Annotated in this window: 50 protein-coding genes and 2 pseudogenes (1 of these 52 cut by a window edge); 27 read left to right on the top strand and 25 right to left on the bottom strand. The window is 69.6% G+C overall.

What is annotated here, in order from left to right; all coding sequences use genetic code 11:
- Positions 1-4: 4 nt before the first annotated feature.
- On the bottom strand, positions 5-649 hold the full coding sequence (locus tag HD596_RS43715) for a hypothetical protein (protein WP_185075266.1): 645 nt from the start codon (positions 647-649) through the stop codon (positions 5-7).
- A gap of 133 nt (positions 650-782) precedes the next feature.
- Between HD596_RS43715 and HD596_RS65245 the strand changes: the two genes are divergently transcribed.
- The gene (locus HD596_RS65245) at positions 783-2,780 is read left to right on the top strand and encodes a sensor histidine kinase (protein ID WP_185075267.1); all 1,998 of its coding nucleotides are present in this window, start codon (positions 783-785) and stop codon (positions 2,778-2,780) included.
- Positions 2,768-3,415, top strand: a complete 648-nt coding sequence (locus HD596_RS43725; RefSeq protein WP_185075268.1) for a response regulator transcription factor — start codon at positions 2,768-2,770, stop codon at positions 3,413-3,415. The genes HD596_RS65245 and HD596_RS43725 overlap by 13 nt, the downstream gene beginning before the upstream one ends.
- A 285-nt stretch (positions 3,416-3,700) precedes the next feature.
- Here HD596_RS43725 and HD596_RS43730 read toward each other — a convergent pair whose 3' ends face one another.
- The 4 genes from HD596_RS43730 to HD596_RS62765 form a co-directional block, all read right to left on the bottom strand.
- Positions 3,701-4,363, bottom strand: a complete 663-nt coding sequence (locus HD596_RS43730) for a reverse transcriptase domain-containing protein (protein ID WP_185079474.1) — start codon at positions 4,361-4,363, stop codon at positions 3,701-3,703.
- Positions 4,364-5,359: 996 nt separating this feature from the next.
- Positions 5,360-8,134 carry an ATP-binding protein gene (locus HD596_RS43735; protein WP_185075269.1) on the bottom strand — a complete coding sequence of 925 codons (2,775 nt, stop codon included), beginning with the start codon at positions 8,132-8,134 and terminating at the stop codon, positions 5,360-5,362.
- A 236-nt stretch (positions 8,135-8,370) separates the two neighbouring features.
- Positions 8,371-9,606 carry an epoxide hydrolase family protein gene (locus HD596_RS43740; protein WP_313046327.1) on the bottom strand — a complete coding sequence of 412 codons (1,236 nt, stop codon included), beginning with the start codon at positions 9,604-9,606 and terminating at the stop codon, positions 8,371-8,373.
- A 79-nt stretch (positions 9,607-9,685) separates the two neighbouring features.
- Complete coding sequence (locus tag HD596_RS62765; protein ID WP_185075270.1) at positions 9,686-10,144, bottom strand: nuclear transport factor 2 family protein; 459 nt, start codon at positions 10,142-10,144, stop codon at positions 9,686-9,688.
- 515 nt (positions 10,145-10,659) lie between these two features.
- On the opposite strand from HD596_RS62765, the gene HD596_RS43750 reads away from it, so the two are divergent.
- The gene (locus HD596_RS43750; protein ID WP_221519830.1) at positions 10,660-11,538 is read left to right on the top strand and encodes an AAA family ATPase; all 879 of its coding nucleotides are present in this window, start codon (positions 10,660-10,662) and stop codon (positions 11,536-11,538) included.
- 15 nt (positions 11,539-11,553) lie between these two features.
- Entirely contained in the window at positions 11,554-11,850 is a 297-nt protein-coding gene (locus HD596_RS43755) for a hypothetical protein (protein WP_185075271.1), read from the top strand.
- A gap of 363 nt (positions 11,851-12,213) precedes the next feature.
- Here HD596_RS43755 and HD596_RS43760 read toward each other — a convergent pair whose 3' ends face one another.
- The 6 genes and pseudogenes from HD596_RS43760 to HD596_RS62775 all read right to left on the bottom strand — a co-directional run.
- Complete coding sequence (locus tag HD596_RS43760) at positions 12,214-13,110, bottom strand: hypothetical protein (RefSeq protein ID WP_185075272.1); 897 nt, start codon at positions 13,108-13,110, stop codon at positions 12,214-12,216.
- The gene (locus HD596_RS43765) at positions 13,107-13,427 is read right to left on the bottom strand and encodes a PadR family transcriptional regulator (protein ID WP_185075273.1); all 321 of its coding nucleotides are present in this window, start codon (positions 13,425-13,427) and stop codon (positions 13,107-13,109) included. Before HD596_RS43765 ends, HD596_RS43760 begins: the two co-directional genes overlap by 4 nt.
- 356 nt (positions 13,428-13,783) lie before the next feature.
- The gene (locus tag HD596_RS43770) at positions 13,784-14,782 is read right to left on the bottom strand and encodes a CU044_5270 family protein (RefSeq protein ID WP_246555299.1); all 999 of its coding nucleotides are present in this window, start codon (positions 14,780-14,782) and stop codon (positions 13,784-13,786) included.
- Complete coding sequence (locus tag HD596_RS43775) at positions 14,775-15,365, bottom strand: RNA polymerase sigma factor (protein WP_185075274.1); 591 nt, start codon at positions 15,363-15,365, stop codon at positions 14,775-14,777. Before HD596_RS43775 ends, HD596_RS43770 begins: the two co-directional genes overlap by 8 nt.
- 202 nt (positions 15,366-15,567) lie before the next feature.
- Entirely contained in the window at positions 15,568-17,136 is a 1,569-nt protein-coding gene (locus tag HD596_RS65250) for a Tn3 family transposase (RefSeq protein ID WP_313047654.1), read from the bottom strand.
- A pseudogene (locus HD596_RS62775) lies at positions 17,128-17,622 on the bottom strand (DUF4158 domain-containing protein); the annotation flags it as partial. The gene HD596_RS65250 and the pseudogene HD596_RS62775, both read right to left, overlap by 9 nt.
- A 197-nt stretch (positions 17,623-17,819) precedes the next feature.
- Here HD596_RS62775 and HD596_RS43790 point away from each other — a divergent pair.
- Positions 17,820-18,032 carry a hypothetical protein gene (locus HD596_RS43790; protein WP_221519831.1) on the top strand — a complete coding sequence of 71 codons (213 nt, stop codon included), beginning with the start codon at positions 17,820-17,822 and terminating at the stop codon, positions 18,030-18,032.
- Between the two features lie 218 nt (positions 18,033-18,250).
- Here the strand turns inward: HD596_RS43790 and HD596_RS43795 are convergent, their stop codons facing one another.
- A complete protein-coding gene (locus HD596_RS43795) occupies positions 18,251-18,958 on the bottom strand; it encodes a TetR/AcrR family transcriptional regulator (RefSeq protein WP_185075277.1) in 708 nt (235 codons plus the stop codon).
- Between the two features lie 118 nt (positions 18,959-19,076).
- Between HD596_RS43795 and HD596_RS43800 the strand changes: the two genes are divergently transcribed.
- Both HD596_RS43800 and HD596_RS43805 read left to right on the top strand, forming a co-directional pair.
- Positions 19,077-19,739 (top strand): dihydrofolate reductase family protein, encoded by a 663-nt coding sequence (locus tag HD596_RS43800; protein WP_185075278.1) that lies wholly within the window; start codon positions 19,077-19,079, stop codon positions 19,737-19,739.
- A gap of 200 nt (positions 19,740-19,939) precedes the next feature.
- Positions 19,940-20,374: a hypothetical protein gene (locus HD596_RS43805; RefSeq protein ID WP_185075279.1), complete on the top strand. Its 435-nt coding sequence runs from the start codon at positions 19,940-19,942 to the stop codon at positions 20,372-20,374.
- A 133-nt stretch (positions 20,375-20,507) separates the two neighbouring features.
- Here the strand turns inward: HD596_RS43805 and HD596_RS43810 are convergent, their stop codons facing one another.
- From HD596_RS43810 to HD596_RS43820, 3 genes are all read right to left on the bottom strand, one after another.
- A complete protein-coding gene (locus tag HD596_RS43810) occupies positions 20,508-21,809 on the bottom strand; it encodes an MFS transporter (RefSeq protein WP_221519832.1) in 1,302 nt (433 codons plus the stop codon).
- A complete protein-coding gene (locus HD596_RS43815) occupies positions 21,806-22,942 on the bottom strand; it encodes a MerR family transcriptional regulator (RefSeq protein ID WP_221519833.1) in 1,137 nt (378 codons plus the stop codon). Before HD596_RS43815 ends, HD596_RS43810 begins: the two co-directional genes overlap by 4 nt.
- Before the next feature lie 111 nt (positions 22,943-23,053).
- The gene (locus HD596_RS43820; protein ID WP_313046328.1) at positions 23,054-23,518 is read right to left on the bottom strand and encodes a nuclear transport factor 2 family protein; all 465 of its coding nucleotides are present in this window, start codon (positions 23,516-23,518) and stop codon (positions 23,054-23,056) included.
- Between the two features lie 20 nt (positions 23,519-23,538).
- Here HD596_RS43820 and HD596_RS43825 point away from each other — a divergent pair, with 20 nt between their 5' ends.
- Complete coding sequence (locus HD596_RS43825; protein ID WP_185075280.1) at positions 23,539-24,309, top strand: helix-turn-helix domain-containing protein; 771 nt, start codon at positions 23,539-23,541, stop codon at positions 24,307-24,309.
- Between the two features lie 119 nt (positions 24,310-24,428).
- Positions 24,429-25,301, top strand: a complete 873-nt coding sequence (locus HD596_RS43830; RefSeq protein WP_185075281.1) for an NmrA/HSCARG family protein — start codon at positions 24,429-24,431, stop codon at positions 25,299-25,301.
- A 76-nt stretch (positions 25,302-25,377) separates the two neighbouring features.
- On the opposite strand, the gene HD596_RS43835 is transcribed toward HD596_RS43830, so the two are convergent.
- Positions 25,378-26,817: an MFS transporter gene (locus HD596_RS43835; protein WP_221519834.1), complete on the bottom strand. Its 1,440-nt coding sequence runs from the start codon at positions 26,815-26,817 to the stop codon at positions 25,378-25,380.
- A gap of 86 nt (positions 26,818-26,903) precedes the next feature.
- On the opposite strand from HD596_RS43835, the gene HD596_RS43840 reads away from it, so the two are divergent.
- Complete coding sequence (locus HD596_RS43840; protein ID WP_185075282.1) at positions 26,904-27,293, top strand: ArsR/SmtB family transcription factor; 390 nt, start codon at positions 26,904-26,906, stop codon at positions 27,291-27,293.
- A 425-nt stretch (positions 27,294-27,718) separates the two neighbouring features.
- Here HD596_RS43840 and HD596_RS43845 read toward each other — a convergent pair whose 3' ends face one another.
- Positions 27,719-28,279, bottom strand: a complete 561-nt coding sequence (locus HD596_RS43845; protein ID WP_185075283.1) for a TetR/AcrR family transcriptional regulator — start codon at positions 28,277-28,279, stop codon at positions 27,719-27,721.
- Positions 28,280-28,378: 99 nt separating this feature from the next.
- On the opposite strand from HD596_RS43845, the gene HD596_RS43850 reads away from it, so the two are divergent.
- Together HD596_RS43850 and HD596_RS66200 are read left to right on the top strand one after the other, a co-directional pair.
- A complete protein-coding gene (locus HD596_RS43850; RefSeq protein WP_185075284.1) occupies positions 28,379-28,918 on the top strand; it encodes a cupin domain-containing protein in 540 nt (179 codons plus the stop codon).
- Between the two features lie 175 nt (positions 28,919-29,093).
- Positions 29,094-29,231 (top strand): recombinase family protein, encoded by a 138-nt coding sequence (locus tag HD596_RS66200; protein WP_246555302.1) that lies wholly within the window; start codon positions 29,094-29,096, stop codon positions 29,229-29,231.
- A gap of 141 nt (positions 29,232-29,372) precedes the next feature.
- Here HD596_RS66200 and HD596_RS65920 read toward each other — a convergent pair.
- Positions 29,373-29,573, bottom strand: a pseudogene (locus HD596_RS65920) (DUF4158 domain-containing protein); the annotation flags it as partial.
- A 126-nt stretch (positions 29,574-29,699) separates the two neighbouring features.
- Between HD596_RS65920 and HD596_RS43860 the strand changes: the two are divergent.
- The gene (locus HD596_RS43860) at positions 29,700-30,665 is read left to right on the top strand and encodes an endonuclease/exonuclease/phosphatase family protein (RefSeq protein WP_221519835.1); all 966 of its coding nucleotides are present in this window, start codon (positions 29,700-29,702) and stop codon (positions 30,663-30,665) included.
- A 173-nt stretch (positions 30,666-30,838) separates the two neighbouring features.
- On the opposite strand, the gene HD596_RS43865 is transcribed toward HD596_RS43860, so the two are convergent.
- Positions 30,839-31,039, bottom strand: a complete 201-nt coding sequence (locus tag HD596_RS43865) for a hypothetical protein (protein ID WP_185075286.1) — start codon at positions 31,037-31,039, stop codon at positions 30,839-30,841.
- Between HD596_RS43865 and HD596_RS43870 the strand changes: the two genes are divergently transcribed.
- Entirely contained in the window at positions 31,029-32,081 is a 1,053-nt protein-coding gene (locus HD596_RS43870) for a protein kinase family protein (protein ID WP_185075287.1), read from the top strand. The two genes, HD596_RS43865 and HD596_RS43870, sit on opposite strands and share 11 nt — an antisense overlap.
- A gap of 143 nt (positions 32,082-32,224) precedes the next feature.
- On the opposite strand, the gene HD596_RS43875 is transcribed toward HD596_RS43870, so the two are convergent.
- Positions 32,225-33,283 (bottom strand): LLM class flavin-dependent oxidoreductase, encoded by a 1,059-nt coding sequence (locus tag HD596_RS43875; protein ID WP_185075288.1) that lies wholly within the window; start codon positions 33,281-33,283, stop codon positions 32,225-32,227.
- 958 nt (positions 33,284-34,241) lie between these two features.
- Here HD596_RS43875 and HD596_RS43880 point away from each other — a divergent pair.
- The 8 genes from HD596_RS43880 (at position 34,242) to HD596_RS43915 (ending at position 48,840) form a co-directional block, all read left to right on the top strand.
- A complete protein-coding gene (locus HD596_RS43880; RefSeq protein ID WP_185075289.1) occupies positions 34,242-34,694 on the top strand; it encodes a winged helix-turn-helix domain-containing protein in 453 nt (150 codons plus the stop codon).
- Complete coding sequence (locus tag HD596_RS43885; protein ID WP_246558040.1) at positions 34,691-35,224, top strand: transposase; 534 nt, start codon at positions 34,691-34,693, stop codon at positions 35,222-35,224. Before HD596_RS43880 ends, HD596_RS43885 begins: the two co-directional genes overlap by 4 nt.
- A 973-nt stretch (positions 35,225-36,197) precedes the next feature.
- Positions 36,198-39,293 carry a hypothetical protein gene (locus tag HD596_RS43890; protein WP_185075290.1) on the top strand — a complete coding sequence of 1,032 codons (3,096 nt, stop codon included), beginning with the start codon at positions 36,198-36,200 and terminating at the stop codon, positions 39,291-39,293.
- Complete coding sequence (locus HD596_RS43895) at positions 39,293-39,457, top strand: hypothetical protein (RefSeq protein WP_185075291.1); 165 nt, start codon at positions 39,293-39,295, stop codon at positions 39,455-39,457. The genes HD596_RS43890 and HD596_RS43895 overlap by 1 nt, the downstream gene beginning before the upstream one ends.
- Complete coding sequence (locus HD596_RS43900; RefSeq protein ID WP_185075292.1) at positions 39,454-41,442, top strand: LamG domain-containing protein; 1,989 nt, start codon at positions 39,454-39,456, stop codon at positions 41,440-41,442. Before HD596_RS43895 ends, HD596_RS43900 begins: the two co-directional genes overlap by 4 nt.
- A gap of 9 nt (positions 41,443-41,451) precedes the next feature.
- Complete coding sequence (locus HD596_RS43905) at positions 41,452-42,738, top strand: ComEC/Rec2 family competence protein (RefSeq protein WP_185075293.1); 1,287 nt, start codon at positions 41,452-41,454, stop codon at positions 42,736-42,738.
- Positions 42,735-47,060 (top strand): DUF6603 domain-containing protein, encoded by a 4,326-nt coding sequence (locus tag HD596_RS43910; RefSeq protein ID WP_185075294.1) that lies wholly within the window; start codon positions 42,735-42,737, stop codon positions 47,058-47,060. Before HD596_RS43905 ends, HD596_RS43910 begins: the two co-directional genes overlap by 4 nt.
- Positions 47,053-48,840: a hypothetical protein gene (locus HD596_RS43915; RefSeq protein WP_185075295.1), complete on the top strand. Its 1,788-nt coding sequence runs from the start codon at positions 47,053-47,055 to the stop codon at positions 48,838-48,840. Before HD596_RS43910 ends, HD596_RS43915 begins: the two co-directional genes overlap by 8 nt.
- Before the next feature lie 369 nt (positions 48,841-49,209).
- Here the strand turns inward: HD596_RS43915 and HD596_RS43920 are convergent, their stop codons facing one another.
- The 3 genes from HD596_RS43920 to HD596_RS43930 form a co-directional block, all read right to left on the bottom strand.
- On the bottom strand, positions 49,210-49,740 hold the full coding sequence (locus tag HD596_RS43920) for a MarR family winged helix-turn-helix transcriptional regulator (RefSeq protein WP_185075296.1): 531 nt from the start codon (positions 49,738-49,740) through the stop codon (positions 49,210-49,212).
- The gene (locus HD596_RS43925) at positions 49,730-50,452 is read right to left on the bottom strand and encodes an SDR family NAD(P)-dependent oxidoreductase (protein WP_185075297.1); all 723 of its coding nucleotides are present in this window, start codon (positions 50,450-50,452) and stop codon (positions 49,730-49,732) included. The genes HD596_RS43920 and HD596_RS43925 overlap by 11 nt, the downstream gene beginning before the upstream one ends.
- A 223-nt stretch (positions 50,453-50,675) precedes the next feature.
- Positions 50,676-51,662 carry a Vgb family protein gene (locus HD596_RS43930; protein WP_221519836.1) on the bottom strand — a complete coding sequence of 329 codons (987 nt, stop codon included), beginning with the start codon at positions 51,660-51,662 and terminating at the stop codon, positions 50,676-50,678.
- 228 nt (positions 51,663-51,890) lie between these two features.
- Here HD596_RS43930 and HD596_RS43935 point away from each other — a divergent pair, with 228 nt between their 5' ends.
- Both HD596_RS43935 and HD596_RS43940 read left to right on the top strand, forming a co-directional pair.
- A complete protein-coding gene (locus HD596_RS43935) occupies positions 51,891-52,628 on the top strand; it encodes a MerR family transcriptional regulator (RefSeq protein WP_185075298.1) in 738 nt (245 codons plus the stop codon).
- Between the two features lie 296 nt (positions 52,629-52,924).
- Positions 52,925-53,191: a hypothetical protein gene (locus HD596_RS43940; protein ID WP_185075299.1), complete on the top strand. Its 267-nt coding sequence runs from the start codon at positions 52,925-52,927 to the stop codon at positions 53,189-53,191.
- Between the two features lie 263 nt (positions 53,192-53,454).
- On the opposite strand, the gene HD596_RS43945 is transcribed toward HD596_RS43940, so the two are convergent.
- Complete coding sequence (locus HD596_RS43945; RefSeq protein ID WP_221519837.1) at positions 53,455-54,216, bottom strand: class I SAM-dependent methyltransferase; 762 nt, start codon at positions 54,214-54,216, stop codon at positions 53,455-53,457.
- Between the two features lie 71 nt (positions 54,217-54,287).
- Between HD596_RS43945 and HD596_RS43950 the strand changes: the two genes are divergently transcribed.
- Entirely contained in the window at positions 54,288-55,244 is a 957-nt protein-coding gene (locus HD596_RS43950) for a LysR family transcriptional regulator (protein ID WP_221519838.1), read from the top strand.
- A 353-nt stretch (positions 55,245-55,597) separates the two neighbouring features.
- Here HD596_RS43950 and HD596_RS43955 read toward each other — a convergent pair whose 3' ends face one another.
- A complete protein-coding gene (locus tag HD596_RS43955) occupies positions 55,598-56,236 on the bottom strand; it encodes a TetR/AcrR family transcriptional regulator (RefSeq protein WP_185075301.1) in 639 nt (212 codons plus the stop codon).
- A gap of 61 nt (positions 56,237-56,297) precedes the next feature.
- Between HD596_RS43955 and HD596_RS43960 the strand changes: the two genes are divergently transcribed.
- Complete coding sequence (locus tag HD596_RS43960; protein ID WP_185075302.1) at positions 56,298-56,966, top strand: class I SAM-dependent methyltransferase; 669 nt, start codon at positions 56,298-56,300, stop codon at positions 56,964-56,966.
- Between the two features lie 308 nt (positions 56,967-57,274).
- Positions 57,275-57,495 carry the 5' portion of a TrmO family methyltransferase domain-containing protein gene (locus HD596_RS43965; RefSeq protein ID WP_221519839.1) on the top strand. Its footprint extends 157 nt past the window's final position, so only the first 221 of its 378 coding nucleotides appear in the window; its start codon is at positions 57,275-57,277; its stop codon lies off the right edge, out of view.

The raw sequence follows: 57,495 nt of genomic DNA on the forward strand, positions 1-57,495 counted from the left end.
ACGTTCACAGCGATTCCTTCCGAGTTGTGAGGAGGGTTGTGAGCACGGGGATGGAGCCGGCGATGCGCAGGGCGGCGATCGGCACGGCCAGGACCGGGACGTCCAGGAGCATCGCGGCGGGGAAGAGCCCGCCCAGCCCGATGGCCGCCGCCGCCCAGCCGGGGATCGCGCGGGAGCGCCACAGGGACAGAGACTGCAGCAGGGAGCCGACGATGAAGAGCGGGAACAGCAGCAGCGGGAACAGTGGTGGGCTGTCCAGCCGACCCGCCAGCTGGTCCAGGCCGCCGTGGTCGGGCAGGCCGTTCATCAGCATCAGGGGGACGCTGAGCATGGCGTTGCCGTACATCGCCGTCAGGCCCAGGAAACTACAGGCCAGCCCGGTGGCGGCGAGCCGGGGTGCGCGGCGGGCGGCCCACGCCAGCACCACGGCCGAGCCGAACAGGAACGGGAAGGCGAGTGCGGCCAAGTTGAACGACAGCATCGCCAGGCCGTGGTCGGCGTCGATGACCTGGTAGTCGGGGCGGTCACCGTTCCAGATGGCCGGTAGGGTCGCCAATGCCAGCCCGATCAGGGCCGGGCCGGTGATCAGGCTGGCCGTCGCGAGCAGCGTGCCCATCGGGCGGCGGGTCGTGGTGGTGAGTGCATCCATGGAGTAGACGATGGCCCCGGTGCAGGGCCGCGGTCCTGGGTGGCGGCCCTGCGGTTCGCTCCGGGTTTTCCCGGAGAAGATCGGCGGGTTGCCCCCTTGTGGCAGGTGGCGGCGGGAGGCGACGATCGCCTACGTGGAAACTCGCGGCGAGGCCCTGCGGGCGGTCGGCTGGATCGTCGGCGTGTCGGCGGGGTTGTCGGGGCTGCTTGGCCCGGTGCTGGCGCGGGCGTGGGATCCGACCTCGTTCGTGGGGATCGTGAGCGGATCTGGGGCGTGCGTGCTCGGCGCGGTCATCGTGGACCGCAGGCCCGCCAACCGCGCCGCCTGGGGGTTCCTGGCGGGCGGGGTCCTGCTGGTGGCCTTCAGCCTGTGCTACAGCTGGGCGGCCGGCCAGGTCCGCGCCGGGAACGTCGGCTCGCAGGTCGGGACCGTCGCGGCGATCGCGGAGATCGTCGGGGCGCTGGCCGGCGCGTCGCTGCCGTTGTTTCAGTTCCTGTTCCCGGACGGGCGGCTGCCCTCGCGCCGCTGGCGACCGGTGTTCGTGCTGTATCTGGCCGGGTGGCTGGGCGGCGCGGTGGCGGTCGCGGTGGCGCTGTGGCCGCACCGAGTGGCGGGGATCGTCGCCGACAACGGTCCCGTCGACATAGCCATCCCGGCCGAGCTGGAAGGGCCACTGCAGGTGATCGCGGCGAGCGAGGCGTTCGCCGCTCTCGCGATGCTGGCCGGCGTGGTGGCGCTGGCGGTACGGCTGCGCGGCTCCCGCGGCAACGAGCGTGCCCAACTGCGGCTGTCGCTGTGGGGACTGGCGCTGACCGCCTCGCTCATCGCGGCCACCGCAGCGCTCGCGCAGGCGGGCCTGGACGGCGCCGAGAGCGTCACCTCACTGGTCGCGCCCATCCCGTTCCTGATCGCGGTCACCGTGGCGATGCGCCGGCACCGGCTCTTCGACGTCGACCGGCTGGTCGGCCAGACCATCACCTACGCCGTCATCACGGCCCTGCTCGTGGGTGTGTACGCGGCCGTCGCGATAGGCGCCGGAGCACTCGCCGCGCTCCTCGGCATCGGCTCGAGCTGGCCGGTGGCCGCCGCCACGCTGGCCGTGGCGACCGCGTTCCGGCCCCTGCTGCGAGCCGTACGTGCCCTGGTCGACCGCCACTTCGACCGGCGGACCTGGCTGGCCGTACGCACCATCGACCAGTTCACCCACGACCTGCGCGCAGGAACCGCCTCACCCGCCGACCTGCTGGCGGCGCTGCGCCGCGCCGTGGACGACCCGACCGCCACAATCGCCTACCTCGACGGTGACGGCGCCATCGAGCTGGACGGTACGGCGGCGCGGCCAGGACCGCCACGGCTGCGACGCGAGGTGTCCGCGGGCGGCGCGCCCGTCGCGCTCGTCGACCTGGACCAGCGCCTCGCCGACGAACCCCGGCTGGTCGACGCCGCCCTCACCGCGGCCGCGCTGCCCCTGGAGAACGCGGCGCTGCACGCTCGCGCCGCCGTACAGCTGGCCGAGGTGACCGCCTCGCGCAACCGCATCGTGCAGGCCGACGACAGCAACAGGCGCCGCATCGAACGCGACCTGCACGACGGCGCCCAGCAACGACTGGTCGCCCTGGCACTGCGGCTGCGCATCGCCGAACGCGACCTCGCGCCGGACAACCGCCGGGCCGCGGCCGTCCTCGGCGAGGCGGTGGCCGAGCTGCGCGCCGCCGTCGACGAGCTGCGCGAGCTGACCCGGAGCATCCTGCCACCGGTCCTGGCTGACGAGGGACTGGCCGTCGCGCTGCGTACGGTGACCGCCCGCCTGCCGATCCCGGTCACGCTCGACGTCACCGAACAGCGGCTGCCGGACGTCGTCGAGGCCACCGCCTGGTTCTTCACCTGCGAGGCCTTGGCCAACGCGGTCAAGCACGCTGCCGCCACCCGACTGTCGGTCACCATCGCCCGCCAAGACGACCATGTAGCTGTCGAGGTCCGCGACAATGGGAACGGCGGCGCCGTGCTCGCGCCCGGCGGCGGGCTGCAGGGCCTGGCCGATCGCGTGGCCGCCATCAACGGCAGCATGCGCCTCGACAGCCGGCCAGGTCACGGCACCACCCTGCACGCGGAGCTGCCATGCGCATCGTGATCGCCGACGACAGCGCTCTGCTCAGGGAGGGCATCGCCCACCTGCTGACCAGCGCAGGCCATACCGTCGCCGCCACCGCGAGCACGGCGGACGAACTCCTGGCGCGGGTCGCCGAGCACCAGCCCGACGTCGCCGTGGTCGACATCCGGATGCCGCCCACCCACACCGACGAGGGCCTGCGCGCGGCCGCCACGCTCCGCGAACGGTACCCGCGGCTGGGCATCCTGCTGCTGTCGCAGTGGGTGCACGCCGGACGCGCGCTCGACCTGTTCCGCACCGGCGGCACCGCGCTCGGATACCTGCTCAAGGACCGCGTCACCGACATCGACGACTTCCTGGATGCGATCCGCCGCATCGCCCGCGGCGGCTGCGTCCTCGACCCCGACGTCATCGCCGCCCTGCTCCCCGCCGCGCAGGACAGGGATCCCCTGCACCAGCTGACCGACAGGGAACGGCAGGTCTTGGCGATGATGGCGGAGGGCCGCAGCAACGCCGCCATCGCCGAACGCCTCTACCTCGGCCGCAAGACCGTCGAGACGCACGTGAACGCCATCTTCACCAAGCTCGGCCTGGAACCCACCGCCGACGACAACCGGCGCGTGCGCGCCGTACTGACCTGGCTCCAAAACCGATAGCACCCACCGGATGGAGAACTGGCCGCGCGCGATCTCCTACAGGCCGCCCCGCCACGACCACCACAGGGTCGGCCACCGCCGAACACCCACCTCACTGTTGACGGCGAAGCCCAGCCGACTGCTTCCTCATGTACGTGATAATGCTTGTCCGCGTTGAAGGCCAGACCTCGGGGTGCCAGCCACTCCGCCAACGCTGCCTGGACCTGCTGCGCCTGCCGCTGGCTGTGGCAGAACGCGATGAGATCATCCGCGTAGCGGATCACCAGCGGCGAGCCCGGCATCGCCTCACCGCCGTGAACACCGGCAGCCTGGCGATAACGGACTCCTGCGGCCTTCTCCAGCCCCGTGCAACGCGATGTTCAAGAGCAACGGACTGATCACGCCGCCCTGTGGAGTGCCCTCCTCGGTCGGCGCGAATCCCTTGCCCTTCTCGAACACCCCCGCCTTCAACCACTCCCAGATCAGGTCCCTGGCGGGGAACGAACCGAGAGCTTCCAGAAGCCGGGAATGGTCGATCCGGTCGAACGCCGCAGCCAGATCCGCGTCCAGCGCCCACACCCGCTTGGCCCGAGAGCCTCGGCAGATGTTGAAGATCGCACTGATGGCGTCCTGGCAGCTCCGCCCAGGCCGGAACCCGTAAGACTTGGGCTCAAACCGGGACTCCCACTCGGGCTCCAACGCGTTACGGACCCTGCCCTGGTGGCATCGGTCCATGATCACCGGAATCCCGAGCGGCCGGAGCTTCGCACGGTTACCCGCCTTGGGTCTATACACGCGCTTGACCGGCCGAGGTCTCCAAGACGAAGCATCACGATGCACTACCTTGGGCCAGTCCTGCTCCTGCGCCGCCTTGAAGATCCGCTGCCTCAGCCGCCGTACGTTCTCCTCGTGCAGCCGCCAATCGACGGCCTCCCAATCGAGGTGCACGTCCTCCGGTCCGTTCACCATGCGGTGTCCAACTTGCCCTTCGGCTCCGGCGGCTCGAACTGCATCACTTCAAAGGCTCACCTGCTCACGTCAGCGCCCTTTTCGGAGCCCAGGCACTCGGCCCGGTATCCGGCCAGTTATCCGAGACAGCGGCCTGGAGGAGCCGCCCTGCCATCCCGGTTTCCTGTCGACTTTCGTCCACCGGCATTCGCTTCTTGAGCATCCTGTTCCCGCCAGAGGATTCCGCTCTCCTTACGGTCGGCCTACCGATCCCGCCTGGGCGGGCCGGACTCTGTCGGGGTTCCCGTGTTCCACACGCGTGAGATACGGCCGGGGTGGGTGCCTTCTTTACTCCGAAGCAGCGGTGTCCTCCCGGCCAGCGCAGCCTCTCTGACCAGCGCCTGCCGCTTCCCAGCGGCCAGCCCTATACCCCGCTGGAACATCCCATCGGCGGAGCTGCTGATAACGGAGCACGCGAAGATTCACTCACGTTCACCCGTCCGGCCTTCCCCAGGCCCGCCATCCCCGGATGGAACGGGAACAGCTTCGGCTCTCACCCCAGGCTCCGCACCCCACGGTTACCCGCGACGCACTCCAGGGCGGGGACGGCCCCACGGACACTGGACCGGATCACACCCTCATCAACATGACCTCCAAACTGGCGTGATCACTCACAACGTGCGACATCACGTCGCACGGCTGCCCTCAGCTTCACCAACCTGCTGCGACAGGCTGGAGGCGAAGGTCTCTCACCTCCACTCGAACCAACAGCGCCTCATGGCGCAAAGCCCTATTCGTGAACACCCCACGCGTTACGTCAAACCCGGCGCCGAGGCCATCGCCAAGGTCACCGAGGTCCTGGCACCCCGCCGTACCCACTGATCAACGGAGTGGCGGCTCGCCGGAGCTATAGGAGTTCCGGGCCATCACGGATGATCGTGTTGAACGGTCCGGCATCGACGTGGACGACACACTCGTGGCTTTGCGCCTGGTGGCGTTCGGCGGCTTCATCGTCGTTCAGGCCGACTCGGCTGTGCGGCCGGTCGCGTTCAGCGCGCCGGCCAGCTCGCGGCGTGAGCTCACGCCGAGCTTCATGAACACCTTGCGCAGATGCCATTCGACGGTTCGCGGGCTGAGGAACAGCTGGGCGCCGATCTCGGGGTTGCTCCGCCCGGCAACGGCGAGCTGCGCGATCTCCGCCTCCTGGGCGGTCAGCTCGTCGAAGGCGTCGACCCTGCGCCGCCGCACCCGTTCCCCCGCGGTGGCCAGCTCTCGGCGGGCCCGCTCGGCGAACGCGTCCATGCGCATCTCGCCGAACAGCTCGAGCGCCTGCCGCAGGTGATCACGGGCGGCCACGCGGTGGCCGGCGCGCCGCAGCCACTCGCCGTAGAGCAGGTGCGCGCGGGCCAGTTCCGGACGCACCGGCGTCGGCGCCAGCCTTTCTATCGCCTCGCGGTACAGGCGGTCGGCGTCCGAGCCGTCGCTGAGCAGCGCGCGCAGGCGCGTTGCGACGCCGAGCCCCCAGTCGGTGCCGGCGGCCGCGGCGCCCTGGCGAAGCCGGTCGAGAGCGGCCCGTGCCGTCTCCGGGCGTCCGGCTCTGGCGGCCGCCTCGACCAGCTCGATCCTGGCCCAGTCGGCGACGAACAGTTCGGGGGTGTCGGCGGCGGCCCGCTGGGCGGCTGCCAGCGCCTCGTCGTACCGGCCGAGGCCGTTGCAGAGCATCGCGGTGGCCGAGCGGGCGTACTGCACCGCGCAGCCCTGCCCGGCGGCCGTGGCCTCCGCGATCGTCACGTTGATCAGCGTGCGGGCCTCGGCCTCGCGTCCGCGCGCGCCAGCGAGCATGAGCCTGGCGTACGAGGCGATCCGTGACCCCGTCGCCTGGGTGACCGCCCCGGCTTCGGCGATCAGCAGGGCCGCGCCCCTGAGGTCCCCGGCTACGCACAGGGCCTGGGCCAGGACGTCGAGGGCGACCGGCAGCACGCTGAGCGCGCCCGATTCGCGAGCGATCCGGATCTGACGGGCCAGAGGGGTGGCCCAGGCCTCGTAGTCCCACACCATCACGGCCGCCGCGGTGGAGCGGACGACCTCCTGGATCGTGGCCGCCCCGTCGCCGCTGAAGCGGTCCGCCGCCTGACGGAGGAGGGGTGCCGCCGCGTCCCGCCCGCCGGTCACGGCGAGTGCGAGGCCGTCCAGGAGGACGTCGGCCGCCTCCGGAGGACCTTCGGGACGCGGGCAGGCCAAAGCCTTGCTCGAGATCTCCGCCATGCTGGTGCCGCGCGTCATGGCACCCGCGAACAACGCCGCGCTCCAGGCGTCGAGGTAGGTCTTGCGCGCCAGCCCCGGGTCGAGCGGCTCGAGGGCCTGCGCCGCGCCGAGCAGCAGGAGGGGGCCTTCGCTGCCGCGGGTCTGCCAATACCTGGCCTGGGCGCGCAGCAGGTTCGCGCGGGCGCGCTGCAGGTCCTCCAGCGGGCCGGCCTCCGCCGTGGCCAGCAGTCCCAGAGCGGCATTGAAGACACCCGCCTGAACGCTCGCGCCCGCGGCGGTGAGCGCGCGCTCCGCTCGCCGTACCGGATCGGGCGTCAGCGCCACCGCGCGCTGCAGGAACGAAGCCGCCGCCGCCAGGCCGCCACGGGCTTGCGCCTGACCGGCGGAGCGTTCCAGCTCGGCCGCGACCTCCTCGTCCGGGCCCTCCGCGGCGGCGGCGAGATGCCACGCACGGCGCGCGGGATCGTTGTCGCGGCCCGTCGCCTCCGCCAGCGCCAGGTGCGCCGCCCGCCGGTCCGCCGCCTGAGCTGACCGGTATACCACCGTACGAACGAGAGGATGACGGAAGACGACGCGCTCGCGGATCGTCATCAGCCCGTCGGCGTTCGCCGGATCCGCTGCCGCGGGCCCGATGCCCATCCGGTCCGCGGCGCGCCACAGCATCAGCGGATCACCGAGCGGCTCCGCCGCCGCCACCAGCAGGAGTGCCCGGGTCTGCGCGGGCAGCGCCCCTATCCGGCGGCGGAAGCTCTCCTCGATGCCGGGTGAGATCCCGGCCGAGACCTCCGGCCACCTGGACGGTCCGAAGCCTCCTGCCAGCTCCTCGACCGGCAGGCCGCGGGGCATTTCCAGCAGGGCGAGCGGGTTTCCGCGCGTTTCGGCCACGAGCCGGTCGCGTACCTGCTCGTCCAGCGGGCCAGGCCGGGCCTGCTCCAGCAACGCCCGCGCGTCGTCAGGTGCCAGACCGTGGACCGTCAGCTCCGGCAACGAGGCGAGAATCTTGTCATCGGCCGGCTCCCGCACGGCGAAGACCATCGCGACCGACTCGGCGACCAACCGCCGCGCCACGAAGGCCAGCGCCTGCGCCGAGGCGCGATCCAGCCACTGCGCGTCGTCGATCACGCAGATGAGCGGACGCTCCTCCGCCACCTTGGCCAGCAGCGTCAGCACCGCCAGGCCGATCAGGAAGCGATCCGGAGCAACCCCGTCCCGCAGCCCGAAGACGGTCCGCAGCGCGTCCGCCTGCGGGTCCGGCAGCGTGGGCAGGCGGTCCAGGAACGGCGCGCAGAGAAGGTGCAGGCCCGCGAACGCCAGCTCCATCTCCGACTCGACCCCCGCCGCCCTCGCCACCTGGCATCCGGACGCGCGGTCGCACAGCTGGTCCAGCAACGCGGTCTTGCCGATTCCGGCTTCCCCCCGGAGCACCAGGACCTGGCTCTGGCCGGTGCGTACGCTCTGCAGCAGCCGGTCCAGGGTTTCCCATTCGCGTTGCCTGCCGCGCAGGTGAGGCAGGGAGTCTTCACGCACCCGGTCAGGGTATCGGGTGCCTTTTTCCCGGCTTACCGGCTGGCCCCTGGTCCGGAAGCGCCGCCCCGGGGGTCGGTGTCCCCGGGGCGGCGTCCCGAGATCGACGCCTTGCGACGCGCCATGAGAGCGAGGCCCTGCGATGCACGTCCCGAGACCCGCATCCCGGGACCGACGCCTTGAGACCGACTCCCGAGATCGGCACTCCGCACAGGACTGGAGGCCCACCGGCCTCCTGGTCAGCGCAGCTTTCGGAAGGTCTCCCGGAGGTCGCTGGTGAAGGCTTCGGGGTTCTCGTAGTGGACGAAGTGGCCGCCCTTCATGTGGGCGTTGACGTTGATCACGTTGAAGGCATCGCGGGTGGGGCCGTTCTCGAAGGCGGCGATACGCTCTTCGACGGTGTTGACGCCGGGTGGGTAGGCGTCGCCGAGGAGGAAGGTGAAGCCGGCCGGTGCCTCGACGACAGGTCGGCGGTCGTGGGAGGGCACCCACGGGTAGCGCACCGCGTTGCGGTACATGCGGATGGAGGAGCCGATGGCCTGGTTCACCCAGAAGGTGGTGGCCTCGGTGAGGATGAAGTCGCGGGGGAAGTTCGTCTCGAAGTCGCCCCGCTTGTCGCTCCACTTCTTCCATCGCCGCAGGAGCCAGGCGAGCATGCCGATGGGCGAGTCGTTCAGGCCGTGGGTGAGGGTCGAGGCGTCGAGCATGTGCACCGCGACGTGGGAGGCGTAGGTGTTGACGAAGTTCTCCAGGCCCGCGCGCAGCTCCGGTGTGGCGTCCTCGGGGATCTTGGCGCCGTCGGTCAGGTCCCAGAAGCGCTCGTTGGCGAACATGCCGGGCGGCAGGTCCTGGCCGTAGTGCAGGCCGATGATGCTGTCGGCGTACTTGTGGCCGAGCGCGCTGGTGACGAGCGCGCCGTAGTCGGTGCCCGCCGCGGCGTACTTGTCGTAGCCGAGCACCTCGGTCATGAGCTTGTGCATGATGTCGGCGATCTTCCAGTAGTTCAGATCGCCCCTGCCGACCGGGGTGGACCAGCCGAAGCCCGGCAGGTCGGGGATGATGACGTCGAACGAGTCCGCCGGGTCGCCGCCGTGGGCGGCGGGATCCGTCAGCGGGCCGATGAGCGGGAGGCTGAACCCGCTGGACCACGGCCAGCCGGAGTGCACCGCCAGCGGGACCGGGTTCGGGCCCTTGCCACGCACGTAATAGAAGTGCACGGGCGTGCCGTCGATCTCGACCTTGTACTGGTCGTGAGTGTTCAGCCGCTGCTCCTGCGCCCGCCAGTCGAAGCCGTCCGCCCAGTACTCCACGAGCGGCTTGAGGTAGGCGGTGCTGATCCCGTAGTACTCCTCCTCGTTGTCCAGGTCGTCGAAGAAGCGGGTCCTCTTCAGCCGGTCCTTGAGGTCGTCCAGGGCCTCCTGAGGGACGTCGATCTTGTACGGTTCCGCCGCACCGGGCTTGTTCACGCTGTTCACGGCAAGTCTTCTTTCAGGTAGTGAGGTTCTCTGATGGGGTGCCGCCGCCGGCGGAGGCACGAGTTGGCCGCAGGTGGCGTCAGGTGGTGAAGTCCAGGCGCAGCCGGGTCTGCTTGAGCTCGGCGATGTGCCAGGTGCCGTCCGTCTTGACGAAGCGTGCGTGGTAATGGCCGAAGCCGTGCATGCCTCTGAAGGGGATGGCCTCGGATACAGGGGCGTCCTCGGGCCTGGTGACGATGTCCTCCATCGCCCAGACGCCATGAGCGTCGGTCGCCGAGTCGACGTCGATCTCGTCGGAGAACAGGTGGTGGATCAGGGTGACGCCGGGGCCTCCGCTGGCGCCTACCGTGGCCGCGATCTCCTCCCGGCCTTCCATGTGCAACCAGGCCGATCCGTCGGGCTTGTGCGGAGTGAACGTGCCGTCCGGTGTGAACAGGTTCGCCAGGTCCTGCCAGCGTTGATGGTCCGCGTACCGAACGTAGCGACCCATCAGACGGCGAAGCTCTTCAACAGTGCTCAGACGCTCGAGAGCATCCATGATCGATCATTCCTTTGCGAATGAGGTGGACGGACATCCTGCCGGTGCTGCTGTGCTACAGCCCGGCCGGGCCCGCCCCGCGGATACTCCGCGTTTCAAGTTCTGGACTCTACGGTCCACTCATCTTGTGACTCCAGAAATGGACCCGAAAGTCCAAAAACGTCGACGCCGATCGCTTGGACCGACATCGACCACCCTCGCTGCAACCGGCGCGGGAAAGACCAGGGTGCGTCACTGGCCTGGTCCCTGGTGCGGCCCCCGGTGACAGAAACGCCATGCCCACCACTGCGGGAAGCGCCGCCGTGCGTGTGGGCGGACTCGCCCAGCATCGCCATCCACCTCGCGAACCGCAGTTCCTGCCCTGCCAGGAATGGACCTCACCCGTCCCAGCCCAGCCAGGGACGAGCTCACCGCCAGTGAGTCAACCAGTGACGCACCCGGGTCCTGCCAGGTGCCTCACACGGCGAAGCTGACCGGCATCAGCTGCGGAACCATGGCGTGAAAGGACCGCTGGCGTGGATTCAGCCACGACGACGTTGATCGGCCGGGAGGATGGTCAAGCGCGGCTGTCCGCCTTCATGGAGGCCGCCATGGGGCAGGCGCTCGTCGTGCGCGGCGAGGCCGGGATCGGCAAGAGCGCTCTCCTCGACCACGCGGCGGATCTCGCACGCCAGAGTGGCCCTCTCGTCATCCGGGCCACCGGGGTGGAGGCGGAATCCGAGCTGCCCTACGCCGGACTGCATCAGCTTCTCCATCCGCTGCTCTCCGGCGCCGGGCGTCCGGGCGACGGCTGCCGGGCGGTCTTCGACGCGGCTTTCGCCCAGCATGAAGGTCGGCCGCCGTCGGTCATGGCGCTCGGCGTCGCCATGCTCGGCCTGGTGTCCCGAGCGGCGGCAGAGCAGCCGCTGTTGCTGGTCCTCGACGACGGCCAGTGGCTGGACGACCCGAGCGCCGACGTCTGCGGGTTCGTGAGCCGCCGGATCGCCGGCAGCCCGGTGAAGCTACTCGTGGCCGTCCGCGCCGACGTCGCCTCCCGCTTCGACATGGGGGCGCTGCCGGAGGTGGCGGTCGGCGCGCTCTCGGACGACGACGCGGCGCGCCTGCTGGATCAGCACCATCCGGCGCTGGGCAAGCACGCCCGGCAGGTGGTGCTGGACCAGGCTCGGGGTAATCCGCTGACGCTGCTGGAGCTGCCCGCCCACGTTGCCGGCCGCCCCGGTGACGAGCCGGCGACGGATGCCTCCGGCCGGCCCGAGGCGCCGCTGCCCAGGCGGCTCCAGCTTCTGTACGGGACCCGCATCGCCGCCCTCAGCGACACCGTCCGCGCGGAGCTTTCGATGTTGAGGGTGAGTATTTCCTCGGCCCGGGCGGCGGTCTCGTACAGGAGCCTGTAGAGGGTTTTCTCGCGGATGCCGACGTCGCGGCGGGCGATCAGCCGGTCGATCGCGGTCCTGGAGCGGGCGGGGGTCTGGCTGTCGGGGGCGGCCAGCCGCCTGGCCCAGGCGGGCACGGCGGGGGCGTCGTGGCCGTGCTCGCGGCACCAGGCCAGCCACGAGGCCACGGAGGCGCGGCGGGCGTTCCAGGTGTTGACCGCCGCGCCGCCCCACAGCGTCTCCAGGGCCTCGCCGATCTCGTCGTCGGCCACCGCCGCGAGCGGGCGCTGCTCGCCGAGTCGCGGCGCGGTCTTGCCGACGCCGATGGCGTAGGCGCGCACGGTGTTGGGGTTGGCCACGGTGTCGAGGAAGGCGTCGGCCGCGGCGCGGACCGTCAGCCCCTGCCCTGTCGGCAGCGGCGTCACCACGGCGGGCACGGCGTCCTCCTTGCCACAGATAACAGGGCCGCTTCGCGTACGCCCGGCGACAGGTCGCCGCAGGTCGTGATCAGCGATGCCACAGATAATAGAGCGTTATCTGTGGCAGCACTCCACCTTCACCAGCACGAATCCCCGCCACTCAACCCTTCAAGATCATCCCAATGCGGGTTTGGGCTGATGTGGGTTGACCTCCCTGAGCAGGGTGTTCAGGGATGGATCGAACAGGTAACAACCTGTGTGGTGTACAAGGCGGCGCTCACGCTCTGGCGCGCACCCGACGGGCGGCGACCAAGGAGGCCACAACGAGAGCGGCGAGCACGCTCCAGTACAGGAAGCCGCGGACGCCGGTCACAAGCAGGTTCTCGGCCAGGTAGACCAGGCCGGGAAGCAGATAGACGGCGGCCGCCAACGCCCAGCGGCCATCCCTGGCAGCCAGCGTTGCGGCCAGCACCAGCAGCAGAGCCACCACCTCGACGCCGGCCCGCGAGACGACCCAGACGGGTTCGAACACCGGCACCTGCGTGAGCTGCAGCGCCCAGCCGGCCAGCGGGACGAGCAGCCACCATGGCGACCGGGCGGGGATCGTCGCGCCCCACCCTCGGGCCTTCCCGGACGCGCGGCCGGCCCCCGCCCGCCGAATGGCGAGCACCGCCGACGCGGCCGCGACCACCCAGTAAGGCGCAACCGGCGCGAGGTCACCGTACAGCGGGCCGAGGTCGAGCGCCGGGACGTAGAACCCGCCCCAGACGATGGGCCAGCTCGTCCACACCGCGGCGAACGCCGCAAGGGGAGCCGCGACCCGCATCCATCCCCGCATGAGCGCCACCATCAGGACGATCCCGAGCGCCGTCCACACCTTGTAGTTGAAGTACGGCAGGACAGGAAGCTGCGCGAAGGTGAGCATCGCCACGATCAGCGCGCCGAGATGCAGGCCGTCGGTCCACGGCGGCACGCCGGCCGCGCGGGTGGCCCGGACGCGGACGGTGAACGCGCCGGCGAGGAGATGCAGCGTCTCGCGCGGCGACGGCCGACGGTCCTCGGGCCGGGCCGCCTCCATCAGCGTGCCAATCAACTCCTCACCGTGCGCGGCGCGGTAGTCCTTGGGGTAGGCGCGCAGGAGGCGGCGGTACCGCCGTTCGAGAACGTGGGTCATACGCTCGTCACCCCGCTCGGTCGCAGGACGAGTGTGGCGGCGCGCTGCAAGCGGGCCGCCTGAGCACGGATGGCGTGCATGCCGTCGTCGGTGATCCGGTAGTAGCGTCGCGGACGCCCGTTCACGGTCTCCTCGCGGTCCAGCAGCACCCAGCCGGTCTCGGAGAGCCGGTCGAGCGCGCTGTACAGAGTGCCGACGGCGAGGTCGACCTCGCCGAGCGACTTGGTCCGGGCACGTTTGATGATCCCGTATCCGTGGAGCGGCTCTTCCATTAAAGCGACGAGGATGAAGTACGTCGCCTCCGTCATTCCGATCATGATCCGAATATATATCGACCGTCGAAGTATCGGGTAGGAGCGCGGACGCCCTACCGGACAACCTGCCGTGGCGAGTGTCGGGGCGGACCTGCAGTGGAACCGTTTCGTACGGTAAGGGCTTTCCCGCAGGTGGGAACGGGGCGCCGGACGGGCCGACGTGGGGTTGCTAGCGTACGTTCCGGTTCGGGCGCAGCTCGCCTGTGATCATGGTCTCGGGGTGGATCGGCTGGTGGGGTGACGCCTGGTGACTGTGATCTTCATGTCCGGAAGTCCTACTTCTACAGGCGATACGGCAGCCGTGTGGCAACGGGCAGACGGTCCCTGCCATGCCGTCTACCCGAGCCCCGTTGCGCCGTCTACTCCAGGATCGGCGGGCTGTCGGCGACGCTCACCTTCAACTGTGCGCTCGACGACACCACGCTCCCGACCGGGGCATTGGCCAGCTTCGCGTCCACGACCACCCCCCGGCGGCCGAGATAGTCGTAGGTCTTCCGGTCGAAGATGTACTCCTCCCTGACCCCGTTGGGCGAGACCATCGCCGCCGCGATGCCCTTGCGCCCCGCGGCGTCCTGCGCCTCCTTCACGCTCACCACCCCGGGAATCGTCGCCGCGGCGCGGAAGAGCGCGGCCCGCTGCGCGGCAGGCAGATAGGACTCCTGCAGCAGCCCGCCGACCCGGTTCCACGCCTCGTAGTCCTGCAACCCGTCGTTGGGCACCTGCGTGTAGAGGTGCTTGCGCATGCCCTCGGTGTCGGTCGGCAGCTTGCTGACGTAGGCGTAGTCGTTGCGCAGGAACTCGGCACGGTCATCGAAGTCGGCCGCCCGCCCCGGACGGCCGGGCTTGCCCACCAGGGCCTGCTCCGCGCGTGCGGCCGGCGGAAGCGGGTGCCCCGGATACGGCAGCGGCGCCAGAATCTCCTCCTGCAGGACTCCCTTGACCGCGCTGCCCTCGACCGGCAGCCAGATCGTGCGCTTAGAGCGCGACAGCCAGATCCCCGCGTCGCCTCCGGAGGTGTCCATGCTCTGCGACTCATAGACGAGGAACTGGCCAGGCCTGGGATGCAGCTCCGGACGGTCGCTGACGTGCTCAGCCGCCCGTGACAGCACCTCCACGGCCGCGACCGTGCGGATCTGCGGCGGAGGCGGTGCCGGGGCGGGCTGGTTCTGGACGATGAACACCGCCGCTGCCACCGCGGCCGCCAGACCTCCCGCCAGTGCGGCGCGCAGCCCGAGGCTGCGGATGACGGGGCGGGTCGAGGCCGACATGCCGACCATCAGGCGCTCCGCCTCGGCGCGCAGGTCCTCCTGCACGGGGACCTCCGAGCGGAAGTTGTTGAGCTGCGCCAGCTCATCCATGGCGAACCTCCTCGATGACGAGTGCTGTGGGGTCGGTCCCGCCCAGTTCCTCCCGGATCTTCGCGCGGGCCCGGTTGACGCGCGAGCGGACCGTCCCGACGCGGATGCCGAGCGCCTCGGCGGCTTCGGTGTAGGTGAGGCCGCCCCAGGTCACCAGGAGCAGCACGTCGCGGTGCCCGGCGGGCAGCGCGGCAAGCGCGGCGGCCAGGCGTTGCTGTACGGCCTGAGCGCTCAGCCGCTCGTCGCTGCGCGAGGTGAAGGGTTCGGTAACCGGGTCCACACCGGTGCGGGCCAGCAAGTGCAACTGCCTGGCCTCGGTGCGCTTGTGGCGGCCGATGAGGTTGGTCGCGATGCCGTACAGCCAGGGCAAGGCGTTGTGCCTGACCAGGTCGTAGCGGCCGCGCTGGCGGAAGGCAGTGAGGAAGGTCTCCGCCACCACGTCCTCGGCGACGTCGAGTCCGAGGCGGCGGACGACGAATCTCTTGATCTCAGGCGCGTGTCTGCGGAAGATCTCCGCGAACACCTCGGGCTCCTGCCGGGACCGCGCGATGACGGCGGAATCGGCGGGGCTCGTTTCTGACATGCTCTGGCCTCTCGGCTCACGGATGGGACACCCCTACTTGCCCGCCCGGAGCGGACCGGTTCCCGCCATCAGGTCCGGACCTGCGGACCAGAACGAAACCCGCGACGACGAGGACGACCGCTGAACGGCTGGCCCAGCGGCTGGCCTGCGTCGAGGGCGCCGGGCGGCAGCCTGGCGGAGAGATATGAGACCCCCGTCGTGATCAGACCTGTTCGTCGTCTTCGGCCGTCGCATCGCGCAGCGGCCGCAGGTTCCCCGGCGTCTCCGGCCGGGTGAACGGGTAGCTGCCGTGGAAGTTGATGTGCTCCCAGATCAACGGAGTCAGCCGGGCCCGGATCTCCGGGCCGATCGACAGTTGCCCGTCCGCCTGCAGGGCTTTCACAGCGGCGTCGACGTAGAGGCTGTTCCAATAGATGATCGCGTTCAGACCGAGGCCGAGCGCGCCGAGCTGGTCTTCCATGCCCTTGGCATAGCCTTGGCGGAGCTGGCCGAGGTTGCCGATGAAGACGCGCCGGGCCAGGCCGTTGCGGCCTTCGCCGATGTTGAGCTGGGCGCCCATCATCCGCCGGTAGTCCTCCAGGTGGGCCACGTGCAGCAGGTGCATCGACTTGAAGATGCGGCCGTAGTGGGCGAACGCCGCCCCGAGCCCAGTGAGGCGGCCATCGGCCGACAGCATCCGCAGCAAGTCGTAGGCGCGCACCTGGTTGGTCACCAGCGACCCGGCCATGACCCGGTCGTTGACGACCGCGAGCCAGGTCGAGCCGCGTGAGCGTTTGCCGCGCCCGAAGTAGACCGGGTTCGGCCGGGCATGCAGCGACTTGACCGGGACCACGAACCGTAGCCCGTCGGCGGAGGCGACCAGGCCGCCGCCCCAGTCCTGTACCGCGATCGAGATGTCGCTCTGCGCGGTCACCAGCGTCGCCGACGCCGCGGCGATGTCCTCGTGGTGGAAGTAGCCCTTCTCCACCCCGAGCAGGCGGCTCAGCGTGAGCGCCGGCTGACCGGGCTTGACCACCGGGACGAATCCGACGTTGCAGGAGCGGGCGACCAGCACGCCGGCCTGGCTGATGTCCAGATCGGGGCGGCGCGCCTCCGATCCCGACAGGTGCGGCATCACCTCGAAGTACCCGGTGTGGCCGTTGACCTCCAGCAGCAGCTCCGGATAGTCGATGCGGGGCAGCATCGCCTGCACGGCGTCGTGTACCGCCTGGTAGCCGTCCGGCAGCGGCAGCGCCTCCAGCTTCAACCGGCCGCCCTTGACCGTGACGGCCGGGTTGGCCGCGACCTGTTGTAGGCGGCGTCCAGGTCCTCGGCCAGATCCTGTAGATGCCGGTCCGGGTCCATCTTCAGGCCAAGCGCGGTCAAGACGCTGTCGCGATGCACCTGCCACACCGGCTGCGGGATCAGCTTGGCGCGCGGATCGCCCCATCGGTCGGCGTCGACCGCGTAGACGTCGCGCCGTCGCAGGGCTGCGTGCAGGGCCTCCAGCAGGCAGAAGGTGTAGGCGGCGCGGTCCAGCGAGCCGTCGGGCAGGTTCGGGTTGTGATACACCAGCCGCCGCCACGACCCGCTCCAGCGCCTTGCCCTGCCCGGTCCCGGACACGTCCGTCACCGTGGTACGCATCCACTCCAGCGTGGAGACCCTCCGGCCGTCGGGGACCTCCAGCGTCTCCAGCAGTTCGCGCCGCAGTTCCACCGGCGTCCGCTCGGTCAACACAACGTTGATCGCGTCCAGCTCGTCCGTGCGCACATCGCGCACCAGCCGCTCCATCACAGTGATCCCCGGCAGCACCACCTTGTTGTCGATCAGCCACACCACCGCCCGATCGAACAACTCCCGCCGCGAGACCCGGAAGTTCCGCACCCGCGAACCCAGGAACGTCAGCAGATCGTCCTGGGCCTCGGCGAACTCCCGGTACTCCAGCAGCTCCCGGATCTCGCCCTGATGGTCCCACCGGGTCTGGGCCCGCTCCGGATACAGCTTGATGCACGACGGATCCGCCACACCGATCTGCTCGGCCACATAGTCCACCGCCACATGCGGAACATCCCGCGGATCAAGCAAGAACGTGCCAAGCATCCGCACAGTGCCTCACTGAACCGCCCAGCCCAGCCGGTTGTGAGGACCACGCTTGTCCGCCACCTTGGCCAACGCCGGAGCGTCCAGATAGAAGAACCGCTCCAGATCAGCTGGCGACGGCGCCGCCGGAAACCGGCCATACCGGCCTACCTGCTCATCGGACAGATACTCGGCCACAAGCCGCGAAGCTAAACAATCAACCGCTGGTTACCGGCAAGTACACCCAAGCTGAGACCTAGATCGTTGAGCCATGCTCAGCGGCGCACCCGTGCTGACATGCGGAAGTCCTTAGCGTTGTTCTCTGAGGAAATAGTCCCCACACCCCAGCCCGCAAGGGCCACCACGGAGGCCGCCCCACCGTCATCACCGACGACATGATCCACACCGTCCTACGGCGCCGCGCAGCCGGCGAACCCATCGGCAAGATCCGCAAGGACCTGATCATCCCCACCGGCAAGCGCAAGGGCCATAACCCCTCCCTCGCCAGCATCTACCGCGCCCTCGCAGAACACGAGAAGGCCCAGCGCCATCCCGACGCCGTCGAACAGGCCCGCGCCGAGTACGCCGCCCTGCACCAGGAGCTCTGATCTCGCTCAAGTCGCGGGATCAGGCTCTCAACGCCACAGTCAGGGCGCGGCTCCTCCTTCCGCCTCAGCACTGAGCACTACGTCACCGCAGGTCAGGACCGGGTTCGTTGGATTCTGCTCGTTAGCTACTGAGACCCCTTCGGGTGGAGCCGGCAGGTGTCAAGCCGCCGTCGGCGACCGCAGTGGTGATCCACGCGTCCGGCGGCAGGTCCGCGGGGTCATGTCCGTTGCGCGATGAGGGCGGCCAGGCCGTCGAGGATGCGGTCGAGGCCGAAGCGCCTGCCGTTGTCGGTCAAGGCGTCCGCGCCGCCGGAGATCGCTTCGGCGAGTGCGGGGAAGTCGTCGCGCCTGCTGTGCAGCAGTTCGGTCAGGGTGGCGTCGAAGTGTCCGCCGGAGGCCCAGGGCTGGGTTCCCGCCGTGGTCATGGATTGGGTGTTGCGGATGTGGCCGAACAGGACGAAGGCGGCCGCCAGCCGTTCGTCGCCGCCGAGGCCGGTGCCGGACAGCGCTTGGACCGCCCGGTCGGTCCAGGCCGCTTCGTTGGGTCCCATCGGCCGTTCGCCCATGGTGGCTCCGGGGAGCCAGGGATGACGAGACCATGTCTCGGTCAGAGCTTGCAGAAGATGCTCCATGCGCGGGCGCCAGCCGCCGGAGACCGCCGAGACGGCAGGCGGGTCGCCCACCGCCATGTCGATCATGACCGCGAGCAGCTCCGCCTTGTTGGCGACGTGGCGATACAGCGACATCTTGGTGAACCCGAGGTCGGCGGCGATGCGCTGCATGGAGACCGCGTCCAGGCCCTCGGCGTCGGCGATGTCGATCGCGGTCCGCGCGATCTTCTCCAGGGACAGCGGGGGTCGCCTGCCTGGACTGCGGGGCTGCGACCACAGAAGCCGGGAAGCGTTCGGCGTCGGGGAACTCGACATGTCGGGTCCTGCTCTCGCTGAGGCGGGGTTGCGTTCTCTGCGTAACTGTGTCTAGCTTATACCATTGTGTCCACCGGACACATCAGTTACCGCAGGACACCGAGGAAGCAGGACCACCATGCCCAAGCTGCGCGTACACAACTTCACGATTTCGCTGGACGGCTACGCCGCCGGCCCGAACCAGCGCCTGGACGCCCCGTTCGGCGACGGCGTAGAGGGCATGCACGACTGGATGTTCGCCACCCGTACCGTGCGAGCCGCGCAAGGACTCGACGGCGGTACGGAAGGTCTGGACAACGACCGCATCCTGCTGGCCGAGCAAGGCATCGGCGCCACCGTCATGGGCCGCAACATGTTCGGCCCGGTGCGGGGCGAATGGCCGGACCACTCGTGGACGGGATGGTGGGGCCCCAACCCGCCGTACCACAACGATGTCTTCGTGATGACCCACCACCTCAGGCCCAGCTTCAGCCTGGAAGGCGGCAACACCTTCCACTTCGTCGACCAAGGCCCCGAAGCCGCTCTGAAGCTCGCCTTCGACGCCGCCGACGGCAAGGACGTCCTGCTGGCCGGAGGGGCGGCCACCATCCGGCAGTTCCTGCGGGCCGGCCTGATCGACGAGATGTACCTCGTCATCGCCCCGATCTTCATCGGCGGCGGGGAACGCCTGTTCGACGACCTGGACGGCGGCCTCGACGGCTACCGGTGCGTCGAACAGGCCAGCACCAGCGCCGCCACACACCTGCACATCACCCGCCGCGAGCCCCGCGCCGCGCTTTGACGTGGAGTGCGGTTAATGGCTCGGTCCGGCAATCGGGGGTGGCGACTCGTAAGATCCGTGCGCAAGGCGCTGTTCAGTTCGGATGGAGGTGAAGGACCGCCGTCGCTTTGCCGTCGTAGCGGTGAGGTGAAGTTGGAGGCAGCCTGAGCCGGGGGTCGCCGGGGAGGATGGGAGCAGCCTCGACAAGGTCGGCGCTGCGGTTGTACGGCAAGCGCGATCAGACCCGCTCGGATCATCTGGCCCAGGTCGCCAACTGGCGCGCAATGAACCCGCTGACGCGTCCAGAAGCCGACGCGGAGACCGGTGCGGAACCGGGCACCGGCCAGGTCGACGACGGCAAGGACGCCCTCGGCGCGGACATCGCGCAGTTTGTCGCCATGACGCGGACGGGACCATGGCTGCTGGCCTATCTCGTCGCCCGGCGGATCGCTCCCGGCGAAGGTAACGGCGTCGGATTCGAACAGCAGTCCACGAAGTGTTTCGGCCGAAACACTTTCCGGCGCATCAGCCGCGCGGGAGTTCGCCCGCCGGGCCGGGACCAGTGCCAAGCGGGTCATGGCCCTACTGGAGGCCTGGAACCGGTTGGCCGCCGGCCGGGATCAGGGCTGGGCACCCGCTCGCCGAAGGAACCCTGACGGCTGCCAGGCTGGCCGCGGCCGAGCACTTGGCGGTCAGCCGCCGGACTCAGTGACGCGGCGCACGCGCTGGGACTGCGCCTGTTGGAGATCCCGCTGCCTCACTGACGATCGGCATGGCCCGGCAACCGCGTCACAGCGCCGACGGGGGGGCACCAGTGGCTGCGTGACGCCGTACGCCGGGTACTCCGTCCGGCCCCGTGTAGTTCCGCAGCTCCGGCAGTGCCCATGCGACTGCGGCCACGGTCACCGTGGTGAGCAGCCCGCCCGCCCAGATCACTGTCCGGTGGTCGAGGAACGAGGTGGCGGCCCCGTGCAGCAGGTTCGCGATGTGCGGGCCGCCGAAGAGGACGACGGTGAGCGTGCCCTGGATCCGGCCGCGCATGGAGTCATGGGTGTGCGCCTGTGTGATGGCGTTGCGGAAGGTGCTCAGCACGAAGTTGACGGCGCCGCCGAGGACGAGCGCCACCAGGGCGAGCCACAGCTGCGCGGCCAGCCCGAGGAGCACCACGGTGATGCCCCACGCCGCGGCGGCCGCCGCCATGAGCGCGCCGTGGTGGCGAGCGCGGGTGAACGTGCCCGACAGCAGCCCAGCGGCGACGACTCCGGCCGGATAGGCGGCGTACAGCAACCCCAGCTCCAGGCCGCCTCCCGCGAGCCCGCCGTAGGTGTGCTGGGCGAGCTCCGGGAACAGGGCCGTCGGCATGCCGAAGACCATCGCCGCAAGGTCCACCAGGAGCACCGCCACCAGCAGCCGGCTGGCCACCAGATACCGGAGACCGGCCGCCGACCGGCGCCGTGCGACCGGGTGCGGCTGGGGCGGCAGCGCCGGCAGCTTGACGACCGCCCACACGACGGCCAGCAGCGCGACGGCGTCGAAGAGGTACAGCGCGCCGAGCCCGACCACCGGTATCAAGGCACCCGCCAGCACCGGTCCGAGGATCGACCCGGCGTAGCGGGTCAGGGAGCTGAGGCTGTTGGCCGCCGGCAGGAGCTCGGCCGGGACCAGGCGGGGCACGACGGCGCCCATCGTGGTCATGATCGCGCCGAGGGACAGGCCCTGGCAGGCGACCAGCACCATCAGGACGGGGACGAAGCCTCCGCCCAGCACAGCCTGCGCCCAGAGGGCCACGTACGTGAGCGCCAGGCCGCAGTGGGCGGCCAGCAGCACCTTTCGCCGGTCCATGGCATCGGCGAGCGCGCCCGCCCACAACGCCGCCACGACCAGCCCGACGAACGACACCGCTCCCGCCACGCCCACGGCCGCCGAGGAGCCGGTCACCGCGAACAGCTGCGCCGGCACGGCGACCACGCTGAACGAACCACCCACCGCGCAGACCGCCGACGACACCCACAATCGCCGGTAGGCCGGGATGGCCAGCGGGCGGCGGTCGACGGTGTAGGCACCGAGCGACCGGGCCGTCGAGGCGATCATCGTCCGGCCCCGTCGCCGTCGATAGGCGTCTCCACGCTGACCACGTCGGCCGGCGTCTCCAGGCTCACCACGTCGGCCACGACGCAGGCGATGTTGTCAGGGGCGCCGGCGGCGTACGCCAGTTCCACCAGCTCGTCGAGCACCTGCTGAGGAGCGCCGGGCCCGGTCAGCACCGCGCGCAGCGATCCGGCCGGTACGACGGCGGACAGCCCGTCGGAGCACAGCAGGTACCGGTCGCCGGCCGCGGCGGCGTGCAGCGACAGTTCGGGCCGGGCCCCGCCCGTGCCGGTCAGCGCTCGTGCGAGCAGCGCGCGCTGCGGATGCGAGGCCGCCTCCTCCACGGTCAGCCGGCCCTCGTCGACCAGCCCCTGCACATAGGTGTGGTCGTGGGTGATCTGGAACAGCTCGCCGTCCCGCACCAGGTACGCCCGGGTGTCTCCGATGTGCACCAGCGCCAGCCGGGACCCCGACCACAGCAGCGCGGTCAACGTGGTCACCGCCTCACCCGACGGCGTCGAGGCGGCGATCTCCCCGATGGCGCGGTCGGCTTCCCCGACCGCCTCGGCGAGCGCGCCGAGCAGGTCCTCGGCCGGTACGGCCAGCGTCTCCAGCGGTTTGAGCGCGTCGACGGCCGCCGCGCTCGCCAGATCCCCGCCCGAGCCGCCGGCGCCGTCGGCCACCGCCAGCAACCGGGGGCCGGCGTAGGCGGTGTCCTGGTTGCTCGTACGCACCAGGCCTGACTCCGACCGGGCCGCGTAGCGGATCCCCAGCATGGTCGCCGTCTCTTCCACGGTGCTTCCCCTCCCCGACAGATAGTCGACGAGGAACGTGGCCAGCTGCCCACGGGCGGCGGTCTCGGCCAGCACCTGCTCCCAGTAGGCGGCGATCTCCTCGGCCGCCGCGCCCGCCGGCAGGTCGCACACCCGCCGGATGCGCGCCAGGGGCATGCCGAGCCGCCGCAGCCAGGCGATCAACCGGGCCCGCTCCAGCTGCGCCGGGTCGTAGAACCGGTATCCGGACTCGCCGTCCACCGCGGCCGGTCGCAGCAACCCGAGCTGGTCGTAGAGCCGCAGGGCCTTCGGCGACAACCGCGCGGCCCGAGCGAACGCCCCGATCGTCAGCAGCTGCACCATTCCTCCTCGTCCCGGCCACCGTGGCCGGCACCGACGATGCTGCGGCTTCACCCAAGGGGAAGGTCAACACCGCACGTTCCGGAAACCGGTTCCGCGCTCGTCCCTGATCGCTCAGGCGGATTCCCACCACACCAGATTGGCGGCCACCTGGGCCACCGGCTCGATGATCTCCCACGCCTCGGCGATCATCCCACCGTCCAGCCGCCAGATGTCGACGACCGCGATCCCCGGCTCGGCACCGGGAAGCCAGCGGCGCGAGTACATCACGACGTGATCACCTTCGGCCAGCACGTGATGGATCTCGACCTGCATGCCGGCGAGCGGGATGAGCGCGGCGCGTACGGCGGCGAGCCATTCCGCCTTGGTCGACGACATCGAACCCGGCCGGTGATGGACGAAGTCCTCGCTCAGCAACGGCGCGAGCGCATCGACGTCGCCCGTCGCCACCAGCGCCGTCAGCGCCCGCTGGACGATGCTCTTGTTGTCTGTGGTCATGTTCTGCGTGGTCATGGCGGCAGTGTTTCGGTCGTTGCCACGGTTGTCGATGAACTCCCATTTCATGGCGCCCGGCGCCACGACGAGTAGCATCGACGGGCATGTACACAGTCGGGGAGCTGTTGCGGCAGTGGCGGCATCGCCGGCGACTCAGCCAGCTCGATCTCGCCATAGCCGCCGACGTCTCAGCTCGTCACGTCAGCCTGGTGGAGACCGGCAAGTCCAACCCGAGCGCCGACATGATCCTCCGGCTCGCGGAGCAGCTCGATGTGCCGTTGCGTGAGCGCAACCGGCTGTTGCTGGCCGCCGGCTTCGCACCCCGCTACGCCGAGCGGCCGCTCGACGGGGACACGCTGTCGGCGGCCTGGGGCGCGGTCGAGAGGGTGCTCCGCGCGCACGAGCCGTACCCGGCGCTGGTCATCGACCGGCGGTGGAACATCGTGATGACCAACCGCACAGTGGACCCGTTCCTCGCGGACGTCGCCCCCGACCTGCTGCGGCCGCCGGTCAACATGCTGCGGCTGGGGCTGGACCCGCGCGGGCTCGCCCCTCGGATCGTCAATCTGGCCGAGATGCGCGTGGTGCTCCGTACCCGCATCGCGCGCCAGCTCGCCGCCGCTCCCGACCCCGAGCTCGCCGCGCTCTACGAGGAGCTGCTGGCGCCCGGCTCCGAGGACGCGAGCCACCCGATCGAGTCCGAGGTCGTGATCCCGATGATCTTCAACTTCGGCGGACGAGAACTGCGGCTGTTCTCGACCACCACGACGTTCGGCACCCCGATGGACATCACCCTGGACGAGGTCGCGATCGAGTCGTACTACCCGGAGGACGCGGAGAGCGCCGCCTACCTCACGAACCTCGTCGGCGCTTGACCTCAACCGTGGTTGAGATCCCAGAATCGATGATCACGGGCGCCTCGGCCTGATGGGCCGGTCGGAACGCACCCGTACGTCCTGGATCGCATTCCATCCCAACCATGGAGATGTTTGTCATGACCAAAATCGTCGTCATCGGCGCCACCGGCAAGCAGGGCGGCGCGGTCGCCGACCTGCTCCTGCGGCGCGGTCACGAGGTGGTGGCGTACGTGCGCTCGGGGGAGTCCCCGGCCGCGAAGGCGCTTTCCGCTCAGGGGGCGCGGCTCGCCACCGGTGACCTCGCCGATCCCGACGCGCTCCAGCGGGCCTGTACGGGCGCCGACGCGGTCTTCGGCCTCTCGGTCCCGTTCGGCGAGGGCGGCAAGGACGAGGAGGTGGCGCAGGGGCGCCTGCTCGTCGACACCGTCGCCCGCCTCGACGCGCACCTGGTGTACTCCTCCGTACGGGGCGGCGACCGGCTGGAGGCCACCAACGTCGACCACGCCGACAGCAAGCAGCTCATCGAGGCGTATTTACGCGAGCAGCCGGTGCGCGCGACGGTGCTCGGCCCGGTGTACTTCATGGAGAACGCGCTCAACCTCGGCTTCAGCCGGCTCGGCGACGGCATGCTCGCCAACCCGCTGACGCCCGGCAAGCCGCTCGACCAGGTGAGCGTCCTGGACATCGCCGGCATGGCCGTACACGCCATCGAGAACCCCGATGAGCTCGTCGGCGAGCGGATCGACATCGCCTCCGATCGCGTCACCGGCCAGGAGGCGGCCCGGATCCTGAGCGAGGTCCTCGGCCGGGAGATCCCGTACCAGCAGCTGCCGCTGGACATGGTGCGGCAGTGGGCCGGCGAGGAGGTGGCCACGATGTTCGAGAGCTTCGAGAACAACACCGACTTCCTCGACATCGAGACGCTGCACGCCAAGTACCCCGCCGTGCGCTGGCACAGTTACGCCGACTGGGCCAAGACGGTCGACTGGGACAGGATCCTCGCCCCTTAGATCCCCTTACAGCTTGCGCGCGCCGGCCTCATCGCGCCGGCCGACGCGCGCACGCCTGTCACGGCCGGCAGCTCCCTCAGGACGGTGTCGTGACCGTGGGTGACTGCGCCTGAGGCGCGGAGACCTCCGCGGGCCTGGACCTCACCAGCCACAGGCCGGTGAACACGGCGCCGGCCAAGGTGACGACGCCGGCCGCGACGAAGGCACTGTCGAGGCCGGCCTCGAAGGACGCGCCGCCGGCTTCCCGGGTGCGGACGATGGCTCCGAGCACCGCCACGCCGAGCACGGCGCCGATCTGCCGGGTGGTGCTGCTGATGCCTGACGCGAGCCCTCCCTCCTGCGGGCTGACCGCCTGGATGGCGGCGCCGGTCAGCGGGGACATGGTCAGGGCGAAACCTATGCCGACGATCGCCAGCCGCCACCACACGTTCCCGTAACCGGTGTCGGCGTGCACGAAGCCCAGCGCCAGCAGCCCCAGCCCGGCCAGTGCCAGGCCGATGGTGACCACGATCCGGAAGCCGTGCCTGGCGGCGAACCGGCCCGCGAACGGGCTGACGATCACCATGGCGAGGGAGGCGGGCAGGGTCTGCAGGCCGGCCAGCAGGATCGAGCTGCCCTGGACGTACACGAAGAACTGGGAGAAGAAGAAGGACGAACCCATGAGCGCGAAACCCACCACGACCATCGCCGTGTTGGACACCGTGAACAGCCGCTGCCGGAACAGCCGCAGCGGCAGCATCGGCGCCGAACCACGTCCTTCGACGACGACGAAGACGGCGAGGAACACCGCCGCGGCGGCGAAGGTGCCCAGGATCGCCGGCGAGGTCCAGCCACGGGAACCGCCCTCGATCAGCCCGTAGGTCAGCGCCCCCACGCCCAGGACGGACAGGACCGTCCCCGGGATGTCGATCGCCGGCGCGTCCGGATTGCGGGACTCGCCCAGGACGCGCAGACCGGCCAGCAGCAGGACCGCGCCGATGGGCACGTTGACGAGGAAGATGGCGGGCCAGCCGAAGGCGTCCACCAGGATGCCGCCGGCCAGCGGTCCGGCGGCCAGGCCGATCCCGCTGAATCCGGCCCACAGCCCGATCGCCTTGACCCGTTCCTGCGGAACGGGATGGGCGGCGGCGAGCAGGGCCAGCGAGGCGGGGCTCAGCGCCGCGGCCCCGATGCCCTGCACCACGCGTCCGGCGATCAGCCAGCCGATCGAGGGCGCCACGGAGCACAGCACGGACGCGGCGGTGAACACCACGACGCCGGCCAGGAACACCCGCTTGCGGCCGAACCGGTCGGCGAAGACGCCGCCGGACAGTAACAGCATGGCGACCAGCAGCACGTAAGCGTCGACGATCCATTGCAGACCGGTCAGCTGGGTGTGCAGCCGCTGCTGCATATCAGGCAGCGCCGCACCGACGATCGTGCTGTCGAGCAGCACCATGAACTGGCCCAGGCAGGTCACGGTGAGCAGCACCGTCCGGTTCGATCCGGGCTTTGTCAGGCTTTCGGGTGCGGTCAAAGCTGCTTCCTCTCATGAGGTGGATGCTCTGGCAGCACACCATAGTTCGATTATTCCGAAGTGTCGAAGCATTGTATGGTTGGGGCATGCGACCGCTACCCCAACCGGCGCGCGAGTCATTGACGCTCGCGCCAGTCCTCCACGCGCTCGGCGACCCGGTGCGCCTGGAGCTGGTGCGGCGGGCCTGGGACAGGCCCGAGTCGACCTGTTCCGCGCTCGCCGACGGTCTGGACGTGCCGCTGTCGACGCTGTCCAACCACTGGCGGATCCTGCGCGAGGCCGGGCTGATCAGCATGACCGTCGACGGCCGGCACCGGCGGATCCGGCCGCGCGCCGACGATCTGAGCGACCGCTTCCCGGGCCTGCTCGACCCGATCCTGCGCCTCAGCGCTGCCGATCCGCCGGACAGCGGCCCGCTGAGCTCGGACGCGGGTACGGCCGGAAACACACCGCGTAGCGGAGGTGATCTCGCCTGACATCACGCGCCGGGCCGCCGGAGGTGATGCGGGCACCTGTGCGATTCCCGAGAGCGCTGATCCGCAGCACGCGGCGCTGGATCCAGCTGGGCAGCTGCTGGTGATCGGTGCGCTGGGCGCGTTGTCGTACGGAACCATCGAGGCCAGGACTCACGGCCGGGGATCATGGATCACGATCGGTTCACTGGCTGCCGCACTGGTGCGGCTGGTCGAGCGCCGGGGTGCTGCTTTCTCCCGAAACCTTTGCGTCGCGCACCGCCGAGAGCACGTCACCGATTACCCAGAGCAGGCGCTCGGACTCGGCGGGACTGCGGGGGTTCCCGAAGATCGGCCGGAAGGATCTGTTCCGGCTCTCACGTTGACGCCGGCGGATGTGGCGTTCATCGAGCCTGGCCGGGGTCAGTCCCTCATGACGGCGTGCACCGTCATGACGGCAGGAAGATCGCGGTCGCCTCGTCGGCGAGTACAGCGGATTGCGGGGCGTCCGGATCGGTCTGTGCCAGGTGCAACAGCCCGAGGATGGCCGCGTAGGCGACCCGCGCCCGAGACGCCGCCCGGTCCGGCGGCAGGCCGAGCTCGCGGTAGGTACGAGCCAGGAGTTCCAGCCGGGCCCTGTTCACCCGGCCAACCGCGTCCCTGACCCTGGGGTCGTTGCGGTCGCCGAGCAGGCTCAGATGCACCGACGGCGCCAGCGGCTGGACGGCGTGCACAACAGCGGTGAGCAGCTCGCGCAACCGCTGTGCCGGATCGGCGATCGCGGCGAATTCGGCGAGCCCCGCCTCGCCGTGACTTCGCACCCACTCCGCGAGCGCCGCCGTGATCAGCTCGTCCCGGTTCCGGTAGTGCGCGTAGAAGCTGCCCTTGGTTACGCCGAGCGTCCGCGCCAGTGGTTCGACCGCGACCGCTGCCAGCCCGCCGTCCGCGATCGCCTTCAGCGCGGCGTGTGCCCAGTCCTGGGCGGACAGCCGGGTCGATTCGTTCACCACGGGCAACAGGATACGCCAGCGTATTGACGGCCTCACACACGAAAGATACGGTGGCGTATCAATACGCAACAGTATTAAGGACAGGGGCGGAGGGAGCACATGAAGATTCGCCGAGTGGTCACCGGGCACGACTCCCAGGGCAAGGCCCGCGTGGTCGACGACCGTGAGGTCGAGCCCATCACTTCGGAGCTGATGCCTGGCTGTGCGTTCTTTCGGCTGTGGGGCCGGGATGAGCGACCCACGTTCCCCGACGACGGCTCACCGCGCCGCGCTGAGGCGTGGTACCCGCCCCGAGATGGATCCCGCTTCATGATCAATACGGTCGCGCCGGGTGAACTGGTCCCACCTCCGGATCTGGATATGGCCGCGGCTTTGGAGGAGCTGGAGCGGCAGATGCCGGGCGCGATGGCCGCGAACGAGCCCGGCACCCCGGGGATGCACACCACCGACAGCCTCGACTACGTACTGGTCGTCTCGGGGGAGGCCACGCTGGAACTCGACGACGGCGAGCAGACGGTGTTGCGGGCAGGCGACGTGGTCATCCAGAACGGCACCCGGCACGCCTGGCACAATCACGGCGCTGAGCCCTGCACGATCGTCGGCGTCGCCATCGGCGCGGACCGCGCCCGGCCCACATAGTCCAGGTCGGTGATCCGAACCCTTCTTGAGCGCAGCAGACGAGGGTACGGTGCGCCAACTCGAGGGGATCGACGTCGAACGCACCTTCAACGACAAGGCCCCCCGGTAAGGACACGTCCCGACCGAAGCTGGAGGAACTGCTGGCGTTCGTCCGCGACACCTGACCGTGCACTCGATGGACCGGACCCTGCTGCTGCCGGTCATGGGCGCCTTCGCCGAGTTCGAACGCCCCCTCATCCTCGGACGCCAACGCGAAGGCGTCGCCGCCGCCACGCGGTGCCTGCAGCGCCAGCCGACCCTTGAACTCGCCTAGCGACGCTCCCTTGGCCACGTCCTTCAACCGGTCGAACTCGCTGCGCCGACTGACAGTGATGATGTAGATGAGCGCTTCCAGGCGCCCCGCCACCGCCTGGAAGACCTCGGAGTCGACCTCGGCGCGGATCGCCGCGGTCATCGCCTCCAACGTGGCGTGGCCGGGTAACTCACTGCGAGCCCGGACCAGTTCCTCCAGCGCTACGTTGATCAGGTCAGCCGGGTTGTCCTTGGACCGCACGGCCTTACGGACGGCCTCCTGAGCGATCTGCCGGACCCAGGCCGCCTCATACGACACGCCCATGCGCTGGCGGACGAACGCCCTATAGCGACTGGCCGTCATCGGCGCGGCCTCCCGCAACTTCACTCGATCATCTCCATAAGTCGCCAGTCGATTGACAGATTCGCCAGGGATCGACGGTGAATAGCGTCGGGGCTGACAAGTACAGCCTCGATGGGAGTACGTGAGATGAGAATGCTCGCCCGGTTGATGGTCGCCGTGGTGGCCTTGGGCGCGACACTACTGACCGGCGGCTCGGCGCACGCCGCCGATTCGGTGAGGACCTACAACGTGTGGCAGTGGAATGTGTCCGGCCAGAAGATGAACGGCGGGTCCACGACCAACGGAATGGTGGACGCCGCAGCCGCGTCGATCCTGACCAGGGACTCGGATTTCGCGGCCTTCAACGAACTCTGCTGGAGCCAGTACGAAGCGCTGAAGGACAAGCTCATAAAGAACCACTGGGTGTCCGAGAACACAAGCTTCGCCCGCTTCGCGGCCATCCGAAACGAGGAAGAACCAATCGCCCCCGAGGTCTGTGGCGGAGAGCAGTTCGGCATCGCCATCTTCAGCCGACGAGACCTCGGCGCCGCCACAAGGTACGAGCTGCCGAGATACTCCGAGAAGGCCAGGTACAAGCTTCTCTGCGCGCCGCTTGAGGACCTCCAGCATATGCGGTTCTGCACCACGCACATCACCAGCGAAAACGCGGACATCGACGGAAGCCCCATCAATGAGCGGCAACTGAACGCGGTACAGGACCATCTCGAGGACCTCTACGACGCCGGCAACACCGTGATCATCGCCGGCGACTTCAACGCACGCCCTCACCTTCAACGGCTCAACGACTGGTACTCTCCGACGGTCAACGGGCCGAACAACCACAACAACACCGGTGCGTACAGGGAGCTCGACGACCTGGATCCGCGATGCCCCGGCGTCGGCGAACCCACCACCCTGGACACGCTCCCCGTTGAGGATCCCTGCAAGGACCGCCCCAAGATCGACATGATCTTCGTACGGGAGAGCTTGATCGTCGGCGCGTACTCCGGTGACGCGCTGGGGGAGGGCACCGGAGGCACCGCCTGTGGCGGCGGGCCGTGCTCCGACCACCGCGTGCTGATCGGCACGGTCACGGTCCGCGTCAAGGTCTGACGGCGGGACCCCTGGAGTCGCCCCGTCCGCCGGCCGAGAGGTCAGGCGGGCGGGGCCTACCCTCAGGTGCAGGTGACGGAGTAGCTCATCTGCTCCAGGCCGTCGACGCCCGCGAACGCCAGGACGTCCTGGACGTCCCCCGGCCCGGCGGGCGGCACTGGGACGAGCCCGACCTATGCCTGTGGCGCACGGGACGGGAATGAACCCTGCAGAGCCCCGGCGGCGCGATCGAGGTGGCGGTGCATCTCCGTGGACTGGAACACCAAGGTGATCACGAGGACGTCAACTTCGGCCGTTGCGGCGTGCTGGGCCACGGCACGCAGTGCGGCAGGGTGGCCGTCATCGGTCAGTACAGTGATCACGATGACGGACATGCGGCTGACCACCCACCGTGACGTTTCCACGGCCATGGCCCGCTACGACGACCGGCAACTGGCCGAGCTGCTGGAGCGCGAGGCCGTGCCCCTCAGCATCGGCATCGGCGGGGCGTCCGCGCGGCTCGAGGTCGGCGGCACCTCGGTCTTCGTCAAACGCGTGCCCCTCACCGAGCCCGAACTGCGCCACCCGCACTCGACGGCCAATCTGTTCGGGCTGCCGCCTTTCTGCCAGTACGGCATCGGCTCGCCCGGCTTCGGCGCCTGGCGCGAACTGGCCGCGCACACGATGACCACCGAGTGGGTCCTGACCGGCCAATTCCCCGGCTTCCCGCTGCTGTATCACTGGCGGGTGCTACCCAACGTCGAGTCCGCCCCGCTGTACGCAGAACTGGCCGACATCGATCGGGCGGTCACCTTCTGGGAGGGCGCGCCCGGCGTGCGCCGCCGCCTCGAGGCGCTGGAAGGGGCTCCGGCCAGCCTGACACTCTTCCTGGAGTACTTTCCCTACAACCTGCACCAGTGGCTGGACGAGCGGGTGCGCGCGGGCGACGCCGACCGCGCCTGCGCCCTGGCGGACCAGGGGCTGCACGAGGCCGTGTCCTTCATGAACGCGGGCGGCCTCCTGCACTTCGACGCGCATTTCGACAACATCCTCACCGACGGGCGCCGCTTCTACCTGACCGACTTCGGGCAGGCCGTGTCGACCCGGTTCGACCTGTCAGAGGAGGAACAGGCCTTTTATCGCCGGCATCTCACCTTCGACCGCACCTACACGCTGACGTTCCTGGTGAACTGGCTGGCCGGCGCCTTCCACGGCGCCGACTGGCCGCGGCGTCGCGAACTGGTGCGGGGATGGGCGGCGGGAGAGCGGCCAGCCGGCGTGCCGGGCGGGGTCGCAGCCCTGCTGTCGCGGCACAGCCCGCTGGCCACCGTGCTGAACGACTTCTACCACGATCTGCAGAGTGAGAGCAGGAAGGCGCCGTACCCGCTGGAGGAGATCCGCCAGGTCGCAGAACGGCACGCCCTGCCGCTTGAGTAAAGGTCACCCACTGCTTGAGGGAGGTGCATGCCGACCGGGGAGGACGCTCGGCTTGGGTGAGGCTCACTCGGCGCGATGGTTTCCGGCTCAACGTCCACAACCCTGACCTGGGTGAACCGCGTGCGCGCGGCCGGCGGGTCCGCTCAGGTGAGGAGTTTCGCGAGCTGGGCCATCTCGCTTGGCGGGTCGATCACCGGCTGGATGAGCAGTTCGTCGATGCCGGCCTGTTCCAGGGTGGTGATGCGGGCGCGGAGGTCGTCGTGGGTGCCGACCAGGGCCAGGGTGTTCATCAGTGAGGGCAGGATCAGGTCCCGGTCCTCCGGTGCGATGCGTTCGAGGTAGTTGGGGTAGAGCTTGGTGTGCCGGTCGGGTGCGGTGGCGGTGGTGCCGCGCCGGTCAAGGAGTCGCCGCACCGCCTCGCGTTCCTCGGGGCCGAGTTGCTCGGCGAAGGCGCGTGCGTCGGCGGCGGTGTCGGCGGCGAAGGCCAGGAGCGACAGGACGAGGTGGCCGGTCGCGTCCCGGGCCGCGTCGCCGTGGGGGTCCTCGTTCTCGTCCTCGTCGAGTATGTGCAGCGCGGTGACCAGGTAGGAGTCAGTGGGGGAGTCGGGGTCGTGGGCGGCATGGCGGCGGGCGTCATGAAGTGCTTGCCAGGCGGTGGGGTCCAGCAGGCCGAAGGAGATCAGCCCGGTGCCGCGGCGGCCGGCCACGGCTGCGGCCTTCGGTCCGAGCGCGGCCACGACGAACTCGATCGGGTCGGACGTGTTCACGTGCGCCCCGGTGTGCAGGAACCGGACGTCGCGGACTCGGTCACCTTCGCGGTACTCGATGGTGCGTCCGGCGCACAGGTCCTGCAGCGCGGCGGTGAAGTTCTCCATCGTCGCCGCTGTGGTCGGCCGCATGCCCAGTGTGCGCCGGGCGGTGTTTCCGGTGCCGATCCCGCAGATGATCCGGCCCGGCGCCAGGGCGTTGAGGCTGGCGAACGCGCTCGCGGCGGCCGGGGCCGAGCGCAGCGCCGGTGAGGTCACGCCGATGCCGAGCTTGATGCGGCTGGTGGCCTTCGCACACAGTCCCAGGGCGATGAAGGGGTCGCCGTGGACCATCGGGGTGTCGTTGAGCCAGAAACTGTGCAGACCCAACTCCTCAGCCTGTACGGCGAGGTCCTCCACACCGGGGCTTGCGGTGACCACGACGCCTGCACGCATCAAAGACCTCCAAGGCACAAAGGATCGAATCGAACGTACTCAGCCTGACATCAGACGGTGGGCCAGGCACGCTGAAGTCGATTGCACAATCGGCGCCGAGCGGCTGCGGGTGTCGTCCGCGCTGTATGCGCAGGCGCTACTGACCGTAGCGGCGATGAAGGCGCCGGCGGACGCGGAGTTCATCCTCCGCACCGCCGAGGACTTGGAATCCCCGTGACGATGGCCAGGGTCCTGCCGCTCACCGGTGGCCCGACGCCGCCACCGCGTTCCTGAACCGCCGGAACCTGGACGCCGACACCCTGCGCTCCTACCGCCAGACGCTGACCCGCCTGCGCACCGAACTCGGAGACGCCGCTCTGCTGACCGACCTGACGGCAGCGTTGTTCACCGCGGCGTGGGGACGCGGCCGCCCGCGCCTGGAACCGCCACCGCTGCGCCGGGCGCTCCTTCACCACCTGGGCACCCGCGCGGGGGAGCAGGACCGACCGGCTGCAGGCGAGCGGCAGCCCGGCCGAGGTCGGGCTGGCCTGCACGGTGCCGACCCGGCGAGGGACGGCTGGCCCGACCTACTGGGTCGGCGGCCGCTGAGTAACGCCGAGCGGGCCCGGCTGCGCGCCGCCCTGCATGACGCCGCTCCCGCCACTGTGGCCCCGGATCCTGATCCCGGCATGTGCCTTCTCATGATCAGCGGCCTGGACTGCACGGCCGATCCGGCCAAAGCGGGGTGGCACCGGCATACGAGCGAAACGTGCCACGTGGCCCACGGCCGGGGCGGATTGTCGTGCGGGGGAAGGCTGATACGTCAGAAAGGGTTACATTGTGGGCCGGTCGGTGCCGAGGGATGTCAGTGGTGGGGTCCCCGGGTCCCCGGGTCGCCAGGGCTGGCCGGGTCCGCAGCCGGCCGGTGTGGTAGATGCCGGCGACTGCTCCGGAACGGGGTCGGCACGGTGCCGCTGGCATGTCACCGCCCCAGGTGGCCAAGAGGCTGCGGGTCTCACGCAAGTCGGCCTATGTCTGGCACAAGGCCTGGCGCACGGCAGGGGCCCAGGCGCTGGAGTCGAAAGGGCCGGGTGGGCAGCGCTGCCGGCTCAGCGATGCGCAGGTGGAGCGGTTGGAGGCCGCGTTGGACGCCGGTCCGGCCGTGTGGGGGTGGAGTGAGGATCAGCGGTGGACGCTGGCGCGGGTCACGGTGCTGGTCGGCAGGTTGTTCCACCTGTCCTGCACCCCGCGTGGGATCTCCTATCTGCTGCATCGGATGGGCTGGAGTCCGCAGGTTCCCCAGCGCCGCGCCGCCGAGCGCGACGAAGAGGCGATCGCCACCTGGGTGAAGGACACCTGGCCGCTCGTGGAACAACGGCGCGGGATCAGGACGCGTGGATCTGCTTCGCCGACGAGGCAGGCCAGTCGCTGAGGCCTCCCAAGGCCCGTACCTGGTCCCGCCGTGGATGCACCCCGACCGTCACCGTCTCGGGCAAGGGCTCCGGACGCGTCAACCTGGCCGGGATGATCTGTCTCAAGCCGGGGCAGCGGACTCGGCTGATCTACCGCATGAGGATCTACCGGCGTCGTAAGAACGAACGCAAAGGGTTCAACGAGAGCGACTACGCCCGTCTGCTGGACGCCGCCCATCAGCAGCTCGGTGGGCCGATCGTGCTGATCTGGGACAACGTCAACACCCACGTCGACGCCCTGATGCGCAGCCTGATCGACACGCGCCCGTGGCTGACGGTGTTCTCCTTACCGACCTATGCACCCGAGCTCAATCCCGTGGAGCGCGTGTGGTCGCACCTCAAACGTGGCCTGGGCAATCTGGGCCCTGGCACGCTCGACGACCTCGCCGCGGTCATCCGCAGCCGTCTCAAGCAGATGCAGTACCGCCCCAAGCTTTTAGACGCCTTCCTGACACACCCCGGCCTGATCACACACCCGAGATCGACATGACACCCCGAACTTTCACCCTCTGTACTGGTCACCAGGGCCAACAGCCCGCACTTCGATGGCTGTCAGCGCCGGTGCGGATGTGCCAGTCTCCGGCGAGCCGCAGATAGCGGTGGAGGTGCCTGTTGGGCGAAGCTGCACAGCTCGCGGAGCGCTTCGGAGAAGGCGTCGCTGATCAGCCCAGCGGGGAGTCGTCGTAGTTCGTCCAGCAGGGTGTCGATCTGCCGATGATTGATGATCGTGTCGCCATAGGGGGGTCGCCGCGAGCGTGAAGGTCTGGGGCTGATCTTCTCGGACATCGCCGCCGCCCTCTTCGTTCACCTGTGCCGGCAGTCGTCGCGTACGCGTCTGCAGGTGGCATCCGAATCCGGCACCATTGGACCCGGCCCATGAGGAATTCGCTGTTCCGATAACGTCATAGAGCGGGTGGGCCATATTCGGCGATAGCGGCGTTGTCGAAAGTTCGCTGCTTGTCTATTGCCTCAACTTGGTGCTCCCAGTCGGCTTGACGCACGGTGAAAGCCGGGGCTGCTTCGAGCTCGGTCCACGCGGCGTCATCGCCGACGGATGTCCGAGCAGGTCAGCGGGGCCTTCCGGGGCGCGGAGACGCTGCGGTGGCGTGAACGCCGAGAGGGGTCGCGCACGCACGGGGAGTGATGGTAGCCGATACGTGGCTTGTTGGCAATTTCTTGAATAGGGGAGATGCGTGGCTTATGTTCGCTTCAGGTGGCGAATTGCGGGCAGGGGGATCGTGAGTCAAGTTCTCGTTATTCCGGTGCGGGTCGACGCTTTATGTCTTGACAAAGAGACCAAAGTTGTGCGGGGGGCAATGGATTTCAGCCGCCTGCCGTACGTGGAGGAAACAACAGGAAAAGATCATAATTCTGATACTTCATACCTAAGTGACAAACTTGTCCCGATTCCATTCCGGGACCGTACACTGCGCCTGAAGCCGGGCGTACACCTGCATTGGACGTTGCCCGACGCGCTGACCCGGCTGGAGCAGCAAGGCGGCGTGACGCAGGTTCCGGCGGCGCCCGACCGGTGGCTGGTGACCCGGAGCCGTGACGGCGTGGTCGACGCCCAGTGGGTGGTGGAGAGCGACTTCCTGGCCCCGCCCGGCGATCGCGGAGGCGGGATCACCTACCCGGTGGAGCGGGACGTGCCATTCCGGCGACTCGGCCGCCGGGTGCCGCTCAATGCCTGGACGGAGAGCGCCGCCGACGAGCGGCTGGCGGAGATCACGGCGATCGGCTATGGGGACGCCACGTTCGCTGCCTTCTATCCGAACTGCCATAGCGTCTTCGGCCTGCACGATCCCTCTCACTCGGGGATTCCGCCGCGTGGCGTCGCCTACGACGTCGTCGGCTGGTACGCCAACCGGGCCAAGGACACCCTCGCACGAGCCGACGCTGGAAGGGCGGAACGGTCCGTGTGCTACGCGCGGGTGGTCTTCGAGCCGGAGAGCGATGCCGAGAGGCGGCCCGCCGCGGACGGGGAGTTCGGGGTCTTCGTGGGCAGTAGCGCGACCGAAGCGCTGGCGGCCCATTTGGGGACCGTGCTCGGCGGACACGAGCCCGACGAGGTGGAGAACCTGCTGGAGGCCCTGGCGTTCGCCGACCGCTTGGAGGCAAAACCGCTGGACGTCGGCGCGAAGCTCACCGAGGCGCGCCACGCGCGGACCTTCCACCCGTTGCCCGCGGGCACGGTGTGGACCATCCAGCGCAAGGACCATCCGGACGCCACCACGGACCAGCGGCAGCGCAGGGAGCGTCGGCCTCTCCCGCACTGGCTGGGTGACCTGCTGAACCGGCTGAACGCCGCGCAGGAGACCCATGATCGGGCCGTCCGGGAACTGGCCGGCATGCGCGAGCGGCTGTTCGCCGACTGGCACAGGTACCAGCACTGCGCCTACCCCTCGACAAGCGCGACGGGCGCCCAGCACGACCTCCCCGAACCAGACGAGGTCCGGCAGTACCTGGAACGCAGCATCGTCCGGGTCGATGAGGCGATCGCGCTGGCGGGCGAGGACGGCCTGCGGCAGGTGAAAGCCCAGGTGGAGAAGGCGCTCGCGAATTACAACGCCCAGAACGCGCAGGAGATCGCCGCCGAGCTGGTCCTCGAGAGCCTCGCCGCCCCGCAGTACTACGAGCCCGGCGAACCCGTGGTGCTCCTCACCGGGGACATCGCGACGCCCTCCCACAGGTACGAGCGGGACGACACCGCGGCGTCCGGCAAGCCGCTGGCCCGCCAAGTGGTCGATGTCCCGGAGCCGATCGAACCGGCCGTGCTCCGCGAGCGGGTCGCGGCGCTCGGTGTCGGCGGCCACGTCTGGCGGCGAGCGCCATGGCATCCGCTGCTGGCGCAGTGGGAGGTCGAGTTCTTTCCCGCGGGGCCGGGCGGCAACCTCCAACCGGACGACCGCAACTACGACGCCACGTACATCACCGGCAACTACATCCTGGTCGCCGACGACGTGGAGTTGCGGCCACGGCTGGACACCGGCGTCGGTGTCAAGGGCGCCGACGTCTACGCCGGCACCAGCGTGGTGACCTCCGCCACGCGTCCGGTCCTCTCCGCAAGGCTCCTGAGCTACCTGGCCGGGCACATCCTGGAGCCGTACGCCGAGGCGACCCACCAGGAGATGGACGCCGAGCGGTTCCGCCAGGACCCCGGCCCGGTCCTTCGCTGGTACGGCGAGAACGGGACCGACCAGCGCCTGCGGACGATCGTCAAGATCTGCCGTCACCTGCGTGAGCACGAGCACGGCAACCTTGCCCAGGCCCTGACCGGCCTGAACGACGCGCTCATCATGCGCCGTCTGGGCCGCCAGCTCCCTATCGGCGATCCGCTCGGTTTTCCCGATCATCAGGAGTTCGCCGGCAGGGTCGCGCGGGCGGTGGGCCCCGAGACCCGGTACACGCCACAGCCCCATCACGACTTTCACCCGATCAGGGCCGGCACGCTGCTGCTCAGGCGGCTGCGCCTGATCGACAACTTCGGGATCACCCACGATGTGGACACGAGCGATCAGGTGACCACGACACAGTTGCGCGTCCCCGGCCACCCGGGCTGGGTGGCGACGCCGCCCCGGCTCACCCAGCCGGCCCGCCTGATGTTCCGCTGGCTCGACTCCGACCACGACACCCGGCAGGCGAACGACGTGCCGGAAACGTCGCCGGTCTGTGGCTGGATCGTTCCTGACGACATCGACACGGCCGTGGAGTTCTACGACGAGCAGGGGCGCGCGCTCGGCCAGTTGGAGGCGCGGGCGCAGCCCGGCGACCCGCGGCTCGCCCGCTGGACCGACGGCTCCCTGGCCCGGGTCGGCAACCCGCACCTGCGGTCGGTGGCGAGGAGGGTGCAGGCCCTGGGACCGGACCACCTCGCGCGGCTCGTTCGGTCGCTGTTCGGGGTGCTCGACGGGATCGAGCCGGAGCAGCACGGCGACCTCCTGGCCGGACGACCGCTGGCCGTGGTGCGAGCCGAACTCGACCTGCAGCTGATGGGGTTGCCCGCGATCCACCAGGACTGGAACGCCTTCCGCCGCGATCTCGGGCGACGGGGCCGCGACTCCAACCGCTTCACCCAGGTGCGTTTCCCCGTACGCATCGGCGCGCACGGCCAGCTCAACGACGGGCTCGTGGGCCTGTGGCCCGACGAATCGGCCCCGCTCCTCCTCGTGACCGAGGACCCCGGGCTGACCTTCTCCATCGGCATGCCGCCGCGCCGACTCACCCTGCTCGTGGATCCCAGGGCACCCGTCCATGTCATCTCCGGCATCCTGCCGACGAAGTCGATCAGTATCCCGCCGGAGCACTACCGGCCGGTCATGGACAACCTCCGGCTGTCCTTCTTCACCGCCCCGGTGCTGGCCGACGGCGACCGGCTGGACCTGCCCCTGCCGCAGAAGCCGGGCGAGCGGTGGCTCTGGCGGGACGGCGCCGGCACGCCGGGCCGCCCGCTCACCGAGGCGCCGGCCGACACGAGCTTTCCCGCCCTGCCCACCCTGCGGGAGGGGTGGCTGACCCGCAGGCCCGTCCCCTCAGAATCCGAACGAGGTCCCGCCTGATGGAGAAGATCACGCTCTCTTTGTCGATACCAGAGATCAATCTGATCCTGGAGGCGCTCGGCTGCCTGCCGTACGCCCAGGTGTACGAGCTGATCGGGAACGTGCAGGAGCAGGCTCGCGCGCAGCTCGGCCCGCGCCCAGTGGTCGCGGAGGGTCTGGCATGAGCCTGGTCCTGCACTGGCCGCTGGACACGGTCGGCCCGGAGAGGCGGGTGCTGGACTCCTCGCCTGCCCGCTTGCACGGCGAGGTTAAGGGCGACACGCCCGCCAACGTCCTCGATCCACGCTTCGGGAGCTGCCTGGAGTTCAACAAGAACACCCCCACCCTCGCCACGCCAACGCCCTCGTACGTGCTGCTGGAGAGGAGCCCGTCGCTGGGCTTCGCCGCGTACACGGTCGAGGGGTGGGTCAAGCCACTTCCGCGCTCCGGCACGGATGCCGTCGGCCTGGTCACTGCGGACAATCTTCATGTACTGGTCAACGCTGACGGCTCAATCGAGCACCGTTTCGCCCCGCTCTCCAACGACGAGTCCTCGCACTCGAGCGCGGCGGGCGTCCTGCCGGTGGGCGCCTGGCGGCACGTGGCCGTCACCTACCGGGACAGGGTCGCGCGAATATACCTGGACGGCACGCTGAGCGCGGAGTACACCACGCGCGCGGACCGGGCGCCCACGGAATCGAGTCTGGTCCTGGCGACGTACCGTAACCGGTTCTTCCAGGCGCGCATCGCTCATTTCCGCATTTATAACGATGAACTCTCCGAAGTAGAGATAAAACGGGACATGGCGGAGGATGAGGCGGCGCTGGAGGCGTATGTCAGGAACCGTCCGCTCGAATTCGAGTTCATCGACGCCGACGAGCAGCCCGTGCTGTACGTCGAGCACGCCACGGCCGGCCAGACCATGACGCTGCGGCTGACCAACACCTCCAGGCACGGCATCGAGGCCCTGCCTACACAGGGCGACCATCTGACCCTGCGGTTCCGGCGCGGTACGCTCGCGACCGGGCTCCGGCCCACCCTGAGCACGCCCGGCTGGCCCATGACCGCCGATCCGGACGCCGGCGAGCTGCGCCTGCGATGGCCGGAATCAACGCCGCTGGCCTCCGGCGCGTCGCTGGACCTCCCGATCGCGGGCCTGCGCGCCGACGGCGGGCAGGAGGCGCACCTTACCCGGGTCGAGCTGGCCTACCGCAAGCTCAAGTACACCGGGGAGAGCGACGAGCTCACCGGATCCCAGACGCGCCACCTCGAGATCCTGCGGCACCCGGGACGCGACGAGGTCCCGCTGGACCTGCAGATCGCGGGCGGCGACCGGGTGCTCTCCGACGGGGCGACGCCGGCCACCCTGCGGCTGCACCTGGCGAATGCGCTCGGCGCCGGAGGGGATCTGCCGCTCGGCGGCGCGTCCTTCACCGTCGGCTTCGCCGTACAGAACGACGGGGAGAGCCAGCCGTGGGCTCTCACCTCGGCGGCGAGCGCGCCCCAGGCCACACTGAAGGTGGCGGCTCCGGGTTGGACCGTCGGCGTCGGGAGCCTGCGAGACGGGCGGATGCGGTGGACGATCACTCCGGCCCAAGGCACCGTGCCGACGCTGCCGCCGGGCGGGTTCGTGGAGCTGGTGCTGGAGAATGTGCTCGGGCTGCCGGTGCTCGGCCACGCGACGGTCACCGCCGAGTACGAGAACGTGCCCGGCCACGTGAACGGCACCCTGACCGCCCGGGTGGAGCGAACCCCCTTACTGTTCACCGCGCGCACGGCGCTACTGACCGGCCTGCGCGTCGGCGCGGTCCGGGACGCGGCGACGTGGGACCACGCCCTGGCCACCGTCAGCCGTGACGGGTATCACATGCAGTTACGGCGGGACACCGGCTCCGGCGGCGGCAGCATCGTGTTCCTGGAACTGTTCCAGGACAGGACCGAGGGCGACGAGCTCACGTTCCCGAACATCCGCTTCCATCACACGGAGAAGTTCTGGCATCGGATCGAGGCCAGGAAAACGGGGTTCTTCCTCAAGGACGGCAACGAGGGGCAGGACGTACTGGTCGATCTGCACGCGGCGACGGCGGTACTCACCGGGCTGCAGATCGGCGGGGTGACGATCGGTGAAAAGGAACTGCAGGCACTCAAACGGCTCGCCGCCGACGGATGAGGTGACCGCATGCCCAACGGGGATGACAAGACGCGGACCCGCAATCCCAAACGCAAGTGGGACGATTTGGACTTCGGGCTCTTCACGGACAAGGTCAATCCGGAGGAACTGAAGCACCCCCGTAAGATGGCCCGCACATTCCGAGCCAAGCAGAAAGCCGATGCGGCGAATCAGGCGCGAAAGGAAGCAGAGGCACTGCGCGCCAGGCTCGCGCTCATTCCGACGCCGGTGCCGCCGGGCGGTGGACGCGGTGACGGCAACTTCTACCTCGCCTTCGTCAAGGTCGGACAGGGCGACTGCACGGTGATGACCACCCCGGGTGGCAAGGTCATCCTCATCGACTGCGGCACCATCGCTACCGACAACGAGGACCAGCAGGCGTACGTCACCAGGGTCCAGGGGATACTCACCGACCGCATGTTCCTCGGCAACGCCGACAAGCTCGAGATCCTCATCCTGACCCACCCCGACCAGGACCACATCAACCAGCTCGAGTGGGTTGTGCCGAACAACGTAAAGGCACACACCGTGTACCACAGCCTAAGGCTCGACAAATACCTCCTCGCCCAGGCGTGGGTCAGAAGCACTGTCATCAACGAGGCGCTGATCAAGCGCGTGGACCTGGGTCCCGACACGTCGGGCAAGCACAAGGCGCTGCTGTCCGGGGTCGCGATCCAAAAGGCCGACGCGACGAACAAGATCGAACGGCTCGACGCTGACGGCGGGCTGACCATCGTCGCGGAGGACGACTGCACGGTGACCCTGGTGGCGGCGGGTGTCTCGAACGACTACAAGGAAGAGGGCGTCGTTGACGAGCAGCATACGAACGCGGCATCCGTCGTCACCCTCGTGGAGGTGCACGGCAAGAGGATCCTGCTGTGCGGCGACGCGACGTTCGACACGGAGAACTACATGATCCGCAGCGGCATGAGAGACCGCCTGCGCCGTGTGGACTACATCAACGCGCCCCACCACGGCAGCAAACGCACCTCTTCGAGCCAGTCATTCGTCGACCACGTCCGCCCCAGGGAGATGGTCGTCGTGAGCGCCGCCTTCTTCGGACACACGCAGCACCACCTGCCGAGTTGGCCAGTCGTTCAGCGGTGGGCGGCCCGCTTCGCTGCGGACCGCCGCCCGGCGGACACGACGCCCCATGAGATGTCGGTATGGGATCTCACCGAGAACCGCTACAACCCCACTCCTCGCACGGTCGCGCAGCCGGTCTACTCGACCGGTTCGCACGACACCCAGTACGTCGTCATCCGCAAGCCGGCCGCAGGCGGCGGTGCCTCATGACACTCGCCCCCGCACAACTCCAGGACACGGTACGGCTCGACGGCAATCGACTGAACCTGGCGCTGGACACCCTCGGCTCGCGTGACCTGACCGGGCGGCTCGGCGCCTTCCTGCCCGCCGGCCGGCTCGTGCTGCGTGACGTGACCGCGCGCACGCTGACCGCCCAGGGCGTCACGGTGACCGGCACCGGCGAGGACGGCCCTTTCAAAGGGCTCGCCGTCACGGCGGAGTTCACCGCGGGCGCGGCAGGAGTCACCGCGCAGGTGACCGCGACCGGGACCGCCCCCTGGTCGTTCGTCACCGCGTTCCCGCAGCTCGCCGGCACCCTGTGGGAGGAGGCCAGGTTCTCCCGCCCGGAGCTGCGCTTCGACGGCGGCGCGCCGGAGCCGACGCTCACCTTCTCCGGAACCCTGGACGTCACCACCCGGATGGCCGCCCTGGACCTGCTGTTCCAGGGGGTCGAGCATCGGCTCACCGGCGACGTCACGCTCCTGCGGCAGCCCGCCGAGGTCAAGGTGCCGATGACGACCGTGCCGTCCATCCTGCTGAACGGGCCGGAGGCCGCCGAGCTGCGTATCGGTGCGCTGCGGCTGACCGAGCGGCGCTACGACCTGCTCGCGCTCCCCCGCTTCAGGCAGACCACCGCCGACTTCGACGTGACCGGCCGGCTGATCATGTCGGCCTCCGTCCCGTTCACGGCCGGCGGGGTCTCCAAGGAGATGTACCTGTACGCCGAGCTGGCCGATTGGTCCGGCGGCGTGGTGCTGCGCGGGCGGTTCCGTAGGAGCGGCGCGGTCAGCCTGTCCGACGTCCTCACCCTCACCGGCCTGCCCGAGGGCACGCTGAAGGTGCCCTTCTTCGACATCACCAAGGCGGTCGTGCTCACCGACGTCTCCGCGTCCGTCACCCCGGAGCGGGACATCGGCCACTTCGCCCTGAAGGTGGAGACCGCCGAGGCGTGGCACATCAGCGACCGGTTCAAGGTCCAGGCGATCGACGTCGTGTTCCGCGTGGAGAACCCGGCCGATTCCGCCACGCGGAGGCTGAGCGGCGTGGTGAGCGGGCTGGTCGCCTTCGGCGAGCACGGCACCCTGGAGCTCGCCGCCGACTTCGGCGAGCGCGGGGTTAGCGCGACGCTGCGCGGCGACGACGGGCCGCTCAAGATCGGTGAGGTCTACCACGACCTCACGGGCAAGGACTCCACCGACTTCCCCGACCTGCGGGTCACGGGGTTCGAGCTGTTCGGCGCCCTGCCCCACGAGCAGCGGCCGTTCACCTTCTCGGCCGCGCTCGACCTGGAAGGAACGTGGGCCATCCTGCCGAGGGTGACGCTCACCGGTGTGGGCTTCGCGGTGAACTACGGCTCGGCCACGTCCTTCATCGCCTCGGCGACGCTCGTCGTCGCCAAGGTGCCGGTGTCGGTGAGCGCGGGCTACACCGCGGGCACCAAGGGCTGGCACTTCACCGGCAACACCGCGCCCGACGCGCGCATCACCCTGGGCCGGTTCATCGACGACCTCGCGCGTGACTACGCAGGACTGACCACGCCCGCTCCCATCAAGGAGCTGACGGTCGAGAACCTGGGCGTCGACGTCTCCACCGGCGAGGGGAGGCTCTTCCTCCAGGGCAAGACCCTGATGAAGATCGACGGTAAGGAGATCGCCCTGGCGGTCGCGATCGACACGAAGGCGGTGAGCGTCCGCGGGCAGCTCACGGTCGCCGTCGAAGACGAGAACCTGTCCTTCGCCGTCTACTTCGCCAGGAAGGCGGAGACGACGAGGTTCGCCGCCGTCTACAGTCACCAGGGCACTGCGCCCACGCCCTCGGTGAAGGCGCTGGTCGGCGCGCTGTCGCCGTCGGCCGCAGCGGACATCGACAAGAGCATCAAGGTCGGCCTCAAACAGGCGCTGTTCACCGCGGACCGCGGAACGTACCTGTTCGGGATCGACCTGACCGCGACCATCGACCTGTCCGGGCTCCCCGTGGTCGGGCCGAGACTCACCGACGGGAAGCGGATCACGGGCTTCGACCCGCTCCGGATCATCGCCGCGTCCGCGCCGATCAACAAGGAGCAGGTCGAACAGGTCAACGACATGCTCCCCGACGGGGCCGCCAAGCTGCCGGCGCAGGATCTCCCCGCGGGCTTCACGCTGGGCGGGACGCTCAAGCTGGGCCCGCTGGAGGCGCCGGTGACGCTGTCCACCACGCCCGGCGAGCAGGCGCAGCCCACCGTCAAGGAGACGCAGACCGGCGACAACGTCATCTGGCGCAAGGTGCAGGCGGACTACGGTCCGGTGCACGTGGAGCGGATCGGGGTGTCCTACCTGCGCAAGGCGGGCGAGCCCGCACGGCTCGCCGTACTGGTCGATGCGGCGGTCAAGGCCGGTGGGCTGACGCTGTCGTGCACCGGGCTGTCCGCCGGGCTGACGCTAGAGGAACCGGGGGCCAAGCCCACCTTCGCCCTGCAAGGGCTGGGGCTGTCCTACACCGGCGGGCCGGTGCGGATCAGCGGGGCCTTCCTCGCGGGGAAGGTCCTTTACAAGAACGTCGAGCGCGACGCTTACAGCGGCAAGGTCGTCATCGGCGCCGGCACGTTCACGATCAGCGCCGTCGGCTCCTACATCCAACTGGAGGAAGGCCAGTCGCTCTTCGTGCACGCTTACCTCGACTACCCGATCGGCGGCCCTCCGTTCTTCTTCGTCTGCGGACTGGCCGCCGCCTTCGGCTACAACCGCCGGCTGATCGCGCCGCCGGTCGAGAGGGTCGCGGAGTTCCCCCTGGTGGCCGAGGCCACGGGGACCAAGCCGCCCGGCGAGCTGACCGAGGAGTTGCGGAAGCTGGAGGAGCACATCCAGGTATCGCCGGGCGACCACTTCCTGGCCTTCGGGGTCCGCTTCACCTCCTTCCAGATGATCGACACATTCGTGCTCGTCACCGCGGGGTTCGGGCACAAGTTCGAGGTGAACGTGCTCGGTGTCGCCACGATCGTGCTGCCCGCCAGGAACCGGAAGACCCCGGCGGGCAAGAAGCCGACTCCCATCGCCGAGCTCCAGCTGATGTTGAAGGCGGCCTTCGCCCCGGCCGACGGCTATTTCGAGCTGCGCGCGCAGCTCGCCCCCAACTCCTACCTGCTGGACCCCGCGTGCCGGCTGACCGGCGGGTTCGCCTTCGTCACCTGGTTCGGCAAGCAGAACCACGGGGACTTCGTCCTCACGGCGGGCGGCTACCACCCCCGGTTCAACAAACCGTCGCACTACCCGGCGGTGCCCCGCCTCGGGTTCAACTGGCGGCAGTCGCCGCGGCTCACCCTGAAGGGCTCTGCGTACTTCGCGCTGACGCCCGGCGCGCTCATGGCGGGAGGCAGCCTCGACATCATCTGGGACGACGGCGCGCTGCGCGCGTGGTTCAGCGCCTCGCTCGACTTCCTGATGGCTTGGCAGCCCTACCACTACGAGGCGGCGCTCCACGTGAACGTCGGTGCAACTTATACGATCTCGAAGTTCGGCTTCAGCTACCCCATAAGAGTCGACGTCAGCACGGACGTACGGATCTGGGGCCCGGAGTTCAGCGGCGAGGCGAGGATCAAGGCCGGCTTCATGTCGATCGACATCGGCTTCGGCCCGACGGAGCACGCCAGGCCCAGCCCGCTGGACTGGGACGCGTTCCGCGCCACGCAGCTTCCCGACAAGGACGTCGTGACGATCGCGCTGCGCGGCGGGGCGCCGAACTCCGGATCGGGCACAGACCTCGGCGTGGTCAACCCCTTGACGCTGTGCCTGGTCACGGACGCGGCAATGCCCAGCAGCATCGGCCGCGCCGGTTCCACGACGCTGCCGGGCACCGGCGCGGCGTTCGGGGTGGCACCCATGGACCGGCGGGACGTCGTCTCGACCCACGAGATCACCATCCTGCGGGACGGCGTCGCCGCCGAGACGCACTTCCGGTACGCGCCGGTCGGCAAGGACCTGCCCGCCGCGCTGTGGGGAGACGAGCTCACACCGTCGCTGAAGAAACCCGCACTGGTCAAGAACGTGCTCACCGGGTACGAGATCACGCCACTCCCGCCGGAGGAGCCGGCCACCTCCGCCGCCCTGCCGCTGACCGCGCTGACATCCGGTGCGGCGACCACCAAGCAGGGAGCCTTCTCCTGGCGGACGCAGCGGCCGTTCCAGGCCGCGACCCAGCCGGCCATCGATCTGAGCGGCACCCAGGAGATCCGGACCGCCATCGCCGGCAAGGTGCTACCCGGCGCCAACCTCGACCTGAAGGGCTTCACCGGCGAACATTTCCTGGAGACGCCCGAGGTGGCCGCCCGTGTCTGAGAACCTGACCTTCCTCGCGTACCGCAGGCCCAGCCTGGCCCCCGGGGCGTACCGGATCAGCGTCACCCAGACGAGCGGGCTGAACGCCGAGCGGTTCACCACCGCGCGCACGTTCACCGTGGCCGGCGAGCGGTTCACACTGGCGCCCGAGGCGGTCGAATCGATGTTCCCGCCCCCGGGCAGCCTCGGCGATCATGCGAACGTGCTCCCGCACATCGTGCTGCGCCGGGCCACAATGCCCTGGGAGCGCGAGGCGGGCGGCCCCACGGGGACCGTACCGCCCTGGCTCGTGCTTCTGCTGTTCTGCGGGGATGAGAACCCGGAGCCCAAGGTCCTCGCGCTGTCCGCGCTGGCGGGCGGAACTCCGTACATGCCTGCACCCGCGCTGGACCAGCATGAGGCGGCCGGGGACAAGGCGACCGTCATCGACGTGCCGCGCGCGCTGCTCGCCCAGATCATGCCGACGATGGAGGACCTGCCCTACCTCGCCCACGTACGCCGCCGCGCCACGCAGGACGACACCGCGGTGGTGATCGGCTGCCGGCTTCCGGCGCGGAAGACCACGTGCACCGCGCATCTCGTCTCGGTCGAGGGACGCTACACCGCGGCCGGGTTCGACCTGGGGCCAGACCGGCCGGGCGCGCTGGTGCGGCTGGTCAGCCTGGCGAGCTGGCGTTTCGCGTGCGTGGATGGCGGGCAGACCTTCACCTCGCTCGCCTCCGGGCTGGCCGGCCGCGCCCAGCCGACGCTGCCCGAATCCGGCGATCCGCGCGCCGACGTGTTCCTCCGGGAGGGACAGGTGCCGGTACGCCACGTCCTGCGACAGGGCGGCCGGACGGTGTCCTGGTACCGCGGGCCGCTGGTCAACGGGCCCGCGCCCGTGGGGACGCCCGTCGCGGTGCGCACGTCCGACGCGCTGCTCCGTTACCACCCGGACGCCGGAATGCTGGAGACCGGCTACGCCGCCGCCTGGCAGCTCGGTCGTCTGATCGCCCTGCACCACCAGAGCACCGCCTCGGCCATGCATGCCTGGAAACGACGGCGCGCCCAGCGCGGCAAGCGTTCCCTGGACGAGAACCATCCGCTCGCCGTGGCGGAGATCGAGACCGCCATGCCGGACGACGTGACCAAGCTCTTCCGGGACCTGACCGAGCTGCGCGGAGTCCCGCTGCGGTATCTCGTCCCCGACGAACGGCTGCTGCCGGTGGAGAGCGTCCGCTTCTTCCAGCTCGATCTACGGTGGGTGTCCCTGCTGGTCGACGGGGCCTACAGCATCGGGCGTGTCACCCCGGAGGACGCCGAACAGGACCTGGCGCATTCCCCGCCGGTGCCGATCCCCGGAGCGTCCGGCGCGATCATCCGCTCGGACCTGGTGAGCGGCTACCCGGGGCTTCTGGTCTCCGCCTACGACGCGGCCGGGACGAAGCTGGACCCGCTCCGCGTGGAGCGGCTCTCCGGCACCATCATGCTCTGCCTGTTCAAGGACGTGCTCGCCCGCCTGGACCTGCACCTGCCGCCAGAGGCGTTGCACTTCGCCGTCGAGCTCGTTCCGGCCGACAGAGTCGGCAGGACCCTGCGCAACGCGGCGGGAGACACCGGACCCGCACTCAGCCCGCTTCCTCTCGGCCCACGCGCCAAGATCCCCATCAGCGCGCTGGTGAACGCGATGGCCACCGCTGTCGGCACTGCCTTCGGCCCCGCCGAGTTCGCCAGGCAGATGATCGAGTCCACCGCCCGCGTCTCCTTCCTCGCCACGGGCACCTCCGAAACGGTCAGGTGATGTCCCGGCGGAGCGGAACCACGACGGCGATCGCGGCGGCCGGCGCGGATCCGACCAGCACCGCGCCGCCGACGGGTGCGGACAGCAGCGGAATGGCAGGCTGCCCCGTACCGCCGCTGGCCGCTCTCGCGGTCGGCGCGGTGGTCTGGGAGCGCCGTGTGGGCGCGGCGGGCCACCGGCTCCCCGCCCTGCTCGTCGAGCTCGCCTACGCCGGCAGGGTGTGCCGGCGCAACGCGAGGGCGAAGTCGGAGCGGGCGGCGTGGGCGGCGCGGCCATGGCCTTGCGCAGCAGGCCGTGTAGCGTGCCGCGACCTCGGCTGTGATGGCGTAGGTATTCGACGGATCGAGGCCACGTCGTAACGTGCGGGGCTCAGTCCCCGACCTGACCGGTCGGAGTCGGGCCGCCGAGCCCGGCGAGCAGTTCGCGCAGCAGGTCGGCGAGCTGGTCGCGGCGTTCGGGTGCGAGGTGGCCGATGAGGCGGTCCTCGGTGGCGAGCAGGCCGGCGACGACGCGGTCGAGCAGGGCGTGGCCCGCGTCGGTGAGCGTGACCGCGCGCGCGTGGTAGCCCGACCCGGCGGTGGTCCGTTCGACCAGCCCCGCCCTGGCCGCCCGCTCCACGCGCTGGGTGATCGCGCCGCGCGTCACCATGCACGCCTCGGCCAGCCCGCCCGGGCTCATCCGGTACGGCGGGCCGGAGCGCCGCAGCGTGGACAGCAGATCCAGCGTTGCGACGTCCACGCCCAGCTTCGCCAGGAGACGGCGGCGCTCGTCGCCGAAGGTCTTGGCGGCCCACCAGATCCGGGTGATGACCCCGATCGACTCCACCGGGACGCCCGGCAGCTCCCGCCGCCAGGCGTCCTGAATGGCGTCGGCGCCGTCGCGCGGCGGGTCAGCGGCCACGTTCGGCGCCGCCGTTCACCTGGATGATCTGCGCGGTGACGTGTCCGGCGCCGGGCGAGGCCAGCCAGTGCACGGTCTCGGCGATGTCCTGCGGCGTCCCGGCCCGGCCGGTGTGGGTCTGCGCGACGAGCGTCGCCCGCCGCTCGTCGTCCAGGGTGCCGCCGAAGAACTCGGTGTCCTCGATGAACCCCGGGGCGACCACGTTCACCGTGATGCCGCGCGGCCCGAGGGCGGCGGCCAGGTCGGCCGCGTACGGGTGCAGGGCCGCCTTCATCGGGCCGTATGAGGTGCCGCCCGAGCCCCGCAGGGCCGCGATCGAGCTCATGAACACGATCCGCCCGGACGGGTTCAGCAGATCGCGGAGCGCCTCGGTCGGCAGCACCGACGTCAGCACGTTGGCCCGGAAGTTGCCCGTCCACCGCTCCGCGACGCCGCCGGAACCGTACTGCGTTTCGACGTTGCCACCCGCGTTGTTGACCAGCACGTCGATCGTGCCGAAGCGCTCGGCCAGGTCGGCGCGCACCCGCTCGACCTCCGCCGGCTCGCTCAGGTCGGCCGGCAGCGTGGTGCCGCCGATCTCCTTGGCGGCTTCCTCCAGTACGTCGGCGCGGCGACCAATGACCACCACCCGGTCCCCGTCGGCCGCGAAGCGCGCCGCCACCGCCTTGCCGATGCCGGTGCCCCCGCCGGTGACCACTGTCGTGCGCGTCATGTTCATCCCTCCGTGAGTTTAGACCTAAACTCACGCTACCAGAGGGGACCGGCAGCGTTGACCTCGAGGGTGACCCTGCTGAACATCCTCAGCAACACCCTCGCCCAGCGCTACGACGTGACCCGGGGTCCTGGTCATATCCGGCCGGGAGTCGCTCCGGCGGGGTCAGGCGCGTGCGAGCGCCTGACCGGTACGACCGTCCACGGCAGCCGGCGTTGCAGCCTCATGGGCATCCGGTGTGGCCGCGGCCCTCGTGATGCGCCGCACGAAGCCGGCCGATCTTGTCACTGGCGCCTTCGGCGAACCAGACGGTCGTGCCAACGCCTGCGGTGATGCCGAGGGGATCGCTGCCGGGGGTAGGCACCGCGAATTCGGCGATCTTCCCGGTTGGCCTGATCCGTCCGATGCAGTTGGCGGCGCGCTCGGTGAACCACAGGTCTCCGCTCGTGCCTGCGGCGATGTCGAGCGGGAGGCGGCCCTTGGTGAGCTGGAACTCGGTGATCCGGCCGCTCGGCGTGATGCGGCCGATCCGGTCGACGGCGCGCTCGGTGAACCACAGGTTTCCGTCCGGGCCGGTGACAATGCGGTGTGGGTTGCTCTTGGGGGTCGGAAGCGTGAACTCGGTGATCCGCCCGGTCAGGGTGATGCGGCCGATCCGGTTGCCGCCTGGATCGGTGAACCACATCGCGCCGTCCGGGCCTGCCGTGATGGCGTGGGGCGAACTGCCGGAGGTGGGCATCGGAAATTCGGTGATCTCGCCGGATGTGGTGATACGCCCGATCTTTTCTCCGGCTCCCTCGGTGAACCACAGGTTTCCGTCCGGGCCGGTGACGATGCCCTCCGGGCGGCTGTCGGGGGTGGGGATCGGGAATTCGGTGATGTCGCCGGTGCCGGTGATCCGGCCGATCTTGTTGCCGAGGAATTCGGTGAACCACATGGTGCCATTCGGGCCGGCGGTCACGTCGAGTGGAGCCCCGTCCCGCGTCGGGATCGGGAACTCGGTGACCTTGCCGTCGTTGCGGATGCGGCCGATCCGGTTGCCGGCCAGTTCGGTGAACCACACGGTGCCGCCCGGGCCGACGGTGATGAATGTCGGGCCGGAACCGGTCGTGACGGGAAACTCGGTGACGATCGGGGTGCGCTGCGTCCCGGCGTGTGCCGGACCGGTGAAGGCGGTGGACATCGCGACGGCGACGCCGACTCCGGTCACCGCCCTACGGATTCGCCCGCTGGAGGTTCTGAAAAGCATGATCGGTTTCTCCCTTTCGAAGGTGATCGGGCAGGGCCGTTGCGGATTGGCCACACATCGGCCCGCCCAGAGGATCCGCAAGGGATGCTGCCGCCTGACGTCGCGTCAGGAGCAACCAGGAGAAATCGGCGACGTTCGGACTTGCACCTGACGTCGCGTCAGGTAATAGCGTCGATCCGGGTGATCCACATGGATGAACGGTTCTGGAAGATCGGCGACCTGGCAGCGGCGACAGGTCTCACTGTCCGTGCCCTGCATCATTTCGACCAGATCGGGCTGTTGGCGCCGGCGCGACGTACGCCAGCCGGGCACCGGGTCTACACCGACGGCGACGTCCGCCGGCTGTACCAGATCCTCGCGTTGCGCCAGCTCGGCATACCGCTGGCCCAGATCGCCGAGTCGCTCGACGGCGACCCCGATGGCCTCGGCTCGGCGGTACGTGCCCAGCTCGCCTGCGTCGAGCGAACCATCGAGGCGCAGCGCCACCTGCGTATCCGGCTCACGGCCCTGCTTCAGGCCATCCAGCGCGCCACCGAGCCGTCCATCGACCAACTCATCCAAGCCATGGAGGCACTGGTGCAGGCGAACGACTTCACGCCCGAGCAACTGGCACAGGCGAAACAGCGACACCTGGAGCCCGGATTCCCCGACAGGTTCGCCGAATGGCAACGGCAGGGCACGGAGATCGTCGCCGAGCTCCAGACGCACATCGAGGGCGGAACGGACCCGGCCGATCCCGCCGTACAGCAGTTGGCCCAGCGGTGGACCGCAGTAATGCGGGACATGGCGGGCGGAGAACCGGCCATGATGTCGTCGATCTACGCCCGGATCGAACGGAAAGGGCCCGAGGCCGCGACCCGCGGCGTGCTGACCGCGCAGGTTTGGAACTACCTCAGGCGAGCATTCGCCATCGGCTTCGGCGCTTGACGGCCTCTTCGAGGGATTGAGAACAACGGAAGTGAGAACGATGCGCCGTCAGACGTTCCTCCGGCCCGGCCGCGATCTCGACGGCCACTTCGGCTGTTGCCGGAGGGAGCTCATGTCGGCCGCCGGGCGGCCGTCGCTGCACCGGCCTGGGCAATGTACCGGATAACGTGCCGGAGTCGCGCACTACAGCGGGGAGACGTTCCCCTGGTCGCTAGGCCGCCGCAGTCAGAAATCCCGCCTCGCGGGCCCGGGGGGCGTCCGCGTCGGCCGGGGACGTCTACGGGACGTTCTGGGGGGTGCTCGGCGTCCTGATCGTCCTCGGCGGCGAAGAAGCTCAGGAACAGCCGTCGGTGATTGGACGCCTGGGATCAGGCGAGGGTGAGCGGCCCGCCGGCCAGGTACGCCGCCAGCGGACCGATCATCTGAGGCCGTGTCGGCGGATGCAGGGCCAGCCCGCTGGCGAAGGCGGCAAGGTGGGCGACCTCATTGAAGGCCGTGGAGTCGAGGTTGTTGCCGAGCAGTTCGACCGCGCAGGCCAGAGCAGGCCATCACCCGCCCCATAAACCGCAAAACCCGCCACCCCATCGCAGCGCCCCGCTCACCGTCGGCTTCGCCATGCCCAACGGCCGGATCTCGCTCCCCCACCAGAGGCCTGACACCACCTGGGCCTTCCCAGACCCCGCTCCACGCGCCCCAGACCAGGACGAACCAGGCTCGGAACACCCGAAACGATGAGATCCCGCCCAATCGCAATGATCGGACGGGATCCCGTCAACATCAGTCCAGCCGTCTCAAGAACGGCCCTGCTCGGTGTTGACGATGTTCGTCATGCTCGGCCCTTTCTGTTCGCGGGGTGGGCGAGCAGGCGTAGTCCGACGGCGCTCAGGTCGCCGTCTGTGATCCGGAGCTCCTCGATCTGCTGGAGGGAGGCGAAAAGCCGGGTGGCGGTGTCGTCGTTGAGCTCGTTGGCGAGGTAGCGATGCAGGTAGGGGACGCGTACGAGCTCGTGGATCTCGAAGGCCGCACGGATCGCGTCCACCATGGTGTCGCCTGAGTGCAGGCGGTGCTCGTCGCGGTGCTGGTTCACCCATTTCGCGTGGGGGTCTTTCACAGCGGCGCCGTGCTCCGGCGACGCGGTCAGGCCGGTTCCGGCCAGTACTGCGCCGATGTCGTAGAACCACGACGCGGTGGCGCGATCGGCGCGTTCCCAGGCGAACTCGTCGACGATCAGGATTCCGCCTGGGGCCAGCAGCGCTCGTGCCCGCTCGACTGCTTCCGCCAGCCGGGCGGTGTGGTGCAGCGACAGGGAGAACACGATCGCGTCGAACGCGCGGTCGTTGTAGTCGGCGATGTCGGACTCGATCGCGGCGACGCCGAGAGCGGTCGTTGCGGCGACGGCTTCGGGGTCGATGTCGACTGCGGCCACCGCGTAACCGGCGCGGGCGAGCGCGAGCGCGAGGTGGCCACGCCCGCAGCCTGCGTCGAGGACGCGCGCCGGGGCGGGCGGCAGCCACTCGGTCAGGAAGGCCAATTGGCTGGCGACGGCGGGTACGGCCTCTCCGGCCGCTGTGCTGGTAGTCGGGGTCACCGGTTCAGGGTGGGCTGGCAGCAGGCATAAGCACAACTGCAGGTCGGTTGGGGCAGCTATACGCTTGGCGCATGTTGGACACGTGGGCGTTGCAGGTGCTCGTCGCGGTTGCCGACCATGGGTCGTTCTCCGGCGCCGCCGAGGCACTCTCGATGACCCAACCCGCGATCTCCCGTCAGATCGCGGGCTTGGAGAGACGAGTGGGAATGCGGCTGTTCACCCGGGTGCCGCGTGGAGTGCGGCCGACCCCCGCCGGAGAGGTCGCGGTCGAATTGGCGCGCGACAGCCTGGCCCGCCTGCGAACGCTGGAGGCCAGACTGGCGTCCTTTGCCATGCTGGCGTCGGGCGAGCTGCGGCTGTCCGCCTTCACGAGTGCCAACATCGTGCTCGTGCCCGAGGCGTTGCGCCGTTTCGCCAGCGCCTACCCCGGTGTGTCACTCAGCCTGCTGCAGACGGATCAGGCGGCACTCCTCACAGCGGTGGGGGACGGCCGGATCGATCTCGCACTCGTCACGGACTGGCACCTTAGTGCAGACCACGACACGACTGATGCGAGCGTGCCTCAGCGTGCCGTCGACGGCGTCGAGTTGATCCCCCTGCTCGCCGAGGAGTTGTGGGTCGCACTGCCTGCCGGGCACCGGCTGGCCCGGCAGCGCCGGGTACGCCTGTCGGATCTTGTGGAGGAGACCTGGATCGAAGGCAGCCACCCCGACTGTCTCGGCCCCACCACACCTCTGTCCGAGGCGCTCGGTGCCGCTCCGCGCATCGGTTTCTGGTGCGACGACTGGAACAGCAAGCAGGCGCTCGTCACGGCGGGCGCGGGCGTGATGCTCGTGCCCACTCTGGCGCACTCGGCCATCCGGCCCGACGTGGTCCTGCGAGCCACCATCCCACCCCTGCCGACCCGCGGCCTGTACGTCGCGGTGGCGGTCCCGCCGTTACGCGCCCCCGCGGTCGACGCCATGCTCGGGATACTGACCGACCTCCTCGCTCAGCCGAGCTTTCTGACGAGGAGGACCCGCCGGTAGGGAGGACCCGCCACTTTACAAGTATGGAAGTGGATTGAGCGTGCCCGCATTCGAGATGCCTTCGGCACACGCCAGGATGATGCGGGCCTGCTCAGCTCGATGCCGTCCGACGCACCCACTCAAGACAGCGTGATCTCCACCGCGGAAGGCCCTGAATACGACACCACAACAGGCTAATAAATTTCAGGCGCATGACACTAGCGGCCCCCGGGGCTTGGGTGGCCGGGGTGATCTGGTCGGCATAGGGCCCGGTTTGGGTGTCGGCCAGATTGTTCGGCCCGGCCCGCAGGACGCCGGACAGGTGGTTGGCCACCAGCATTGCGGGCTGGAGGACCATCGAGACGTCCGTCCGCTTAGCCTGCGTCAGTGCAGAGTTGGGAGGTCAAGGCGGTGCGGGCCCACTCTTCCCACGTGTCCGGTGACCAGCCGCGGTCGCGGACGAAGATCAGGTAGAGCTGCGGGCTGAGCAGGCCGAACAGCAGGTCCGCCGCCATCTCGACGGAGAGGCCGGGACGGGTGTCGGGCTTGCGGGCCAGGGCTTCGGCCGCTGCGTACTGCACGGTGTAACGCGGGTCGGGGCCGTCCGGCCACTGTGCGGCGATCTCAGGGTCGGTGGCCGCGGCAGCCGCGATCAGCGGCATGATCGGGGCGACCCGGCCCAGGATCTCGCGGGTGCCGTGGACGTGCGCGCGCAGTTGCCCGGCCGCAGTGGGCTCGGCGCACGCGGCGCGAAACCACTCACGATCCATGGTGGCGACCGGCTCGGTATCCCCGGCAATGGACGCGTCGACGACGTCCTTGAACAACGTGCGCTTGTTGCGGAAAACGAAGTACACCGTCTGGACGGCCACGCCCGCCCGGTCCGCGACCTCCTGCAGACTCGTCGCCCCGTAACCCTGCGCGACGAACAGCTCGCGAGCCGCCTCGACGACCTTCTCACGGGTACGGCGTGAGCGCTCGGCCCTTTTGTCCGGCCGCTTGACTGTGTCCATATTGAGAGTATATCTCTAGAGCACGCCACTAGAGTTCAACTCTAGATTCATGGAGGAGACAATGGACCAGCCCAACGCCACCCAGCAGCCGGAACCGGACCTGGCCTCAACGCAGCGAGACCCGGAGGAGGAGTCCGTCCACCGCGCGCTGGAGCGCTACTACCGCACCGGCAAGCCACCGTGGGACACCGGCGTCACGCCGCCCGAGCTGGTCGCCCTGGTAGAGGGGCACGGCGCGCTGCCGCCCGGCCGCGCCCTCGAACTCGGCTGCGGCACGGGGACCAACGCCATCTACCTCGCACGGCACGGCTGGGAGGTGGCGGCCGTCGACCTGATCGACCGCGCCGTCGACCAGGCCAGAAAGAAGGCTGCGGAGGCGGGAGTGGCGGTACGGCTGCTGCACGGAGACGCCACCCGCCTCGACGAGCTGGACGTGCCGGGCCCCTTCGACCTGTTCTTCGACCTGAGCTGCTACTGCGGGATCCCACTGCACCGCCGCGACGCCTACGCCGCCGGGCTCACCCACCGCGCCGCTCCCGGAGCACGGTTGCTGATGTTCGGGTACGGCCCCGAGCCGTCCGGCAATCCGGCCCCCGAGGTCACATCGTGGGCGGCGGGCGTCACAGCCGACGAGCTCCGCGCCAGGTTCCCCGGCTGGGAACTACTCGACGTCACACCGGGCACCAACTCGGTGCCGACCTTCTGGTTCACACTACGCCGCGACGCCTAGCAATCTCCGGTCGCGGGTTTCTGCAGCTTTGCGGCAAATTTCCGCCGCCTGAGCAAGCCGAGCTTGGGCGGCGCAGTGGTCGACGTGCCGAGTGATGGCCCTGAGCGGCTGAACCCGGATTCACCTGAACGGCGAATCCGTGCTGCTCAACCGGCTCCAACACCCTCGCCCAACACCGCGGTGCCCTCGGGCGCTACGAGAACGTGGAGATCACCATGACAACCGACACCGTGACCCTGCGACCAGTCGGCCGGGTGATGGGCGGTCGCAGCGAGATGGCCGAAGACGACTGGCACGACGTTTGAGCCGTGATCCGGCTGGACGGTGAGACCTTCACCGCCTCGGCGGTGCTCGGCCTGGAGGGCTTCTCCCACCCGGAGGTCGTCTTCCTCTTCGATCGGATCGACCCAGCCAAGGTACGCACCGATCCCCGTCACCCACGAGGGAACCCGAGCGCGGCCCCTGTCGGGATCTTCGCCCACCGGGGGCCAAACCGTCCCAACCGTCTTGGTGTCTCCCGCTACCGACT

The sequence above is a fragment of the Nonomuraea jabiensis genome (assembly GCF_014204795.1).
GTDB classification, from domain to species: Bacteria; Actinomycetota; Actinomycetes; order Streptosporangiales; family Streptosporangiaceae; genus Nonomuraea; species Nonomuraea jabiensis.

Coding starts and splice junctions, on each gene's coding strand:
- HD596_RS43830 (WP_185075281.1), top strand. CDS start 24,429: ATGACCAAAATCGTCGTCATCGGCGCCACCGGCAAGCAGGGCGGCGCG.
- HD596_RS43795 (WP_185075277.1), bottom strand. CDS start 18,958: ATGTCGAGTTCCCCGACGCCGAACGCTTCCCGGCTTCTGTGGTCGCAG.
- HD596_RS43815 (WP_221519833.1), bottom strand. CDS start 22,942: ATGGTGCAGCTGCTGACGATCGGGGCGTTCGCTCGGGCCGCGCGGTTG.
- HD596_RS43895 (WP_185075291.1), top strand. CDS start 39,293: ATGGAGAAGATCACGCTCTCTTTGTCGATACCAGAGATCAATCTGATC.
- HD596_RS43765 (WP_185075273.1), bottom strand. CDS start 13,427: ATGATCGGAATGACGGAGGCGACGTACTTCATCCTCGTCGCTTTAATG.
- HD596_RS43760 (WP_185075272.1), bottom strand. CDS start 13,110: ATGACCCACGTTCTCGAACGGCGGTACCGCCGCCTCCTGCGCGCCTAC.
- HD596_RS43905 (WP_185075293.1), top strand. CDS start 41,452: ATGCCCAACGGGGATGACAAGACGCGGACCCGCAATCCCAAACGCAAG.
- HD596_RS43960 (WP_185075302.1), top strand. CDS start 56,298: ATGGACCAGCCCAACGCCACCCAGCAGCCGGAACCGGACCTGGCCTCA.
- HD596_RS43860 (WP_221519835.1), top strand. CDS start 29,700: ATGAGAATGCTCGCCCGGTTGATGGTCGCCGTGGTGGCCTTGGGCGCG.
- HD596_RS43870 (WP_185075287.1), top strand. CDS start 31,029: ATGACGGACATGCGGCTGACCACCCACCGTGACGTTTCCACGGCCATG.
- HD596_RS43725 (WP_185075268.1), top strand. CDS start 2,768: ATGCGCATCGTGATCGCCGACGACAGCGCTCTGCTCAGGGAGGGCATC.
- HD596_RS43825 (WP_185075280.1), top strand. CDS start 23,539: ATGTACACAGTCGGGGAGCTGTTGCGGCAGTGGCGGCATCGCCGGCGA.
- HD596_RS43790 (WP_221519831.1), top strand. CDS start 17,820: ATGATCCACACCGTCCTACGGCGCCGCGCAGCCGGCGAACCCATCGGC.
- HD596_RS43875 (WP_185075288.1), bottom strand. CDS start 33,283: ATGCGTGCAGGCGTCGTGGTCACCGCAAGCCCCGGTGTGGAGGACCTC.
- HD596_RS43775 (WP_185075274.1), bottom strand. CDS start 15,365: ATGTCAGAAACGAGCCCCGCCGATTCCGCCGTCATCGCGCGGTCCCGG.
- HD596_RS43910 (WP_185075294.1), top strand. CDS start 42,735: ATGACACTCGCCCCCGCACAACTCCAGGACACGGTACGGCTCGACGGC.
- HD596_RS43755 (WP_185075271.1), top strand. CDS start 11,554: ATGCCGACGTCGCGGCGGGCGATCAGCCGGTCGATCGCGGTCCTGGAG.
- HD596_RS43715 (WP_185075266.1), bottom strand. CDS start 649: ATGGATGCACTCACCACCACGACCCGCCGCCCGATGGGCACGCTGCTC.
- HD596_RS43865 (WP_185075286.1), bottom strand. CDS start 31,039: ATGTCCGTCATCGTGATCACTGTACTGACCGATGACGGCCACCCTGCC.
- HD596_RS43935 (WP_185075298.1), top strand. CDS start 51,891: ATGGATGAACGGTTCTGGAAGATCGGCGACCTGGCAGCGGCGACAGGT.
- HD596_RS43810 (WP_221519832.1), bottom strand. CDS start 21,809: ATGATCGCCTCGACGGCCCGGTCGCTCGGTGCCTACACCGTCGACCGC.
- HD596_RS43955 (WP_185075301.1), bottom strand. CDS start 56,236: ATGGACACAGTCAAGCGGCCGGACAAAAGGGCCGAGCGCTCACGCCGT.
- HD596_RS43850 (WP_185075284.1), top strand. CDS start 28,379: ATGAAGATTCGCCGAGTGGTCACCGGGCACGACTCCCAGGGCAAGGCC.
- HD596_RS66200 (WP_246555302.1), top strand. CDS start 29,094: ATGGACCGGACCCTGCTGCTGCCGGTCATGGGCGCCTTCGCCGAGTTC.
- HD596_RS43950 (WP_221519838.1), top strand. CDS start 54,288: ATGTTGGACACGTGGGCGTTGCAGGTGCTCGTCGCGGTTGCCGACCAT.
- HD596_RS43770 (WP_246555299.1), bottom strand. CDS start 14,782: ATGGATGAGCTGGCGCAGCTCAACAACTTCCGCTCGGAGGTCCCCGTG.
- HD596_RS62765 (WP_185075270.1), bottom strand. CDS start 10,144: ATGGATGCTCTCGAGCGTCTGAGCACTGTTGAAGAGCTTCGCCGTCTG.
- HD596_RS43880 (WP_185075289.1), top strand. CDS start 34,242: ATGTCACCGCCCCAGGTGGCCAAGAGGCTGCGGGTCTCACGCAAGTCG.
- HD596_RS43900 (WP_185075292.1), top strand. CDS start 39,454: ATGAGCCTGGTCCTGCACTGGCCGCTGGACACGGTCGGCCCGGAGAGG.
- HD596_RS43800 (WP_185075278.1), top strand. CDS start 19,077: ATGCCCAAGCTGCGCGTACACAACTTCACGATTTCGCTGGACGGCTAC.
- HD596_RS65250 (WP_313047654.1), bottom strand. CDS start 17,136: ATGGAGCGGCTGGTGCGCGATGTGCGCACGGACGAGCTGGACGCGATC.
- HD596_RS43840 (WP_185075282.1), top strand. CDS start 26,904: ATGCGACCGCTACCCCAACCGGCGCGCGAGTCATTGACGCTCGCGCCA.
- HD596_RS43925 (WP_185075297.1), bottom strand. CDS start 50,452: ATGACGCGCACGACAGTGGTCACCGGCGGGGGCACCGGCATCGGCAAG.
- HD596_RS43730 (WP_185079474.1), bottom strand. CDS start 4,363: ATGGTGAACGGACCGGAGGACGTGCACCTCGATTGGGAGGCCGTCGAT.